Raw genomic sequence first — 54888 nt, forward strand, 5'->3', positions numbered from 1 at the left:
CGCCGCTGATGCAGCTGGCGCTGATCAACGAGATGCGCACCGAGATGGGCAAGGCCGGCTTCGGTTCGTTCAAGACCCTGCCGTTCCCGCAGCCGTGCTACCCCACCGGCTGGTGGAGCGTGACCATGGCGCGCAAGGGCGACAGCAGCTTCGACTTCCGCCAGGCCGACTCGGCCGCCAAGACCTTCAACACCCTGTACTACACCGCCGCGCTGCACACCGGCGTACTGGTGACCCCGCCGTTCGTGCAGGCGGCATTGAAGGGTTGATCCAAACAAAAACCCGCGCTGGCGACAGCGCGGGTTTTCTGCTTTCTGTAGAGCCGAGCCCACGCTCGGCTGCTCTTCGGACAGGTTGCGGTAAACCAAGCCGAGCATGGGCTCGGCTCTACAGTTACAGCGCCCAGATACCGGCGATGACCGCCACCACCAGGCCCCACTTGATCAGCTGGTAGGCCACCACGCTGCGCTCGCGCAGTGCCTTGGCCTTCAGGCGCACCTTGTAGACGCTGCCGAATGCCTTGTTGACGCCACCGGTCGGGTCACCCGGCAGGTTCGGCGAGGCGCCACCGGCCAGCAGCGTGGCCGCCACCGCGCGGTTGAACAGCCCCGGCAGGCCGAAGCGCAGCGGGCGGGCGATGTCGCAGAACAGGATCACGCGGTCCTGCTGCGTCTCGTTGTGTGCATGGTGGATGTAGGTCTCGTCGAACATCATCCACTCGCCGTCGCGCCAGCTCTTCTTGATGCCGTCCACCTCGATGTAGCAGGCATCGTCGTTGGGTGTGCTCAGGCCCAGATGCAGGCGCAGCGAGCCGGCGAACGGGTCGCGGTGCGGGCGCAGCTCGCTGCCCGGCGGCAGCTGCGCGAACATCGCCGCACGCACATCCGGGATCGACTCGATCAGCGCCGTGGTCTTCGGGCACAGCGTCTTCGCCGACGGGTGCGACGGGCCATACCACTTCAGGTAGAAGCGCTTCCAGCCACGACGGAAGAACGAATTGAAGCCGGCATCGTTGAACGTGCTGGAAGCAGCGATCTTCTGCGCGTCGCGCAGCGCCAGCGCCTCGTCGCGGATCATCTGCCAGTTCTGGCGCAGCGGCTCCAGCTGCGGGAACTCCTTGCCCGGGTCCAGGAACGGCGTGGTCGGCACCTTCGAGAACATGTACATGACCACGTTGATCGGGGCCATGAAACTGGAGTGGTCCAGCAGCTGGCGCGACCAGCGCGCGCGGACCTTGCCACGAAAGTGGATGTACAGCACGCAGGCCACGAACAGCGCTGCAATGACGATTTTGATGATCAAAGCACTTTCCTCCAGCCGGGGCCGGAACGGGAAACGGGGCGATGCACGGCCAGGCGGCCAGCACCGGTGGGGAACGCGGCAGGGGACGGGGACGTGCCGGAGGGGGGCGGCCGCCAATGTCGCGGGTTAACAGCTTATGGTCGGCAGGCCGTGCGCCGGGGTCAAGTTGCCCGTGCGCCGCGTTCAGCCGGTTGTGAACGAGGCGCAGGGCGGAGCGCGCAAGCTGTTGATGCTGAAGGCCAATTGGAATAAATGAGACATAATTGTCCGATTCTGCGTGACGAACTGTTCCAGCCACGACCCCGACATTTCTCCGACAAATCGTGGAATAGCGAACTGGCGAGTACTAAAATTAACGAAAACTTAGTAACTCCCTGTAACACCGGTTCGCTTGACGCATTGCGCCACCCACCGGGTCGTCCGAGACCCCGACATGCATCTTCCTGCCCTGCCCCCCTCCTCCTGTGGCGAAGACGCCGCCACCCCGCTGCTGCTCAAGCGCGGCGAACGCTTCCTGGCCCCCGACGTCTATCGCACCTGCCTGGATGGACGCGAGGCGGTCATCAAGGACTATTCCCGCTACCGCGGCACCCCCGTTTCACTGATCGCGCGGCTGATGGTGCGCCGTGAGGCCCGCATGCTGCAGCGCCTGGGCGGCTGGAAGCATGCCCCCGCGCTGCTTGGCACCTTGGGTGGCCTGGCACTGGGCATGGAGTTCATTCCCGGCCAGACCCTGAGCACCGCGCAGGCCGTGGGCAATGAAGTGTTCGAGCAGCTGCAGCACGCGCTCAGCCGCCTGCATGCCGCCGGCATCACCCACAACGACCTGCATGGCACCAACGTGGTGGTCAGCGGCGGCGCGCCGGTGCTGCTGGACTTCACCTCCGCCTGGCGCGCCCCGCGCTGGCTGCGCCGCAATCCACTGAGCCGGCAGATGCGCCGCAGCGACATGAAGAACCTGCTGAAGATCCGCCAGCGCGTGACCGGCCAGGCCCCGAGTGCCGCGCAGGCCGCGCTGGTGGCCGACCCGGGCTGGGTGGCCGCGGTGCGCCAGGGCTGGAAGCGGTTCTACAAGTGGGCGAAGCGCCGGTAGGGGTCGAGCTTGCTCGACCGCTTTACCGCTCTTTGTAGAGCCGAGCCCATGCTCGGCTGCATTTCGCGCGATGCAGGAACAGCAGCCGAGCATGGGCTCGGCTCTACAACATCCCGCCAAACGGGTTACAACGCGTCCGCGTCCAGCTCACCGGTACGAATACGCACCACGCTGCCCAAGTCGTAAACGAACACCTTGCCGTCCCCAATCTTGCCGGTGCCAGCGGCCTTCACGATGGCCTCAACCACCGCCTCCACCTGGTCATCGGTTACCGCCACTTCCAGCTTCACCTTCGGCAGGAAATCGACCACATACTCCGCGCCACGGTACAGCTCGGTATGGCCCTTCTGGCGACCAAAGCCCTTCACTTCCGTCACCGTGATCCCAGTGACCCCACGCTCGGCCAGCGCTTCGCGCACGTCGTCGAGCTTGAACGGCTTGATCACCGCCATGACCATCTTCATCGTCTATCTCCTGTCTTCCGGCGTGGAGGATAGCGCCTGAACGCGGCCCGTGCGAAGCCGCTGCCGCCTGTCCGGGCAGTGGGTGCCAGCAGTATCCTTGTGCGCGAACGGCCTGCCCGCGCCGGATGCACGGGCCCACCCCCACGGAGCACCCCATGATCGACCTGAACCAAATCGATGACCTCGCCCGTCGCCTCAGCGACCTGGTGCCGCCGGGCCTGCGCGAATCGCGCGAGGAACTGCAGGCCACCTTCAAGAGCGCGCTGCAGGCCGGCCTGGCCAAGCTCGACCTGGTCACCCGCGAGGAGTTCGAAGTGCAGCGCGCCGTGCTGCTGAAGACCCGCGAAAAGCTGGATGCGCTGGAAACGGCCGTGCGCGAGCTGGAAGGGCGCGGCACCGCAGAATGAAAAAAGGAGGCGCACCGCGCCTCCCGTTTACAGATTATTTCCCGGATGGGGCCTTGCAGCAAGGCCCACCGGGCGCCCTAGACTCGCCGGCCTGTCGATCCGGCAGGACACGCAGGGGCAGTGCCGATGGCGCAGGACACCGAATGGACACCCGTTTCGCATGACACCTGCGACCAGATCGCCGGGCCGTTCTATCACGGCACCCGCGCTGACCTCGCCGTGGGCGAGCTGCTGAGCGCGGGCTTCCGCTCCAACTACCGCGACAGCGTGGTGATGAACCACATCTACTTCACCACCATTGCCAAGGGCGCCGGGCTGGCTGCGGAGATGGCCCGGGGTGAGGGGCGACCGCGCGTGTATGTGGTGGAGCCGACCGGGCCGTTTGAGGACGACCCGAATGTGACCAACAAGAAGTTTCCCGGGAACCCGACGCGGTCGTATCGGAGTGCGCAGCCGTTGCGGGTGGTGGGGGAGATTGTGGAGTGGGAGCTCTACGACGCGGAATTCGTTCGGCAGTTGAAGGCGTTTGTTGCTTCGGGGAGTGGGGAGATCATCAATTGATGACCTTTTGGCGTTGGGCGTTGCGCACCTCTTCATCGGCTTCATAGATGTCCAGCCCGAGCTCAATGCCGCGCTCTCCCAGAGCGAGCAGCACGCGGGGCGAAAGCGAGACACCGTCATTGCTGCTGCCCATGAAAAGACCGCAGAACAGGTCAGGCCGGAACCGTGCCAATGACTGCCATACGGCGAGATCGCCGGTGAGCTGATCGAGGATCTCGAAGATCTGCGCTTCCAGATCTTCAGGCTCACGACGCTCCGCATCAAGCTGCCAGCTGCCGGTCCTGGCGATACGCACGGCGTCGGGTTGGTTGCCTGTGAGCTGCTGGCCCTTGTGATGCGCGGCGGTTGGATTCGCGCCCAGCAAGGCAGTGATCTCGGCTGGATTGAGGTCATCCCCGAAGAGCCGGAGGGTTAACAGGGAGTGATGGAAAATGGTCATTAGATTCCAGTTGCGCGCGTTCTGTTGATGTTGGCTATCGGCCAGGAGCGAAGATCCGCAGCCCGGGATCAACGTGCGATGGACACGCAAGTGGCACAAGCTCGACTGCAGCTGTCGATGAAATCACTCAGACGTCGTAGAAGTAGCTACGACGGGAGCGGGACCATTCCTCGATTTCCTGCTGCGAGTGAGCTGGTAAGCACTCGTCAATGTAATCCGCAGCATCGTCGAGAGATCTTTCCAGAAGGTACTCAATCGTCTGCTCCACACCGGCACCCACCATGTTCTCGACGTCGAAGCCAGAACCGGTATCCATGTTCAGATTCTTGGCAATCCACATGGACTCGACATCGGCCAGATCTCCCACATGGAACAGCAGATAGGCACACCAATAGAGGTTCTCGAAGTACGCCTGATCCTCGTCGCGCTGACGGTAGTCGATCTCCTCGCGAAAGATCGCTCGCAAGAGCAGTTCATGCTGTTTCGCCGTCTCCGGGGTGATGCTGCGCAGTGCACGTTCCCGCGCGGGCGGGGAACCGATATCCATGTTTGTCATGAGATCCAGCCAAGGCGTGGATGGCGAGGACCTGCCGTAGTGCGGTGGCCGGCCAACAATTCCTTTCGTCGCCCGAGCTTAGGGAGCACCATTTCCACAAGCAAGGGCATTCACGCCTGGCCGGAACGCAGCAACGATCCAATGAAAAACGCCGACGCCAGCGCCGCCCAGGACAGTACCGCGATGGTGATCAGCAGCACCTTCCGATGCATCACCTGCGCCTGCTGCCGATAGGGCGCCTTGCGGCCGTACAGCCTGACCAGCCCCGACAGTTCACCCGGGATGCTCAGCGCCCCCAACAGCAGCAGGGCGAGCATGCAGAACCCGAACACCGTTCCGACATCACCCACCCGGGCCACGTCGGCGGGGGCATGGGATTGGCTGACAAGAGCTTCGAAGAACACCCCGACCCAGTCGGCCAAGAGCGCGGCCATGATTGCGACGAACCCCAGATGGCTGAAAAGATGCACCCAGAAGCGGGCCGGTAGTTTCATCGCGTGTGGTCCTTTATCCTGGCACCGGTCACCTTGGTCATTGTCTCCATTCTCCGTGTCGCGCAGCCGCCTGCCGCGAAACAGCCCCTATCGTGCGCCCTTGCCAATCTTGCACCAGACAGTGCAACCATGGACGATCCTCCTGCCACTGATGAGCATCTGAAAGCTTCATCCAAATGGGAATTGAGCATGCGTCTGTTCAAACTATCCTGGTTGCTCGCAACGCTCGGCTTCATTGCCCCAGCCTGCCACGGAAGTGAACCAGGCCAAGCCAGGCATGAGCGCTGCCTGCAGCTGATCGAGCAGCATGTTGAGGACTCGAGGGGATGGGACAGGACGTTGTACCGCATCGAGGAGGAAGGCTCCGGAAATTCGGATCGAGGGTTCGCTGTGCAGTACCTGGATGATCTGAAAGTGCTCCTGCCCCGCGACGGGTTGAGATCTTTCCACGTTGATGTCGACCCGACGTGCAACGAAATCGTTCGTGAAACCTACTACCAGTAGAACGTCTCGGACGTTGTCGGTACCAACACCTCCTCTTCGCATTGCGCACAACAGCGGGCAGTCAGTGTTGCGCCGCTGCTCAGCAGTGATCGGGCCCAGCAGGAAGCTGCGCCCGCAAGGCTGGCTCCAACACTATCCATTGCAGAGTTTCGGTTGCCACTCAATTCGAGTCCCGGTAGCGATTGAAGCGATCCGTCGTCCAATCACAAAAGCGGCTCGGCTGTGAAAGAAGTATCGAGCCGGCCCCTACTTGAACATCTCCAACAGATCCTTGTCTGCATGCCGCTGCTCCCACGTGGAGAGAAAACAGAAGCTCACACCACTTCGCATGGCAGTCTTCTGGAACCCGGCCAGTTCTTCCTTCGTGACCGGGTACTCAACCGGATCAAAGTGCAGAATCCCCCACGGCTTGACGAGAGAGAACCCAGGCATGAGTTCCGAGAAGATCGCCTTGAGCAGGGGCCGGATATTCGAAAAGTCCTTGATCGGACCCGCGCGATTGCCAAGGGCGTGACACTGGCGGCGGATGGTCCTGTCTCCACCGACCAGGCGCGCAATAAAATGGTCCTGGTGCACTTGGACGTAGATCAGCTGGCGGCGAAAAATTCTCATCTTGCTCTCAACTCCGCACGCTCAATCATCGCCCAAGTGCAGCATACCCTTCCATCAATGCGCCGGCTTCGCCTTCAGCGCGCTTGAATCCCTTCGCAGCAGATACAGTGCAACCAGGAACGGCCACAGCGAGTTGATCGACGAGAACAGGCGCTGTGTCAGCCCCCGGAAGCCCTCCGGGTCCACGCCCACCACGTTCAACCAGAGATAGACGATGCTCGCGATGCTCACCAACGCGGTCACGGCGTACGCCCTTCGGTTGGCAGACCATGCGCTCAATTCGATGTGCGACATTGCCGGTGCAATGATATTTGCGATACCGATGGTGTAGAAGCCATGCATCGGATGGCCCATGGGCCAGAGCCCGTTGGTCAGCATAGAGACGCCAAAGACCATCCAGCAGATTGCACCTACTGCAATCCGGCGACCGGACTCCCTCCATACCCCGATGGAGAACGCCACGAAGCCTACGCCAGAGCCAATGGCGGCGATCCTGGCGCAGATGCTTGCGAGCGTCGGCGCCTGCAGCAGCTCGCTGGCGTGCTGTGCGAGCGGGTTGTAGCCCGGCGCGAACACGGCGGCAACGCTGGTCCAGAACAGGAACCACGGGAGCGGGAGCAGACCCGCAGACAGAAGAAGTCGATTGCGGCGTAACACGTACAGTGATCCTTGTAGCGGCCTGCGCCAGTGGGTGGAGTCCGTTCAAACGCCGCAGAACCTTCCTGCTGCGGGCAGAACAGTTCCGAGTGACTACAGCAGTAGTCAGATTCTGCGTGGCGCCCCGTGGGGTCAATAGGCAGAAAGTCACTCACGCATGGAGGCGAAATACGCGGCATCCATCAGCGACCGTCGGACCAATGTTGTCGCATTTGCCGCTCCCTGCGTCTCTGGCGGAAGGTTCTGACGACTCCGTCCCAGAAGTGCTGCTGCGCCAAGCACGCCAAGGCTCTCGCCGCTTTCCTCGCTATGCGACAATGCCAAAAACGTCTCGGGTTTTGGCGGCATTGACCCCTACCCGTTGGCATTCCGAACAACAGCAGGTAATCGTTACTGCGCCACCGTGCATCGGTGGTCGGGACTCGAAAACCCGGATTGCTAGACGTAAGTTTGCGCTTGCCAGCCGGCACCACCGCGCGTGGTGCCGGCTGGCAATCCGTCTGCCGGCTATGGCGGGCGGGGCGTGGGGGCCCTCGTGCCCGCCGGCTTTGTCTAGCAACCGGTTTTCGAGCCACGCTCTGCCCGCCACCTTTATCGGTGGCGGCGTCCGCCTGCATGCACGGAGCCCGCCATGACCACGCCGCACTCCCCACCCCCGCGCCACATCCAGCAAGTGCCCTCGGCCGAGCCAGCCCTGGATCCCAACAGCCTCATCGCCATCCTGCACGCCATCGGCGCGGGCGCTGCGGCCGACGGCCAACCCTGGCCCGAGCGGCACCATCTACGCAGCCGGCAGATGCAGTTGTCCGACGCCGACTGCGCCCTCACCGGCCAGCGCATCGTTCAGGAGATCCTGCTGGCGGCCGAGCGCACGCGCCAGAACGGTGAGCCCGAACAGTACGTCGGCGACCGGGTGATGGAGGGGCTGGTGATGGCCGATCTGGCACTCACCGCCTTCATCCACGAGCGGATGCGACCCAAGGACTGAGCGCGCTTATGGCGCGGACCTTTCTGCCTGTGTGCGGGGTGACGAATGAAGATGCACGGCCTTGCCGCTGCGGCGGTGTGCATCGCGGTGATCGGCGCGATGTGGGTGGAGTGGCCCGAGCCCGCGGGCGATCAGGTGTGGGCCTACCAGAAGCTGCAGCCGGCCGATTACCGCCTGCTGCACAGTGATGCGCTCGGCTTCGTGACCGCGAAGGCCCACGAGGGTTTTGAACTGCATACACGCCATGCCAGAGCAACGTCCTTCGAGATCCGATGCAAGGGCGTGCTGGTGATGGAGGTGGAGAATGCGCCCTCGCGCGTGCTGATCCGCATGCCCGCCGATGCACGGTGGCGGGCGCCGGACATCGAGCGTCTGCGCACCAGCATCGAGCGCTGGCTGGATCTGCATCAGAGCCAGGGACGGTTGCTGGTGGAACGTGCGGGGCCTTCGTGGGTTGAGGCGTGGTTTGGGCGCTTCAATGGGCTGGTGCTGGATGAGCAGCGGTGTCTGTTTGGGATGCTGGGCCGCCATTGACCGTCCCCCTAACCGCCCCATTCGCAACAAATGTCTGGAGGAAGCGGCGTCTCCTGGGACTTACCCGCGCCAAAAGCGATGGTCCTGCCATCCAGTCGCAGCCCCGATGCTTCTCGTTCGGACTTCAGTCGTCAGGCCAGCCGAGAGGTGGGTATCGACACGTTCACGCCAATCCCTGAAATCAGCGGTCGTCGCTTCCAGAAGTTTGCGAAGCAGGAGCAACAGAAAGAAGCAGCGATTCGGTGCATACGGCGCCTCACGCTCAGACCATCCCGCCGACCGAGGGCGAACCGCCGAAACACCAAGCTCCTTGTTCCATAACCTACTGTGGTGTGCAACGACGTTTCGCGCCACGCTGGTGACACGCAGCCAGTTTGCGAAGACGGGGGCTGCCAGGCCCATCTCACCCGCAACAGCTTTCTGCTCACGGGTACGAAGCGCTTTGTAGAGGCGGGAGAGCGACCCCAGCGACATGACTTCCGTTGCCATCCAAACCGGTACTTTGGGAAACGCCGGTGAGGTGTACTTGTCCCGGTAGTGCCGAATGAACGTCTCCCTGGAGCGTACCACTTCACTTTCGACGCCATCCAGCCAATCTGCATGCTCCTGTCCAGCGAAGGTCAGATTACACGCTTCCAGATGGCCGAAGGCGCCGCTCGCATGCGCAAAGTGGTACGTGAGCACGGTCCGCGTTGCGACCTCGATATGGCCGACGGCCTCCATCACCAGGTCTCTAAGCGCTCTATCGAACTCATAAAGGCTTATCGCTTCTTCGAATGTCGCTTGATCGCGGAAATTGTCGCTACCGGGCATACGCTGTGTGTAGAGATAGCCCATAAGACGATAGTAGCCGACACGCTGCAGATATCGATTGGCATTGGCGGTATCACCAATGGCAAGCCCGCGCTGCTGGAGCAGATCCAACTGTTCCTGAATCGACAGGGGCGGTTTGCGGTAGTGGGTCATCCCGACTTTAATCAGCAGGCAAAAAAAACCCGCCAATTTGAGCATGTCGCGAACTAGCGCGTCAGAGGCTTGGCGGGTGTGTTGGGTGAATTTTAGCGCCCCTTTTGCTTACCTTCAAGTAAATGTGTGTAGTTCTGGTGAAATGTAAATGCCTGTACGAAAAGCACTTCATGGGGAATTTTCTTGGATTTCCGCAGTCTCCCGGGCGCAGATCCAGTGAGGTGAAAGGCCGGCGCGGGCGAGCGGCAACGGCCTATTCCCCGGCGTTGTTCCACGTCATACCGGTTGAGTTCCGACACTCGATCGCGGACACCGGCCGCTATGAAGCGCGCAGGCGCACTCCAACGGTCTGCCGGAATCCCCCTAGCCGCTTCACCTGAAATCCCCGATATCCCACGCGGAACGCCTGCCGCACCATCAAGCGCCCCTCCGCAGGAAACCACACATGAGCCTGGCGCTGGTCCACAGCCGTGCCCGCGCCGGGGTCGATGCCCCGCTGGTGCGGGTGGAAGTGCATCTCTCCGGTGGCCTGCCTGCCACCCAGATTGTCGGCCTGGCCGAGACCAGCGTGCGTGAATCCCGTGAGCGCGTGCGTGCCGCCCTTCTTTGCGCGCGCTTCGACTTTCCGCAGCGACGCATCACGCTCAACCTCGCGCCCGCTGACCTGCCCAAGGAAGGTGGGCGTTACGACCTGGCCATCGCGCTGGGCATTCTGGCGGCCAGCGGCCAGGTCGATCCACAGTCGCTGTTGCAGTACGAATTCCTGGGCGAGCTTGGCCTGACCGGCGAGCTGCGCCCGGTGGCTGGCGCGCTGCCGGCGGCGATTGCGGCGGCTGATGCCGGGCGCATTCTGGTGGTGCCGCCGGGTAATGCCGCGGAGGCAGCATTAGCCGAGCACGCGGACGTGCGCGTGGCCCGCACGCTGCTGGAATGCTGTGCAGGGTTGGGCAATCCGCGCCTGCTACCACCCGTGGAGCGCGTGGACACGACGCCGTTGCCACTGCCCGATCTGGCCGACGTGCGCGGGCAGGCGCATGCGCGGCGCGCGTTGGAAGTCGCCGCTGCCGGTGGTCACCATCTTCTGTTGATCGGCAGCCCTGGCTGCGGCAAGACACTGTTGGCCTCGCGCCTGCCCAGCCTGTTGCCGGATACAGAGGAGGGTGAAGCGCTGCAGCTGGCCGCGATTGCCTCGGTGAGTGGCGAAGGGCTGGACCCAAGACGTTGGCGGCAGCGGCCCTTTAGAGCGCCCCATCACAGCGCGAGCGCGGCGGCGCTGGTGGGTGGGGGCAACCCGCCCCGCCCCGGTGAAATATCACTGGCCCATCATGGAGTCCTCTTCCTTGATGAGCTCCCAGAATGGAACCGCAGCGCGCTGGAAACCCTGCGCGAGCCGCTGGAATCCGGTCACATCCGCATTGCCCGCGCGGCACGCAGCGTGCAGTATCCGGCGCGATTCCAGCTGGTGGCGGCGATGAACCCCTGCCCGTGCGGCTGGGCCGGCGACCGCAGCAACCGCTGCCTTTGCAGCGACGAGCGCATCAACCGCTACCGTGCGCGCGTGTCCGGTCCGCTGCTGGACCGCATCGACCTGCATATCAGCGTGGCGCGCATGGACGCGGTGGAGCTGCGGGAAAGCACGCCACTGGGGGAGCCCAGTGCTGCGGTGCGTGCACGGGTGGAAGCCGCCCATGCCCGGCAGCAGGCGCGTGGCGGGCTCAATGCGCATCTGCCGCCAGCGGCGCTGCGAGCCTGTGCCCGACTCAGCGAGGCAGATCAGGACATGCTGGAGCAGGCCATTGAGCGTCTGCAGCTTTCCGCACGTGCGATGCACCGGATTCTGCGCGTGGCGCGCACGATTGCGGATCTGGCGGGTTGCGAGGTGATCCGGACGGCGCATCTGGCTGAGGCGATTGGCTATCGGCAGCTGGATCGGGGAAAGCCGGGAGTATGACGAAAGATCACATCAGGATGAAGGAGGCGCGCCGCGTCTCGTCAAACTGCAGGCTATTCACTGAAAGGGCGCCAATGTCGGGCAGTAGCCCAAGAGTGTGACGCTCCCATACCTCCGAAGGCCCCGCGATATCAGTATCCACGGCATGAATGCGATACACCGGCGCGTAGTCATCCCGTTCGTCCTCGAACGGACAGTCAAGCACCCAGCGCTTTGATGCGCTATCGGTTACCAGCATCATTCGCGGCAGGTCATGGAATCCGCGATACGCCAGGATGCGGTACTGCCCAGGAAGAAGAACCATCGGAACTCTCGGCAAATTCGCGGTTCAGCGGCCGCGTCCGAACAGTACACCCCGCTTCGCCAGCAACGCCACCCGACGGCTGACCAGCGCGTGTAGCTCCGCCAGCTCCGACGCCCGGTCAGCCGTCGTGTTCCCGCCAAACAGCACCCGCGACAACGCCACCTCGTCGCTGTCGTCCGGGTACTGCCACCGGTCCCGGTACACCTTCTGGCACACCAGCCAGGCCAGCCGCAGCCCCCCGCCGGGCAGCGGGCGGACCACGCGTTCGTAGACGTGCCAGAACTGGAACTCGGCCTGCAGGTCGATCACAGGCGCCACGGACGGCGCCTGCCGGGGCCGTCCTGGGCCTCGGATGCCGAACAGCGGGGTTCGCGGGTTGTACTGAGCCATGCCGACAGCATGACCCAGCAACATTGTGGGAACCTTGCGTCGCCGCCAGAAAATCCCTGTTGATTGCGCAAGGCGGGGTTTGGGCGGTTTCTAGGGGGTCAGAACGCCATCGAGGTACTGAACATCAGCTGCCGTGGCGCGCTGCGCTGCAGGGTCTGGTAATCCCCCGAGAACGACGAGCCGGCGATGGTCGCGGTGCCGATGTTGTGGCGGTTGAACAGGTTGCTTACGTCCAGCCGCAGCTCCAGGCCGGGCACGGCGCTGTCCGCACCGAAGCGGTAAGCGGCGTAGGTGTTGACCTGCCAGAACGTGGGCACGCGGATGTCGTTCTCGTAGGTGAAGGGCTGGCGCAGGTACGAGGTGCTGGTGGCACCAAAACGCCAGTCACCGAAGTGGGCGGACAGGTCGCTGACCAGCGAGATCTGCGGGTAGCCCGGCTGGGCGTTGCCCTTGATCGGGTACACCGTGTCACCCACCACGAAATCGCTGTCGTAGTACGAACGGGCCACGGCCACGCCTTGGTAGAACTGCAGGTGATCGCTCAGGTCGGCGGTGATGCCAAGGTCGGCACCGATCACGTGCATCTTCGGCATCAGCCGCACGGTGTTGATCTGCGCGAACTGAGTGCCGATGGCCGCCGACAGCAGGCGATTGCGGATGTCGTTGTAGAACACGTCGCCGGTGATCGTCAGCCGATCGAAGCGATGCGACGCGCCCACGGTGAGGTTCCAGTTCTTCTCCGGTCGCAGCGTGCCGGCCACGCGGTCGAACTCTTCCTGGTCGGTGATGGTCCACGCCGAGGCGGTGTAACCGATGTTGCCGCGCTGAGCGACGCGATAGCCGTTCATGGTGTTGGCCAGGTCGATGAAGGCATCGGTGGATTCGGTGGGGCTCCAAAACAGCGAGACGTGCGGCAGGAAGTTGCTCTTCGCGCGCAGCGTGCCGTTCACCGGCCGGCCCTTGGCATCGCCGAGGCCGCCGCCGCTGGTGCGGAAGTCCACGGCCTTGAAACCAACGCCCAGCTTCAGCGTGTCGTTCAACACGATGTCGTCCTGCAGGTAGAACTGGCGCGAGCGGGTCACCCAGCTCGATGCGTTGTCGGTCTTGAACGCGGGACCGTACACATCGAACGGACCGGTGGCCTTCAGCGGCGGGCCCTCGCCCAGCAGTGGCTGCTGGTACCACTCGGTCTTGGCCGCAGCCTTGCTCTTCTCCTGCCAGAAACCGGCGGTGAAGGTGTGCGCGCCGGTCTCGAACTGCAGGTTGACCATGCCGCCCAGGCGGTTGAGGCGCGGCGTCTGTACCTGTTCGGAGAACGGTGCGCCGTTGGGCGACGGTACGGTCGGGTCGGTCAGCGTGGCCTGGGTATGGCTGTTGGCGTTGTACAACTGCACGTTGCCACTTAATGCCGGGTTGATCTGGAAGCGGTGGTTGATCGAGGACACGCGGTCGCGGGTGATCTGGCCGGTGTCGTACGGAATCAGTTCGGACAGCTCACCGCAGGTGTAGGCGCCACAGGATTTGTCCGCGTTCTCCGGCGAGGCCACGTACCAGGCCCACGCATAATCGGGATAGAAGATGTCGGCCTTCCAGCCCAGCTTGCGGATCATGTCGAAGGAGATGTTGTTGTAGCCCCAGACCTTGGCCTTGCTGTCGGACAGGAACACGGTGAAGTCACCCCAGGCGACGTCCTGTTGCAGCTTCAGGTCGCCGCGCAGGAAGTTCTGCGTGCCCTCGCCCTGGTACTTGTCGGCAGACACGCGCTGCAGGTCGACAAGTACCTTCGGGCCCTGCTCGCCGAGCTGGCCGGTCTGCCCGGATACGGTGGTGACCAACGTGCTGTTGCTGCCCACGCCCTGCTTCACACGCAGGCTGGGCGTGTCCTGCAGGTCGCGCAGGCGGTATTCCAGGCTGCCGCCGTTGACGCTGCTGGAGAACACGCTGACCGGTGCGCCACCGGGGCTGACCGTGATCGCGCCGATGCCATCGGGCACGCCCACGTTCACCACGCTGGTGCCGGTAAGCGAGAGGAAGCCGTTGTCGTTCAGCGGCACGCCTTCGAAGGTGATGCCCATTTCATTCATGCGGAAGCCGCGCACGAACAGGCTGGTGGCCGAGATATCCAGGCCCAGTCCATCGGTGGCGGTGTAGCTGGCGCCCGGTACCTGCTTCAGCATGGCCAGGCCGTTGTTGCCGGTGACCATCGCGTCGAGATCTTCGGCCTTGATGATGTAGCGGTTGGGACCGACCACCTGGGTCGGTGCCACGGCGGCGCCACGCGGCGTGGCGATGACCTGCAGGGCATTGAGTGTGGTGGGCGTGTCGTGCGCGGCATCGTGCGTTTCTGCGGCGTACGCAGGGGCTGTGATGGCCGCGATGATCGCCAAGGCAAGGCGTGTCGTGGGTGGGGTGTTCATGGCAGCAGATCCAGGGTGCAGGGGGAAAGCGGCGCAGGCGCACGCCCAGCGCGTTGCAGCGCCGGTGTCGGCGCCCTGGCTGGCAGTGCGATTGCGTTGAGGGGGTAACAGCGCGGTGCGCGCCAGTCAGCAGATGAAGACGATCATCTGCCGCAGGATTCGATGGCGTGATTTCGACGTGCGAAATTCTTGCATCGCGCTGCCGCATCCGCCATTGCACCGTGGTACAGCGCCGATGGCGGTGGGGATGGGTGGGCTATACGCGGGTATAGCCTTGGTCGGCGCTTGCCGATTGCGTGTGCCAACCAAGGTTGGCACCTACCAGTGCAAGGGGACGCGCGGTTACTGCAGAACGAAACGCTCGATCGCGCGCGCCACGCCTTCATCGGCATTGCTGGTGGTCTCGAACCGCGCCACCGCCTTCACGGCGTCGATGGCATTGCCCATCGCCACGCTGGTGCCGGCGTACTGCAGCATGGTCAGGTCGTTCTCCTGGTCACCGATGGCCATCACGTTGGCGCGGTCGATGCCCAGGTGCTCGGCCAGCTTCTGCAGGCTCGGGCCCTTGCCGGCGCGGTGGTCGAACACTTCCAGGAAGAACGGTGCACTCTTCAGTACCGCGAAGCGCTCGGTCAGTTCGCTGGGCAGGCGCGCGATGGCGGCATCCAGCACGTCCGGCGCGTCGATCATCATCAGCTTGATGAAGGACATCGATGGATCCATGTCCTCCACGCGACGATACGACAGCGGCATCCGCGAGAGATGCGAGTCGGCCACGGTGTAGTAGCTGATGTCCTGGTTGGGCGTGTACATGCGCCGGCTGTCCAGCGCCTGGAAGTGCACGCCCAGGTCGCGGGCGACCTGCTCGCAGAACAGGAAGTCGTCGAAGCTGAGCGGATACTCGACCACGGTTTCGCGCGTGCCGATGCGCTGCACCAGGCCGCCATTGCAGGCGATGCAGTAGTCGTCGTTGCCGGTGATGCCCAGCTCGTGCAGGTACGGCGCCAGGCCGGGGACCGGGCGGCCACTGGTCAGCACGATGTGCACGCCCAGTGCGCGCGCCTGCGCGATGGCCTTCCTGGAGCGTGCGGTGAGCTGGTGCGACGGGTCCAGCAGCGTGCCATCCATGTCGATGGCGACCAGTTCGATGGTCGATTGCCGGCGGCCCATGTCCATTGCGTTCAACTCGTGCGGGGCACGCCAGTTTACCCCCTCATGCCCGGTTCACCTCTTTGCCCACGTTGGCCGGGATACTGCGTGAGCCTGTGCGTCCCCCACCGCAGGACGGCCCGTTGACCGCCCTTCCCTGGAGAACCTTGCGACGCATGACCTACCGTGCCCCCGAAACCAATGACAGCGCGCCCCTGGCCCAGCAGATCGAGCAGATGATCGACGAGCTGCCCGGCGACCAGGTGCGCGTCGGCACCCTGCTCAGCGCGCTGGGCGATGAGGGCCTGCTGCTGATCGTGATCCTGCTCTCGGCCATCTTCATCATTCCGGTGTCGATTCCCGGGCTGAGTACCGTGTTTGGCGCCTCGATCCTGCTGATCGGCCTGAGCCGGGTGCGCAGCCGCCCGCTGTGGGTGCCACAGAAGCTGGCCCGCCGCGAGATCGCCACCGACAAGCTGAAGGCCAACCTGGGTCGTGCGCTGAAATGGGTGCACCGCATGGAGCGGCTGTCGCGGCCGATGCGGCTGGCGGTGATGGTGCGCTCGAAGAAGATGATGCGCCTGAACAACCTGATGCTGGTGTTCGCGACCCTGCTGTTGATGGCGCCGGCCGGGCCGATACCCTTCAGCAACACGCTGCCGGCGCTGGCGCTGATGTCCTTCGCCATTGGTTTCATCCAGCGCGATGGCGCGGCAGTGGCAGCCGGCTATGGTTTCGTGGTGGCCACGGTGGTGTATTTCGGCGTGCTGCTGGGCGGCGTGGGATTTGCCGCCGAATCGGTGTTCAGCGGGTTCCGCAGCAGTACCGCGGAACTGTAGAGCCGAGCCCACGCTCGGCTGCTCTTCAACCTGTACGCGGAAACCCCGCGCTGCGCGCGTAAGCCGAGCATGGGCTCGGCTCTACAGAACTACTTGGCCGACACCCGCCACACCACGTCGCCCACGTCGTCGGCCACCAGCAATGCGCCTTCGGCATCCATCGCCATGCCCACCGGTGCGCCCATCAGGGTCTTCTCGTCCTTCGATGCAAAGCCGCTGACCACGGTCTGCGGCCGCCCGGTCGGCTTGCCGTCCTTGAACGGTACGTAGACCACTTCGTAGCCGCTCAGTGGTGAACGATCCCAGCTGCCGTGCTCGCCGATGAAAGCGCCGCCGTGGTACTGGGCCGGCAGTGCCTGGCCGGTGTAGAACAGCAGGCCCAGCGGTGCCACGTGCGAGCCGATGGCGTAGTCCGGCACGATCGCCTTGGCCACCAGGTCCGGCCGCTGCGGCTGCACGCGCTCGTCCACGTGCTGGCCGTAGTAGCTGTAGGGCCAGCCGTAGAAGCCATCTTCCTTCACCGAGGTGAGGTAGTCCGGCACCAGGTCGGCACCGATCTCGTCGCGTTCGTTTGCTACCGCCCACAGCTTCCCGGTGCTCGGCTCCCAGTCCAGCCCGGTCGGGTTGCGGATGCCCGACGCAAAGATGCGGCTGCCACGGGTGGCCACGTCCACTTCCAGTACCACCGCCCGGCGGTATTCGACGGCCAGGCCATTCTCGGTGATGTTGCTGTTGGAACCCACGCCCACGTACAGCTTGCGGCCATCGCGGCTGGCCAGCAGTTCCTTGGTCCAGTGATGGTTGACGGTGCTGGGCAGGTCGGTGAACTCGCGGCCCTTGTCCGACATGCGGGTTTCGCCGGGCACGTAGTGGTACTGCATGATGTTGCCGGTGTTGGCCACGTACAGCGTGTGGCCGATCAGCTGGATGCCGAACGGCGAATGCAGGCCCTCGATGTAGACATGCTGGGTCCAGGTGTTCGTTCCCGGCGAGCGGCGCAGCAGGGTGACCCGGTTGCCGCCCTTGCCGGCCTTGCCCGAGCGCGCCTTCACCTTGCCGGCGATCCACTGCTTGGGCGTGGTGACCGGTTCTTCGCCGGGGCCGTTGCCCTCCACCACCAGTACATCGCCATTGGGCAGGGTCAGCAGCCGCCGCGGATGCTGCAGGTTGGCGGCGATGCGTTCGATCTTCAGGCCCTCGGCCACCGTGGGGGTCTGTCCATCAGCCCAGCCGACGCCCTTGGGCACCTGCATCGGCGGCATCAGGAAGTTGGCCGGCTTGGGCAGTGGCGGTTGCGGTCCCGACTGGTCGGCCGGGTGGTACTCGGCCTTGCCGGCACAGGCCGACAGCATCACGGCCAGTGCCAGGGCGCCCACGGTGGGCAGGATGTGCTTAGCCATGACGACCTCCCTGCAGCAGCGGCGGCTGCATTGACAGCAGGATCAGGCCCAGGGCGATCAGGGCCACGGTCAGCGCCGACAGGATCGTGCCCGGCACTGCAATGGCATACGCATCACGGCTGTGCACGAAGGCATTCCAGATGGCCAGCACCACCGCGACCAGGTTGAGGAAGAAGTCGATGCGGTCGATGCGGGTGGCGGTGCCGTTGCGGCGCCAGACCGTGAACAGGTTGATCAGCCGCGGAATGATGGCGATCAGCAGGCCGAAGGTGATCAGCCAGGCAGCGGCCTTGCCCCACATCACCTCGGCGCTGTTGAGGTAGATCGCGTCGAAGATCAGGGCACCGACGAAGAAGCCGAAGGGTATCGGGTTCAACAGGCTGAACAGCATGGTGCCGAGGCCGCGATGGGCCTGGGCGAGCGGATTGACCATCATCGTGCTCCGTGCGGAAGGGTGCACGGGCTGTAGTAGCACAGCGCGATGTGAGGGCACGCGATGATGCCCCGGCAGGGCTGCCGCACCCACCGGGCAGGCACCGCACTACGCGGGCTCGTCCTCGCGCACCTCGTGGAAGGGCAGCATCGTCTCGAAGCCGAATTCGTGTTCCATGCTGGTGCGGACCAGGCCGCCGATGGCGTAACGGCTGGTGTTGGCATGCACGTCTATGCCACCGGGCCGCCACTCAGTGCGCAGATGCAGCGTCTCTGCGCGGCGCATGACGATCCGTTCCTCCTGCAGCAGTGCGCGACGGTGTTTCTTCATCAGCAGGCGCAGCGGTTTCACCGTGGTGATGCCGAATGCTGCCAACTCGGGCAGCAACTCGGCGATATCGGCATCGTCGCCGTAGTCGTGGCTGCGCGTATGCACGGACAGCACCACCTTGCGGATGGCGGCAACCGAGAGCGGGGTCTGGTCCGCGCGCGCACGGCCGCGCTTCCGTTCGTTCTTCATGTGTGTGGTCATCTGCACGTAGTTCTCCCTGTTTCCCACAACTCAGATTCAACCGCGCGAAGATCGCGTGAAGATGCTTGTGTGCACTGTCATAACCAGACGTACTAAGCGTTTGTGACGCAATTGGCACATCTGCAGATTGCTTGTGTGAAGAGGTAGGGGGTTGTTCGTTGTGTCGCGTTTGGCTCGTTGCGATGGGGCAGTTCCGCCCCGCCGTCCTGCCATGCCGATTCACAACAGAAGGATTCGTGTATGAAGCGACACACGCAACGCACCGCGCCACCGCGCTCCGCGCGCCTGGCCCTGGCCACTGCCCTGGTACTGGGCAGCCTGGCCGTCACCGCCCAGGCCCAACAGGCCGATCCACTGGCGGCAATCCAGTGGCACCTGCTCAACACCGGGCAGACGGTCCCGGCCGACACGCTGCCGGTGGCCGGCAACGATCTGAACGTGGATGGCCTGTTCCGCAATGGCATCCGTGGCCAGGGCGTCACCATCGCCATCGTCGATGATGGCCTGCAGATCGCGCACCCGGACCTGGCGGCCAACGTGGCCGCTGTAGCCGGCAAGAACTTCACCAATGGCTCGAACAACCCCACCCCGACCAACCCGGATGTCGACAACCACGGCACCATGGTCGGCGGCATCGCCGGTGCGGTGGGCGCCAACAACCTGGGCGTGCGCGGTGTAGCCCCGGCGGCGACGTTGAAGGGCTTCAACCCGATTTCGCGCTCGGCCCTGGGCAACCAGCAGAGCAACATCGAGTACGCCTGGTGGGACGGCGCGGAATCGGCCGACGTGCAGGTGTTCAACAACAGCTGGGGCGCCGGCCCGGGCAATCCGAACCTGCCGCTGGCGTACAGCGAAAACACGATTCGTTCGTATGAGCAGGCACTGTCGGGGACGCGCGGTGGCCGCGGCGGCATCTACGTGAAGTCGGCCGGCAACAACTTCAACAATGCCTCGATCAGCCAGACCCAGGATGTCTGCACCACCGACACCAAGAACCGCAACACCGGCTGTGTGCCGGCCGGCCGTGATCCGCGCAACAACCTGTTCAACGTGATCACGGTAGGCGCGGTGCGCGCCGATGGCGTGCGCTCGTCTTACTCCTCCACCGGCTCGGCCCTGTGGGTGTCGGCCTTTGGTGGTGAGTACGGCCTGCAGGCACAGTTTGCGCCCGGCCTGGTGGCGCGCGCGTACGACCCGGCCATCGTCACCACCGACGTGACCGGGTGCGCGCAGGGCAGCAACAAGAACACCAACCGCCAGAACACGCTGGACAGCAACCTGTCGGCCATCGACAGCACCTGCAACTACACCGCCAAGATGAACGGCACCTCGGCGTCGGCGCCGATGGTGTCGGGCGTGGCGGCACTGGTGCTGGAGGCCAATCCGAACCTGTCCTATCGCGATGTGAAGTACATCCTGGCCACCACCGCCACCCGCAACCACCCGAACCAGCCGGCGGTGACGCTGGCCGACGGGCGCACGCTGGTGCCGGGCTGGACGGTGAATGCTGCCGGCCGTGCCTACAGCAACTGGTATGGCTTCGGCGTGGTCAACGCTGCGCGTGCAGTGCAGGTCGCTGAGAACTTCCAGTCGCTGGGCCCGCTGGTCGACAGTGGCTGGCGCAACACGACGCGTACCGTGGCCATCGGCAACACCTCGGCTGCCGCCGCACGCCTGACCTTCCAGTTGGCCAACGGCGCGCGCAATATCGAAAGCGTGCAGCTGGGCTTCCGGGTCAACCACCGCAACACGCGCCAGCTGCAGTTCGTGCTGGTGTCGCCCAGCGGCACCCGCAGCGTGGTGCAACCGGCGTTCACCGCGATCGGTTCGGGCACGGGTGGCGCGCAGAGCAACTTCACCAGCTGGGACCTGCTGTCCAGCAATGCCTTCCTGGATGAGAATGCCAGCGGCACCTGGACGCTGGAAGTGACCGACATGGGGCAGGCCGCGACCGCAGCATCGCGCGGCAACCTCGAATTCTTCAAGATCCGCGTTCTGGGGCACTGATGATGAAGACCACCATTCTGTTGAGCACGCTCGCCTTCGCGGCGATGACCTCCCCTGCCTGGGCGCAGAGCTCGGGGCAGACCCCTCCAGCCAGGACCCTGTCGACCGTGGATGCGCAGGAACTGAAGGCCTCCGCTACCGGCCGCACGTTCGATGTGGGCGGCACGCGATTCCAGCTGTCCCCCTCGGCCACCGTGAAGCAGGCCAGCGGCGGCCAGTTCACGATCACCCCGCAGGCGGCGGCGACCACCAGCTCGCGTACCAAGCGTTCGCTGGATGGCGCAACGGCGGCACCTGCCGATGCCGGCGCCGGCAAGTTCGCGGCGGCGGTCTCCCGTGACGGCGCGCCGGTGGTGGCGACGTCGCGGGTCAAGGTGTTCTTCACCGATGCGGCCTCGGCCCAGCGCGCAGCCGCCGCCACTGGCGGTACCGTGGTGAAGGTCTCCAAGGCTTCGGGCCAGGCGATCGTGGAGTACCCGTCGGTAAACGCGGCGCTGGATGCGACCACCAGGCTGCTGTCCACCGCCGGTATCCGCGCGACCGAGCCGGACGTGGTGCAGTGGGAAGAGACCAAGTAAGGCGTTGAGTGGTGCCCCTGGCCGGTTGGCTCTCCTGGCCGGCCGGGGGATTGGTCCTGCGAGGGGCGGCGAGCATGTAGAGCCGAGCCGATGCTCGGCTGCTGTCTGCGCGGCGCGCGCGTGTCGCGTTGAGCCGAGCATGGGCTCGGCTCTACAGCTGTGCCAACCAAGGTTGGCCCCCACCGGGAGCAGTGGTCGGAACCCACCGGCGTCAGCGCGCGGCGAGTGTGCCGCTGTGCTTGAGGTGGCAGCTCGCCAGTGCGTCGTTGCCGGCGGCCGGGTGGCCGGGTTCGAGCAGCAGGCGCTGCACGTCCGAGAACAGCTTTTCCACCGGCATGCCGTATGGCGCGAACAGGCGCAGGCGGCCCTGGCGGTCGAACACGTAGCCACCGGCGATGTGGCTCATCGTGTAGGTCTCCGGCACCGGGCCGGGTTCCTTTTCGTAGAACGCCTTGAAGTCGCTGGCCATCGCCGCCAGCTGCGCTTCGTTGCCGACCAGCGCGATTGCCTTGGGATCGAACGCTTCCACATAGGTGCGCGCGACCTCGGGCGTGTCGCGGGCCGGGTCGACGCTGACGAACACCACCTGTAGCTGATCGGCATCCTTGCCCATCAGGTGCTTGACCTGGCTCAGCTCGACCATCGTGGTCGGGCACACGTCCGGGCAGCTGGTGAAGCCGAAGAACAGATAGGTCACCTGCCCCTGCAGGTCCTTGGAGCCACGCACGGTGCCGTGGCTGTCGGGCATCGACCACTGCTGGCCAAGTTCTTCGCAGGCGATGTCCTTCGCATAGAAGTCCATGCGCGACTGCGCGCTGCAGCCGGCCAGCAGGCCGAGCAGCAGGCCTGCGGCCAGGCGCAGGCCACGATGGGGGAACGCAATGCCTTTCACGGTTCGCAGGCTCAGTTGATCATCATGTGGTAGTGCATGCTCCAGATGATCCAGACCGACAACGCGACGACGATGAACAGGATCACCAGGGTGAACACGAAGCTGGCCAGGTTCCAGCCGCCTTCGGACTTGCGGTCCATGTGCAGGAAATAGACCAGCTGCACCAGGATCTGCGCCACTGCGAAGCCGACCAGCAGGAACAGCGTGAGCGGCCGCGACAGCACCGGATTCATCACCAGTGCGAACGGCACCACGGTCAGCAGCGCGCACAGCACGAAACCGATCAGGTAGGACTTGGTGGAGCCGTGCGCATTGCCGGCGCGCGAGGTTTCGACGTGGGCCATGTCAGAAGGCTCCGATCAGGTAGACGAAGGTGAAGACGCAGATCCACACCAGGTCCAGGAAGTGCCAGAACAGGCTCAGGCACGAAACACGGGTGATGTTGGTCGGGGTCAGGCCACGGCGGTAGACCTGGTGCATGACCACCGCCATCCAGATCAGGCCACTGGCGACGTGCAGTCCGTGGGTGGCGACCAGCGCGAAGAACGCCGACAGGTAGGCACTGGTGCTCGGGCCCGCGCCTTCGTGGATCAGGTGCGAGAACTCGTAGATCTCCATGCCGATGAACGAGGCACCGAGCACGAAGGTCACGCCCAGCCAGCGCAGCACCGCCGAGGCATCGTGGCGATGCATGGCCAGCACGGCCTGGCCGTAGGTGATGCTGGAGACCAGCAGCAGGAAGGTCTCGGCCATCACGAACGGCAACGAGAACAGCTCCTTGCCGGTGGGGCCGCCGGCGTAGGCGGTGCTGAGCACCGCGTACGAGGCGAACAGGGAACCGAACAGCACCAGGTCGGACATGAGGTACACCCACATGCCGAACACCTTCATGCCGCCCTGTTCGTGGCCATGGTCGTGCTCGTGGTGGTCCTCGTGCGCCTGCGTGTCGCTGGCCAGCTCCGGGCGGGTCAACAGGTTCATGCGCGTACCTCCTTCAGCTTGGCAAGGTTGGCCGCTTCGGTGCGCGCCACCTCTTCGGAACTGACGTAGTAATCCACGTCCTCATCGTAGGACCGCACGATCAGGGTCACGATCATCGCGATGAAGCTGGCTGCGGCCATCCACCAGATGTGCCAGACCAGGGCGAAGCACAGCACCAGGATCCAGATGTTTAGGATCAGCGGCACGCCGGTGTTCTTCGGCATGTGGATCGGGGCGTACGTCTTCGGCGGCGGCGGCAGGCCGCGCTTCTTCGCTTCGTGGAAGGCATCCAGCTCATCGGCCTTGGGCACCACGGCGAAGTTGTAGAACGGCGGCGGCGACGGCGTGGCCCATTCCAGCGTGCGTGCGTTCCACGGATCGCCGGTCAGGTCCAGGTTGCGCTTGCGGTCGCGCACGCTCACGTAGATCTGCACCAGCATCAGGATGATGCCCGCGAACACGAACAGTGCACCGATGAAGGCGGCGATCAGGTACGGCGTCCACGCCGGGTTGTCGTACTGGTTCATGCGGCGGGTCATGCCCATGAAGCCCAGCATGTACAGCGGCATGAAGGCCAGGTAGAAGCCGATCACCCAGCAGGCGAACGACCACTTGCCCAGGCGCTCGTTGAGGGTGAAGCCGAACACCTTCGGGAACCAGTAGGCGAAGCCGGCCAGGTAGCCGAACAGCGCGCCGCCGATGATGGTGTTATGGAAGTGGGCGACCAGGAACAGGCTGTTGTGCAGCAGGAAGTCCGCGCCCGGGATGGCCAGCAGCACGCCGGTCATGCCACCGATGGTGAAGGTGACCAGGAAGGCGATGGTCCACAGCATCGGTACGCTGAACTCGACGCGGCCGCCGTACATGGTGAACAGCCAGGTAAAGATCTTCACGCCGGTGGGGATGGCGATGATCATCGTCATGATGCCGAAGAAGGCATTGACGCTGGCACCCGAGCCCATGGTGAAGAAGTGGTGCAGCCAGACGATGAACGACAGGATGCCGATCGCCAGCGTGGCGCCCACCATCGACTTGTAGCCGAACAGCTTCTTGCGCGCGAACGTGGCGGTGACTTCAGAGAAGATGCCGAACGCCGGCAGCACCAGGATGTACACCTCCGGGTGGCCCCAGGCCCACACCAGGTTCACGTACATCATCGGGTTGCCACCCAACGTGTTGGTGTAGAAGTTGAAGTCCAGGTAGCGGTCCAGGGTGAGCGCACCCAGCGCCACGGTCAGGATCGGGAAGGCGGCGATGATGATCACGCTGGTGACCAGCACGGTCCAGGTGAACACCGGCATCTTCATCAGGGTCATGCCCGGCGCACGCATGCGCAGGATGGTGATGAACAGGTTGACGCCGGTCAGCAATGTGCCGATGCCCGAGGCCTGCAACGCCCAGATGTAGTAGTCCACGCCTACGCCCGGACTGAACTCGATGCCCGACAGCGGCGGATAGGCCACCCAGCCGGTCATGGCGAACTCGCCAACGCCCAGCGAGATCATCATCAGCGCAGCGCCAACCACGAAGATCCAGAAGCTGAAGGCGTTGAGGAACGGGAACGCCATGTCGCGTGCGCCGATCTGCAGCGGCACGATGATGTTCATCAGGCCGACCACGAACGGGGTGGCCACGAAGAAGATCATGATCACGCCATGCGCGGTGAAGATCTGGTCGTAGTGCTCCGGTGGCAGGAAGCCATCACTGCCTGGCCCGGCCGCGGCCAACTGCGCGCGCATCATCAGCGCGTCGGCGAAGCCACGCACCAGCATGACCAGCGCCACTACCACGTACATGATGCCGATCTTCTTGTGGTCCACGGTGGTGAACCAGTCGCGCCAGAGCACGCCCCATAGCTTGAAGTACGTCACCGCGCCAAGCAGCGCGAGGCCACCCAGCACCATGGCCGCCAGCGTGACCACGACGATCGGCTCGTGCAGCGGCACGGCCTCCCACGTCAATTTACCCAACATGTTCGTTACTCCTGGGAAACCTGGGCACCACCGGCAGCACCCGCCGGGGACGCAGCAGCGGTGTTCTCACCGACGCCGATGAACTGGTCGATGACCTTCTTGAACAGCAGCGGTTCGACGCTGGAGAAGTGCTGCACCGGCGCGTTCTTCGACGGTGCGGCCAGCGCCTTGAACTGGTTGAAGTCCAGCGCCTGTGGTGCGCTGCGTACCTCGGCCACCCAGCGCTCGAACTCCTCGTTGCTGCTGGCGGTGGCAATGAACTTCATGTTCGAGAAGCCATGCCCGCTGTAGTTGCCGGACATGCCACGGAACTGGCCGGGCTCGTTGGCGATCAGGTGCAGCTGCGTGCGCATGCCGGCCATCGCGTAGATCTGCCCACCCAGCTGCGGGATGAAGAAGGTATTCATCGTCGAGTTGGAGGTGATGTTGAACGCCAGCGGGCGGTTGGCCGGGAAGTTGAGCTGGTTGACCGTGGCGATGCCCAGGTCCGGGTATACGAACACCCATTTCCAGTCGGTGGCGATCACGTCCACGTGCAGCGGCTCACCGGCCACGTCCAGCGGCTTGTACGGGTCCAGTTCGTGGGTCGACTTCCACACGATCACCGCCAGGCCGGCAATGATCAGCAGCGGCACGCCCCAGACCACGATCTCCACCTTGGTGGAGTGCGACCAGTCCGGCGTGTACTTCGCCTTGGTGTTGCCGGCGCGGAAGCGCCAGGCGAATACGAAGGTCAGCACGATGGCCGGTATCACCACGATCAGCATCAGGCCGATGCAGATCAGGATCAGGTCGCGCTGGGCGAGCCCGACCATGCCCTTCGAATCCAGCAGCACCCAGTCACAGCCCGACAGGCCGACGCAGGCCAGGGCGACCAGCGCCAGGCGGATGCGGTTCCAGCAGATATTCATTGGAGGTCAACCCTGTTGAAGAAGCGCGCTTGACCGGCTCGCCTGCGCGCAGCGCCCGGGCGTGGAGCGGCTACACTGTGGGTACGAGGTCGCCTACAAGAGAGCGATCCACTCCAATCAAGCCCATACAAGATACATGATTGTATGGACTTGTGCATCTGCACGTATGGAAAACTGACCGATGACGCCACCTGCCGCCGGCCGCCGCCTGAAAAACCCCAATCGCACCTGGGTTCGCCCCTTCCGCGAGGGCGCTGGCCCGCTGTACCTGCAGATCGCCCAGCAGGTGCGCGAGGCGGTGGATGACGGCGTGCTGCGCCCGGGCGACCGGCTGCCGCCGCAGCGCGACCTGGCCCAGCAGGTGGGCGTGGATCTGACCACGGTCACCCGTGCCTTTGCCGAGCTGCGCCAGGCTGGCCTGCTGGATGCGCAGGGCGCCGGCGGCACCTTCATCGCGCTGTCGGCCGGCAACCGCAGCACCTCGGTGGACCTGAGCATGAACATCCCGCCGCTGCTGGGCAGCGCGCCGTTCGCACAGGGCATGGAGGCCGGTTTCCAGCACGTGGGCCAGCAGCTGGGCCAGGGCGAACTGATGAGCTACCACGTCGGCGCCGGCACCCGCGAGGACCGCGCCACCGCCGTGCAGTGGCTGTCACCGGTGCTGGGCACGGTGGGTGCCGACCAGGTGGTGATCTGCCCCGGCGCGCAGACCGCACTGTGCGCACTGATCCTGGCCCGCACCCAGCCGGGCGAGCTGATCGCCGCCGAGCAGCTGACCTACCCGGGCCTGCTGGCCGCCACGCGCGTGCTGCAGCGGGGTGTGGTGCCAGTGGCGATGGACGCCGAAGGCATGCTGCCCGAAGCGCTGGAAGAGGCCTGCCAGCTACGCCGCCCGCGCCTGCTGTACCTGGTACCGACCATCCAGAACCCGACCACGGCGACGATGTCGGCACAACGCCGGCAGGCCCTGCTGGCGGTTGCCAAGCGCCACGATCTGACCGTGATCGAAGACGATCCCTACTGGTTGCTGGCCGGGGACGCCGCACCGCCGCTGGCCGCCCACCGCGACGCCGGCTGCCCGGTGTATTACATCTCCACCCTGTCCAAATGCCTGGCACCGGGCCTGCGCACCGCTTACCTGGTGGTGCCGGCCGGCGAACCGATGGAACCGGTGCTGGACGCCCTGCGTGCGATCGCGCTGATGCCGACCCAGTCGATGGTGGCGGTGGCGTCGCAGTGGATCCGCAGCGGCCAGGCCCAGGACATGGTGCAGCGCTTCCAGCAGGAGCTGCGCGAGCGCCAGGCGATTGCCGCGCAGTACCTGCCGTCCCGCGCGCGGGCGCACCCGGCCGGCCTGCACGTATGGCTGCCGCTACCGCCGCGGCTGGACCAGTACCGGCTGATCCAGGCCGCACAGGAACAGGGGCTGGGCATCGCCAGCTCGGACGCCTTCAGCGTGGAGGAACCGCCACCGGGCAACGCCATCCGCCTGTCGCTGGGCGGCGCGGTCGACCAGGATGCGCTGGCCGGGGCGCTGGCCAAACTGAACGAGATCCTGTCTGAAGCCCCCGAGGCCCGGCACAACGCCATCGTCTGAACCGGGCGCATGGCGCCACATCCATACAAGATGATATTTTGTATGCAATGTATGGATGAAGGGACGTGCATCGATGCGCGCCGAGAGACTGAAGTTCCACCTGGTAATGGCCGGCTGTGGTGGCTTTGTGGTGTTGATGCTGGCCGCGCTGGCCTGGGTCTGCCTGCAGCCGCAGACCGTGGATGTGCAGGCCGCCGAGCGCCACGCCATCGAGCAATGCGTGCAGCGCAGCGAGGATCCGTCGCGTAGCGAGATCCAGCGTCGCGCGCAGGCCGACTCCTGCCGCGAGATGCGCAAGCAGTACGTGCACAAGTTCGGCGGGGACGCGTCCTGATGGGCGCAGCCGCGCCGCGCCGCCGCTGGCTGCTGCCGACGATGATCGCCCTCGCCTGCCTGTTCATGGCCGGCGTGGCGGCTGCGCTGTGGCAGTACTTCGGCTACAGCGCGCAGTCGACGTTCACCGAACAGGCCATCGTCTTCGACGACTCGCAGCTGCGCCTGCCGTCCGATCTGGCCGGTGATACCGGCCGCATCCGCGTGGTGCACTTCTGGGACCCGGCGTGTGCCGTCTGCAACCGCGAAACCGGCGCACACCTGAGCTACCTGATCAGCATGTACCGCCGCGCCGGCATCGACTTCTATGCGATCCGCCGCCCCGGTACCCACGGCGAACTGCCTGAGCCGCTGCGCAACAAGGTGATCAACCTGCCGACCATCGACGGCATCGAACACATCCCGGCCAGCCCTGCCGTGGCGATCTGGGACCGGCAGGGCCACCTCGCCTATGCCGGCCCGTACAGCATCGGCATGGTCTGCAACTCGGCCAACAGCTTCGTCGAACCACTGCTGGACAGACTGGTGCGCGGCGAAACCGTGCGCCCGAAAGGACTGCTTGCCGTGGGCTGCTACTGCCCCTGGCAGGCCAAGCGCTGAGGACGCGCAATGACACCACTGACGCTGGCCGCTGTGGCCGCCACAAGCAACAACGGCGGTCACCTGTCCGAACCGACCGATGGTTATGGACAGGCTCCCGCCGTTGGAAGCAACGATACGCCCCGACATGCTCCGTACATGCCGCGACCGGATGTCGCAGCCCGCGAATGGGTGCAGGACGTGCTCGCGCACAACGGGCCGATCTACCTGCGCATCGTCAATTCGCTGGAGCGCACGGTGCGTCGCGGTGGTCTTGCACCAGGACAACGCCTGCCCTCGCAGCGCGCGTTGGCGCAGCAGCTCGGCGTCGACCTGACCACGGTAACGCGGGCGTTCGACGAAGCGCGCAAGCGCGGCCTGATCGAGGCGCGCGGGCCACAAGGCAGTTTCATCGCACCACCCAAGGCCGGCTTCGACCAGGTGGTGGACCTGAGCATGAACGTGCCGCCGGTGCCCGATGCCGATGCGCTGGCCGAGACCCTGCGCCGCGGTGCCGCCGCCGTGCTTGCGCGCAGCAACGCGCCGAACCTGATGACCTACCACCTGGGCGGCGGCAATCCCACCGACCGCCACGCGGCAGCGCGCTGGCTGCAACCGATGCTGGGCGCGGTGGAGGATGCCAGCCTGTTGCTGACCGAAGGCGCGCAGGTGGCATTGGCCGCGATCCTGCTCAGCCAGGGCCGCGATGGCGACGCGATCCTGTGTGACACGCTGGTCTACCCGGGGCTGCTGCAGGCCGCCGGGGCGCTTCGGCGGCGGCTGGTACCGGTGGAAGGCGATGAGTACGGGATGTGCCCCGAGGCAATGGTGAGGCAGGCGCGCGGGAGTGGCGCGCGGCTGGTCTATCTCAACCCCACCTGCCAGAACCCGACCGCGCTGACGCTGTCGTTGCAGCGGCGCGAAGCGCTGGCACGCGTATTGGAAAGCCAGGGCCTGTTGGCGGTCGAGGATGATCCTTACTGGCACCTTGCCGAAGAGGCACCCATACCGTTGGCAACGCTGGCACCGCGCCACGTGTTCCATGTGGCGACGCTGTCGAAGGTGATCAGCCCCGGCCTGCGCACGGCCTTCGTGCGCTGCCCGGGTGCCGCGCACGCCGAGGCGATGGCTTCGGCCTTGCGCTCCACCCGGTTGATGGGGCATCCGCTGGTGGCGGCGCTGGCCAGCCAGCTGCTGCTGGATGGTTCGGCGCAATCGCTGCTGGCGCAGGTGCGCAGCGAAGCGCACGAGCGCATGCGCATGGCGCGCTACCTGCTGGCGCCTTCGCTGCTGCTGCGCGCCGAAGGCCTGCATGCCTGGTGCCGGGTACCAGCGCCATGGACTGACGCCACCCTGGTGCGTACCGCACAGCTGCAGGGGCTGGCGATTGCGCCATCTTCGGCGTTCTGTCCGCCAGGGGTCTCGCACCAGAGCGGCGTGCGGTTGTCGCTGGGGCTGGCGGCGGACCGCCGACAGCTGGAGAGTGCGCTGCGACGGATTGATCGGTTGTTGTTGTCGGACGCGTTGCCGGCGATCGAGCGGTAGCCCTGGAATGGGATGTGCCGACCAACGGTCGGCACCCACCCGACCGGTAGTGCCGGCCGCTGGCCGGCGGAAGACTCCTCAGCACGGTTGGAATGTGCCAGCCAACAGTTGGCACCCACCCGACCGGTAGCGCCGGCCGCTGGCCGGCGGAAGATTCCCCGGCACGGTTGGAATGTGCCAACCAAGGTTGGCACCCACCAAAGCAGGGTCAGGCCAAGGCGGAGAGGGCCTGCACCAGCGCATCCATCTGCTGCGGCCGGGTGAACACCGACGGCGTCACCCGCACGCAGGCGCCGGAGTCCAAGCCGTCGCGATGGGTGGTGAACACGCGATGTTCGTCCAGCAGGCGCTTCTGCAGCGCGATGTTGTCAGCCACGCTGGTGCGCCCGCGCAGGCGGAAGCTGGCCAATGCACTCGCCAACGCCGGATCCGGCGAAGACAGCACTTCGATGTGCGCCATCTGCCGCGCCGGCAGCGTCCAGCGCTCGCGCAGGTAACGCAGGCGCGCCTGCTTGTTGTCCGCACCGATGCGCTGGTGCAGGGCAATCGCCTCCGGAAGTGCCAGGTAAGCGGCGAAGTTGACCGTGCCGGTATGTACGCGGCTGCCCACGCGGCCGTCGTCGGTCTCGCCCATGTACGGGTCGAGGTCCGCAACGCGGCCCCTGCGCACGTACATCGCGCCGACACCGACCGGTGCGCCGATCCACTTGTGCAGGTTGATGCCGACGAAATCGGCCTTGAGCTGCGGCACCGCGTAGTCGATCTGGCCGAACCCGTGCGCCGCATCAACGATCACGTCGATGCCGCGTGCCCGCGCACGTTCGGCGATTTCGGCCACCGGCAGCACCAGTCCATGGCGATGGCTGACCTGGGTCAGCAGCACCAGTTTCAGGCGTGGCAGCCGCGCGAACGCGGCCTCGTAGGCCTGCAGGATCTGCGCATGGTCGGGCACGGCCGGCAGCGCGATGCGCTCGACCTGCACGCCGCGGCGCTGCTGCAGCCAGCGCATCGCGCCGATCATGCTTTCGTAGTCGATGTCGGCGTACAGCACCTGGTCGCCAGGCTGCAGGCGGTTGTAGCCGCCGATCAGCGCCAGCATCGCCTCGGTGGCACCGCGGGTGAGTGCGATCTCTTCGGCGCTCACGCCCAGCAGTTCGGCCACCTGCCGCTGCACCGCCATGTACTGCGCCGGGAACTCACGGCGGCCATACCAGGCATTGCCTCGGTTCACTTCAGCGGTGTGGCGCTGGTAGCTGGCCAGCGTCTCGCGGCCCATCGCGCCCCAGTAGCCGTTCTCCAGATGGTTCACTTCGTCGGTGACATCGAAGTGGCTGGCCACGGCGGCCCAGTAGTTTTCATCGCGGGCCAGCACGTCCGGCGCCACGGTCGTTGCGGGAATCTGCATGGACGCAGCGTAACGCGTGGCAGCCATGGCCGGCGGTGAAGAAAGTGCGGCTGCGGCCGGCAGCAAGGCGCCGGCACGCAACAGGGAGCGGCGGGCCGGGTCCATCAGAAGCTCAGCCGGTACTGTGCGTACAGGTTGGCACCGTCGGTGTCGTATGGCGCGTTGCGCGAGTAGACCAGGCCGCGACTGGCCTGGAAGGTGGCTTCGTCCGGATAGCGGTCGAATACGTTGTCGGCACCGACGCGCAGGCTGTGATGTTCGTTGATGCGATAGCCGACGGCCAGGTCGAGGAAGCTCATCGCGCCGAAGCGCTGGTAGATATCGCCCACTGCATTGCCGCTGGAATCGGTCCAGGCGCCGTAGTAGCGCATGCGTGCCATCAGCGACCAGGCGCCGATGTCCCAGCTGCCGGTCAGGCTGCCCTTGTGCTCGGGCAGGCGATCCTCGAACAGCACGCGCTGGGTTTCGTTGGTGGCCACCGAGGTGCTGCCGTTGTCCACGCGGGTGCGGTTGTAGTTGTAGGCCAGGGTCAGCGTCATGCGGCCGACGCCGAGGTCGCGCAGGTAGTTGCCGACCACGTCCACGCCGGTGGTGGTGGTATCGAAGTCGTTGGTGAAATAGTTCACCGAGGTATAGCCCAGCGGATTAGACGTACCGGCCGGAATGGCGAAACTGGCCGACTGGCTGAAGCGGTCGCTGAGCTTGATCTGGTAGACATCCACCGAGCCGGACAGGCCCAGGTCGGTGCGCCAGGTCAGGCCCAGCGACGCGGTACGCGATTCTTCCGGCTTCAGCGGCCTGGCACCGAGCAGCTGCGCCAGCGGATCGTTCGGCGACAGGCGGCCACTGGTGAAGATCTGCAGCGTGCGCGTATCCAACCCCTGGGTGGTGCTGGTGGTATTGAGCTGCGCCGGCGTCGGCGCACGGAAGCCGCTGGACAAGGTGCCGCGCAGGGCCACGTCCGGGGTGATCGCGAAGCGCGCCGAGAGCTTGCCGTCCAGCGTGCTGCCGAAGCTGGAGAAGTCCTCGTAGCGGCTGGCCGCACCGATGTTCCAGCGCTCGCCCAGCGGTACTTCCATGTCCACGTAGGCGGCCTTGCTGCGCTGGCTCCACTGCCCGGCCTGGCTGGCCGAGAAGCCCGGAGCGCCGTTGGAATTGGCCTCCAGGCCCGCGGCCGCGCCCGGACCCACCGCGTACGAGGCCGGGTCACCGGCACGCACCTGGTAGGTCTCCTGGCGGAACTCGCCACCGAAGGCGACGTTGACCGGCTGGGACAGCGCGGCCACGTCCCACTCGTAGCTGAAGTCTGCGTTGGCGTTCTTCTCGGTCTGGGTCAGGCGGCCAAGATCGAACGCGGTCGGGCTGGCCGGGCCGAGCGAGGCATTGATCGAGTTCTTCAAGCTGTAGTCGATGGCGTTGCGGCCATACGAGGCGCTGACATCCCAGCGCAGCTTCGGCGTGATCTCGCCGCGCAGGCCACCGACCAGCTGCAGGTCGTTCTGGACGTTGCCGTACTGCGGGCTGAAGCCGACCGGATACAGCGAGCGCAGGTTCCAGCCGGGGAAGATGGTGGTGGTGCGATAGGCGCCGGTGGTGGTGTCCGGGTTGCGCCAGTTGAAATCACTGACGCCATCGCTGTGGCTGTACAGGCCGAACGCATACAGCTCCAGCGTGTCGTTGGCATGGGCCTTCACGTTGAAGCCGACGCGGCGGCTTTCCAGTTCCGGCTGGCCCCAGCGCTGCACCGGATTGGGCACCTCCAGCTCCGGATGTGCAGCCTGGAAGGCGATCGCGTCCGGGCGCTGGCGGGTGCGCGAGGTGGCATCGGAGTTGGACGATTCGGCGAACAACACCAGGCTGCCGTAGTCGCCCAGCGACCAGCCGGTGCGTGCGCTGAAATCGCGCGAGGCGCCATCGCCCTGCGCATACTGCGAGTAGCCGGCGGTGATCTCGGTGCCGGGCCCCTCTTCGAGGATGATGTTGATGACACCGGCGATGGCATCCGAACCGTACTGCGCCGACGCACCATCGCGCAGCACTTCGATGCGCTTGATCGCACTGGTGGGAATCTGTGCCAGATCAGCCGCCTGCGCACCGCGGTTGCCGAGCAGCGCGCTGCGATGGAAGCGGCGGCCGTTGACCAGCACCAGGGTCTGATCCGGCGACAGGCCACGCAGGGTGGCCGGGCGCACGAACACCTGGCCGTCCGCCATCGGCAGGCGCTGCACCACGAACGATGGCACCAGCTGCGCCAGCACGTCCTTCAGGTCGGTGGATTCAACGGACCTGATGTCTTCCTTGCTGAACACGTCCACCGGCGCCAGCGTTTCGAACTGGGTGCGATTGGACGCGCGCGTACCGGTGACCAGCATCGCGTCGAGCTGGGTGGGCGCGGCGCGGCTGCCGCCGGCGGCATCGACCGCATCGGCCTCCGCTGCGATCGCGCCTCCTGCGCTGGCCATGCAAAGGGCAAGGAGGATGGAACGCGAAAGCTTCGAACGATGCACGGCAGGGCTCCGGGAGGACGCGGCAGGGCCAGCACCTGCGGGGGTAGCGCAGGCCTGGACAAGGCGCGCAGTCTCGGCGCGATCTGTGAAGGAGGCATGACGTCAGTGCGACAGCTTGAATCCGCACAGACGCAAGAACTGCTAAACGCCGCGCCTGCCGATCCGCTACTGTGCCCAGCATCGGATTCAAGGAACGGCAGGATGAGCGCGGCAGGCAAGGCGTTGTGGTACATCGAAACCCATGCGGACCAGCCACTGGCGCTGGCCGACATTGCCGCTGCGGCGGGCCTGTCGCCATTCCATCTGTCGCGCCTGTTCCAGGCCCGCACCGGCACCTCGGTGGTGCGCTACCTGCGCGGGCGCCGCCTGACCGCTGCCGCGCAGCAGTTGGCCAACGGCGCCGGCGACATCCTGCAGGTGGCGCTGGGGGCCGGCTACACCACCCATGCTGCCTTCACCCGTGCCTTCAGCGAACAGTTCGGGCAGACACCGGAACGGGTACGCGAACAGGGCACCGATGGGCTGACGCTGGTGCAGGCGATCCGCCTGGACGAGGCCCCGTCAGCCTGCATTGAAGCCCCCCGGCTGCTCGATACGCCCGCGTTCCAGCTGGCAGGCGTCGGCATGCGGCATACCCGCGACAGCAGCGGCGCGATTCCGGGCCAATGGGCCCAGCTCAACCGCGAGTGGCCGACGCCGGCACCGGTCAGCTTCGGCGTGTGCTGCAACAGTGATGACGATGGTAGCTTCGACTACATTGCGGCACTACCGGCAAGCACGGTGCCGAGCGTGCCTGCGCACTGGCGACGCGTGGACATCCCGGCGCACCGCTACCTGGTGGCTTGGCACGGCGGACACATCTCGGCCATCCGCTCGACCTGGTTCTGGTTGCTGGATCATTATCTTCCTGCGTCCAACCTGAGCCTTGCCGATGCGCCGGATCTGGAGCGCTACGACGCCCGGTTCGACGAGCACACCGGCCAGGGCGGCGTGGAGATCTGGCTGCCGGTGGAAGAACGTCACCACTGACAAGGAGTTGAAGATGCGCATGACCGCTGCTGTGCTGGGAGGAATGCTGCTGGCGTTCGCGAGCGTCGGCGCCGCCCGCGAAAGCGGGGTGGCCGGCGAGCGCCACGGCACGACGACGCTGGCCAGCGCCGCCGTGCGCGACGCAGGGCACCGCGACGCGCTGCGCTACACGGTCTGGTATCCGGCACTTGCAGGCAGCCGGGAAACCGCGCTGACCATCGGTCCACCCGACGCGCCGCTGTTCCACGTCGGCCGGTCGGCCAAGGATGCGCCGGTCGCCGGTGATCGCCTGCCGACCCTGCTGCTCTCGCATGGCAACGGCGGCAGCGCGCGCATGATGGGTTGGCTGGGCACGGCGCTGGCGCGGGCCGGATATCTGGTGATTGCGGTGGATCATCCAGGCAACAACGGCGTTGACACCATGACCCTGCCCGGCAGCCTTCTGACCTGGTTGCGCGCCGATGACCTGCGTGCCGCACTGGCGGCCGTGCAAGCTGATCCGGTGCTGGGCCCGCATGTCGATCCTGAGCGCCTGGGGGTCGCCGGGTTCTCGGCCGGCGGCTACACCGCACTGTTGGCGGCCGGCGCGCGACCGGACCTGCAGCGACTGCTGGCCTTCTGCACGGCGCATCCGGATGACGGCGTCTGCCGGCCCCAGCAGGAAGCGGCAACGCACACGATGGAGGCGCGCGTTGCCGCTGCGGCGTCGCCCGAGCTGTCGCCGTGGATGTCCCACGCCAACGACGCACGCGCCCTTCCCGGCGTGCGCGCGGTGTTCCTGCTGGCACCGGCAATCGTGCAGGCTTTTGCGCCCGAGCAGCTCTCCTCGCTGGAACAGCCGGTGGCGATCGTGCTGGGCGAGGCTGACACGGTTGCGCCACCGCAGAGCAATGGCGAAGCTGCGCGTGCGGTGATTGCGGGCGCTGCACTGCAGGTACTGCCCGGCGTCGGCCATTACGATTTCCTCGCCGCATGCACCCCGACCGGACAGCGGCGGCTGCAGGACCTGTGCAGGACGTCGGTGCCGAAGGCGCAGACCCACGCGCAGGCAGTGGACGCCGCAATACGATTCTTCAACCAGTCACTGCGCTAGTGGCCGCCGGGCAGTCCCCAGCGCTACAGTGAGCGCGTCCATGGAGAATCGGTCATGCGCCTGCTTCACCTCACCCTGCCGGTGTCCGACGTCGCCACCGTCGCCGCGTATTTCCACGATGTGCTGCAGCAGCGCGTGGTCGGCAACCATGTGCACATCGGCTGGAGCACGATCGAACTGCAGGCGGCGGGTGATCACCCCGTCGGTGGCGTGCACCTGGCCTTCAACGTACCGGACAACCGCTTCGGCGAGGCGATGGCCTGGTTGCGCGAACGTACCCCGCTGCAACGTAATCCTGAGGGCATCGATTACTTTGCGCTGGAGAGCAGCTGGCAGTCGCAGTCGGTGTACTTCACCGGCCCGGACGGCCTGATCCTTGAACTGATCGGCCGCCGTCGCTTGCCGGCCAGCGCGCGCGAAGGCGTGTTCCATGGCAGCGAGCTGACCTGCCTGAGCGAGGTTGGCCTGCCCAGCCACGATGTCGATGCGGTGCGCGAACAGTCCAGCCAGCGCTTCGGCCTGCAGCCGATCAGCTCGCCGTCGCCGCAGTTCGCGCCGATGGGCGACGACGAGGGCCTGCTGATCATCGTCGCCGCCGACCGTCGTTGGTTCCCCGAGCAGAAGGACCTGCCCAATGCGCAGGGCGTGCAGCTGCAGGTGGGTGATGTGAGCGGCAGCGGCGAACTGCGCGATGCCGCGCTGGGCTGGCGGGTGTGGGCGGCCTGAACTACCAGCTGCCCGAAGCGCCGCCGCCGCCGCTGCGGCCACCGCCACCGGACCAGCCGCCGGAACTGCTTGAGGACGAACTCGACGACGAGGTGCTGGACGAGGAACGGTAGCCTTGGGACGACCTTCGTCCGCTGCGTGCTTTTTCGCCGGGCAGCAGGGTGAACACCCAGATGAAGTACAGGAACAGCGTGCCTACGCTGGACACGATCGTCGCCAACACGCGTGCGTTCTCATCGCTGGCCCGGTCGATGGCCAGCAACGCGCCCAGCGCATAGCCGCCGGTCAACAGCACCAGCACCACCAGGCGCACGGCGAAGCTGTTGCGGTTCTTGCGCCAGCGCGCGCGGCCGGCCTGCACCAGGAAGAACACCAGCATGGCGGCAATGGCGACCGCCAGGTTCAGCAACGTGTGCAGGGCAAGGCTGGGCGGCAACTGACCACGGACCAGCATCACCACAAAGAAACCGATACTGACGGCCAACATGCCGCACAGCACGATGCGCACACCACGGCTGCGACGCCAGCACCACCCCAGCAGCGCCGCCACCGGTACGGCCGGTAACAGCACGAAGAACAGCGCAGGCAGCACGTGCCGCGGCAGCAGCAGCGTCGCCGAAACCAACCCAGCGGCCATCACCGCCGTTACCAGCAACGGCCTGCCCCAGGCAGGCAATGTCGGCCAGTTCGGCCTGGGCATTGCCGCATTGGCTGCCAGTGCCTTGCGCCGCCGCTCACGGCGTTTGCCGCTGGACTCGGCCTCGGTCCTGGTGGCCAGCAGGCGCGGCGGTGATCGCCACAGACCGGCCAGGAACCCCACCAGCAACGTCAGGGCAACGACTGAATCCCCTGTACGCCAATCCGCTGGCAACAGGTTGCGTGCGGATGAATCCTGCTCGGGCGGCAGCGGCTCGCCATCGATCAGCGCCATCAGCACCTTGCTGCCGTCCAGCATGCCCTGGTCCAGGTCTCCTTCGCGCAGACGCGGCACGATGGCTTTGTCGATGATGCGCGCGGCATAGGCATCGGGAATGGTGCCTTCCAGGCCATAGCCGGTCTGGATGCGTACGCGCCTGTCCTGTACCGCCACCAGCAGCAACACTCCGTCATCGACACCGGCGCGGCCCAGCTGCCACTGGTCGAAGACACGCTGTGCATAGGCTTCGATGCCGTCATCGCCAACACTGGGCACCACCAGCACCTGCAGTTGCGCGCCTTTGCGTGCCTGCAGCTGCAATGCCTGCTCGCGCAGCGTTGCGCGGGTGCTGGCGGACAGCGCGTTGGCGGTGTCCACCACCGGGTCGTCCAGTGCCGGAATCGGGACCGCCGCCAGCACTGGCAGCGGCAACAGGCAGAGCAGCAGTGCCAGCCCTCCCCACTGCCATGCGTTGCGCCACCGCAGCACCCGGCTCATGTGGACGCCGTGCCTTGCATTGGCGGCGTGCTGTGCATCATGCGAAACGGCATCCGTGTATGTCCTTGCCCCATGAACGGAAAAGCCGGCCGGATTACTCCGGCCGGCCTCCTTTACCACACACCTCTTCACACGCAGCGGTCAACGGCCCATGGCCACTCGCTGCTGCTCGTCCTGCACGTGTTGCTGCGAAGGCTCGTGCTTGGCCAGCATTGCAGCGCTGGTCTCCTGCAGGCTCGGTGCCGTCTGGGTCATGTCCACCGCAGTACGGAAGCCGGGAACGGTGCCCACGACGAAGGCCTTGCCATCCTGCACGGTGACGCCCTGCAGCTTTTCCGGCGAATCGATGCCGGCGGCCTTGGCCTGGGCGGTCACATGCGCGCTCATCTCGTTGCAGATCATGCCCGGCATGTGGCTGCGGATCGCATTGTGCAGCGGCGTATCCGGATGCGCCTTGTCGCCCAGTTGCGGCCCCTTCGGCGCCGCCTCGGCATGGCTGCGGCCTTCGGCCAGCTTGCCCAGCGTCGCCGGACCCGCCACGCCATCGGCGGAGAGCCCGTGCTGCTTCTGGTAGGCGATCAGTGCGTCCCTGGTATTGGCACCGAACTTGCCGTCCTCGCTCAGCGGGTTGCCTTGGCCGTCGCGCACGCCCAGGCGGTTGAGTTCCTTCTGCAGCGCAGTCACTTCCTCGCCCTTGGCCCCCTGGCGCAGCACACCGTTGTGGTCGGCGTCATGCGAATGGCCACCCTTGCTGGTTTCCTTCAGCTTGCCGTGGTCCCAGAAGTCCTGCGGGCTGATCAGCTTGCCGTGCGGATCCTTCAACTGATAATGCACGTGCTGGGCATACTGACCCGCACCGCCCGGGCCACGGCCGCCCATGGTACCGATCGGCTCACCCGCCTTGATCGGCTGGCCTTCCTTCACCTGGGTCGACTGCAGGTGCAGGATCTCGTGCGAGTTGCCCTGTGCATCCCTGATCTTCACCGTACCGTAGTCGCCACCGACGAACGTCACCGTTCCGGAGATCGGCGCGTTGACGGTCGGGTGCTGCAGATTACGGCCGTGCTGGCCGCCGACATAGTTGAAGTCGGTGCCACCGTGCGGCTTGTGTGCGCGGTGTTCGCCGAACTCACCGGTAATGTGCGGCTTGACCCCGTTCTGCGGGGGCAGCATCACCTGCATCGTCTGCTCGAAGGTGCGGGTCTGGCCTTCGGCATGCACCGCTGCCGGCTTGGCCTGCGCGTGCGTGGCCGCAGCTACGGCGGGGGCCGCGTGGCTGCCCTGGGACTGGCCGTGGGTCAGTCCCAGGCGCTGCTCCACGAACCGCTCGTACTTGTCCACGTACGGCATCACCTTCTTTTCAGACAGGGCGAGGCCGCCGTAATCGCGGGTCGGACCGTCGTGGTGGTACTTGTAGATGTACTCCTCACCCTGGCCGCGCTTGTGCGCCAGCGTGCGGTTATCGATGTAATGGTCAACCAGTGCGTCGGACTGTGCGCCGACGTCGAAGCGGTTGCGGTTGTTGAGGTGGTAGTGGTTGCCGGTCTTGTCGATGAACTGGCCCAGGCCCGAGGCCGAGGTGGTGCCAGCGGCGGCATCGGGGTTGAAGCCCGATTCAACGCGGGCGATGGCCAGTACGTGCGCGGTTTCGCGCGGGGTCAGGCCCTTCTCGCGCGCCGACTCGATGATCGTGTCGATCACCCGTGACTGTACTTCCGGGGTCGCATCGCCCCACCGGCGGGAGTTGCCATGCAGGCGGCCGTCGCTCTGGTCGATCGGCTCGCGGTAGTGGCTCCACGGTTTGATGCGGTCACTGCTGTAGGCCGCCCCGCGGGGCTGGACCATGTCCTGGTAGATGTCTGCCATGTCTGTGCTATCCATTCTATGAAAAGGGGGATTTCCTTAAGGGGTACTGCTCCTGGTACTTCTGGTACTGCGGTACTGCAGTGCTGCGTTCACAGCGCGCGTGCGACGTCCTGCCGCTGCGCTCAGTCTTCGATGTAGTTCACCTCCGGGTGCTTGATGCCGAGCGAGTCGATCAACTTCTCGTACTCATCGTTGTTGGGCTCCTGCTCCTCGCCTTCCGCGCCGCGCAGCGGCGGTGTGCTGTGGGTCAACTGGCGGCCACTGGCGTCGTACAGGTAGTACCACTCGCAGAAGCTGCAGCCGAACGGCAGTTCACCGTACTGCACGACGAAGTACGGCGTACCGCTGCGGTCCTGCACGCAGGCCAGGCCAACGGCGGTATAGCCGTCCATCTCCTTGGGCGCAGCAATGGCCTGGCGTGCGCCGTCCTTTTCAATTTCCAGCGTGGTCAGCCGGGAAGCGTCCGTGTCTTGGGTGGGCTGGGCCGCCAGGTGCAGGCGGGTGCCTTGGCAATCGATATGCATGCCGGTCTCGTCGCGCGTAAGAGGGGTGGAATGGTCCGCAACGGCAGCCGCAGGTGCGGCCGGCGTCGCTGCCGGGTCAGTGGAAGCAGGGGCCGCCGGTGCAGCCGCCTCAGGGCCGCTGCAGGCAGCAAGCATCAGGGCCAGCACGGGGGCAACGGGAGACAGACGCATGCGGGGCTCCTTGGGTGGATCACACGACCGCCCGCAGGCGGTCGCTCAGGGTCAGATCGATTCGTCCTCACGCTTGACCAGTTGCCAGCACGGCTTCTGGGCAAAGGTGTAGATCTGCTGGTCGCTGGTATCGGGAGTGCGCATCTGCACCTGTACCTGGCCATCGGGCAGGCGGGTGACCTGCATCTCGCGGCCCTGGCGCTGCAGCGTGGCCGGGTCCGGCATCACCGGCCATTCGACCTTGGCAAGCGGCACCTTCTCTTCCACCTTGCGTGGCTCCGGCTCGGCTTCGCTGTCGATGTGGCTGTCCAGCAGCGGATCGGCAGTGGACGTTTCCTGCAGCGCGATCTCGTTGCCGAAATGCTTGAGGAAGTCGTCGAAGACCGGATGGGGGCAGCTGGCAGACGCGTCTGCCGGGGCCGCGGCAACCGGCGTGGCCGGCGCCGTGGCGGCGGCCGTGCTGGTCGCAGCCGGTGCGGCGGCGTCAGCGGGGGCCGCCTGGGGCGCAGGCTTGCAGCCGGACAGCGCAAGCCCCAGGGCAAGCGCAAGCAGGGCAACGGGGCGGAGCTGGTTCACGGGATCCTCCTGATTCCGGGCGGTCGCGCGCGGTTCCGGCGCGGTAGGGAGGCAAGGATAGCCATGCCTCGGTCAATTCAGTTTCAACATCCGCTGTCAGGAATATCCCGACATGCTGAAATGAGACTAGTATCACACTAATACTGAAATCAACGTCATCGCAGCAGCCGTTAGACTACGCCGCACACGCTTCGATCCTGGCCCCATGCGCGCATTCCTGCTTGCCCTCTCCCTGCTGGTGCCAATGCTGTGGCCTGGTGTTGTGGCCGCGCTGGAGGTCCGGGAAGGCGATCTGCTGTTCGTCACCGCCGGCCATGCCGGCCTGAGCGCGGCCATCGACGATGCCACCGGCAAGCAGGGCGCCCCCAGCTTCGATCACGTGGCCCTGGTCGCTGCGGCGCCAGACGGCTGGGAGGTACTGCATGCGGACGAGAAAGGCTCGCGCCGGCAATCGCTGGTCGAGTTCCGCCAGGACGCCCGGGCCAAGCAACGGCAGGTCGTGGTCTATCGCCTGCACGCATCGCAGCAGGCTGCCATCAAGGATGCGGTCGCGACCGCACGCACGATGCTGGGCAAGCCCTACAACACGTCGTATGTGTTGAACGAGGACAGCTACTACTGTTCGGATTTCATCGAGCGCGCGTTCCGTGCGCACCATGTGTTCGCACTGCAGCCGATGAACTTCCGCAACCCGCAGACCGGGCAGATCGCACAGCACTGGGTCGATCTCTACCACGGCATGGGCATGGACGTGCCGCAGGATCAGCCGGGCACCAATCCGAACGACATGTCAGCAGCGCCGGTGCTGCAACGCATCGGCGTGCTGGAATAAGCGAAGCCCCGCACGGGGCGGGGCTTCGCGCACCACAGGAAGTGGGTGCCGAAGTCACTCTTCCTCGTCCTGCCCACCCTGCTGCTGGTTGCGCTGGTTGCGCTGCTGCTGTTCCTGCTGCTGTTGCTGCTGCTGGTCGCGGCCACGACCCTGCTGCTGATCCTGCTGGTTCTGCTGGCCCTGCTGCTTCTGGTTCGGGTTCTGGTTCTGCTGTGCCATGTCCGTTCTCCGAAAGCCACGCGCGGAATGCGGTGGACGGGGCCATCGTCTGCAGCGGAGAGTTAATCGCGCGTGGGTGGGCGGCTACACGGATGTGTACGCGCGTGAATGAACGGGCAAGGCCCCTTGCGGCACAAGCCGATGAAGGATTCATATGGGTTCGGCATGTGCTCATGCCGTCAGCGCGACTGTGCGCATTCATGGCGCGCTCTGTCGGAAACACGCGCTGAACGGAGCTGGCGTCCTGCTCGCGCACGGACGCCAGCCCTGCACTCACGGCATCACCGGCGGCACATACGCCAGCGTCATGCCCAGCAGCCACAACAGGCCCAGCACCAGCGGGATGTGCACCAGCAACTGGATGAAGGTGAAGCCCACGATGTCGCGTGCCTTCAGCCCCAGCACGCCCAGCAATGGCAGCATCCAGAACGGATTGATCAGGTTCGGCAGTGCTTCGGCCGCGTTGTAGACCTGCACGGCCCAGCCCAGGTGCGCCTTCAGTTCGTTGGCGGCCTGCATCACGTACGGCGCCTCGATGATCCACTTGCCGCCACCGGACGGCACGAAGAAGCCCAGCACCGCCGAGTAGACGCCCATGACCAGCGCGAAGCTATCGGTGCTGGCCACGTGCACGAACAGGCTCGACAGCCGGTGCGCCAGGGTCTGCCCGTCACCACCGGCGGCGTGGGTGAGGATCATCGCGATACCGCCGTACAGCGGGAACTGGATCAGCACGCCGGTGGTGCTCGGCACCGCCTTGGCCACCGCGTTGAGGAAGCTGCGCGGGCGCCAGTGCAGCAGCAGGCCCAGCGAAATGAACAGGAAGTTGTAGGTGTTGAGGTTGGCGATGGCGGTGACAACCGGCTTGTTGGCGAACTCGTTGAACAGCCAGCCGAATGCCAGCAGCGAAAGCAGCACGGTCAGCAACGGGCTGTATTCCAGCCATTCGCCTGGGCGCGTGCGTCGCTGCAGCGGTTCCGGCTCGGCCTGCGCAGCGCCGGGGAACTCCTCGGCAGTACGCGCACTGCCGGCCGCGGGTGCAGTCAGCCAGGCGATCAGCAGCGAGACCAGGATCAGCACCGCGGTCAGGGCGATCGACTGCCACAGGAAGATGGTTTCGGTGAACGGCAGAACGCCGGTGATCTCCACCAGCCCCGGCGGCATGCTGGCCGGGTTGGCCTGCAGCTGTGCAGCCGACGAGCTCAGCCCCATCGCCCACACCGCGCCCAGGCCGAGATAGGCCGACGCACCGGCCGCGCGGTAGTCCATGCGCAGTTCGGTGCGGCGGGCCAGCGCGCGGACCAGCAGGCCACCGAACACCAGCGAGAAGCCCCAGCTGAGCAGCGAGGCCAGCATGCTGACCAGGCCCACGTACACCACCGCACCGCGTCCGGTGCGCGGCACCCGGGCCAGGAAGTCGATGAAGCGTGCGACCACCGGTGCGGTTGCCACGGCGTAGCCACCGATGACCACGAAGGCCATCTGCATGGTGAAGGGGATCAGGCTCCAGAAGCCGTCACCGAAGGCGCTGGCGGTGGCCTGAGGGGTCGAACCGAAACCCATCGCGGCCAGCGCGACGATGACCACGCCCAGCACTGCGAATACGTACGCGTCGGGGAACCACTTTTCCGCCCAGGCGGCCGAGCGCAGCGCTGCGCGCGCCATCCAGCCATCCTGTACTGCTGCCGTCGAGGCCATCGCCTACCCTCCCAGGTTCGATGGACCGATTCTGGGCGGTGGGGTGTGGGCTGTCAGCCACCTATTGGTCGTAGGTGGCGGAAGGCCCGGCGCTGCGCGCCGCCGCCCGGGCATGAGCTCGGGCGCTACAGAAGCACTGTCAGCTGTAGAGCCGAGCGCACGCTCGGCTGCGCTTCTCAACGCAGCGCCAGGTCCACGGCGATACCGGCAAACAGCGCGGCGCCGACCCAGTTGTTGTGCAGGAACGCCTTGAAACACGGGCCGCGCTCGCGGTTGCGGCAGATCCAGAATTCGTACACCACCAGTACCGTAGCCACGGCCACGCCGGCCAGGTAGTAGCCCCCCAGCCCGCCGCGCACGCCAACCAGCGCCATGGTGGCCAGGAACAGCGCGTACAGCACGCCCTGGATGACCAGATCGAGATCACCGAACAGGATCGCGGTGGAGTGCGAGCCCATCTTCAGGTCGTCCTCGCGGTCGACCATCGCATACCAGGTGTCGTAGGCGGTGGACCACAGGATGTTGCCGGCATACAGCAGCCAGCCCAGCATCGGCACTTCACCCTGCACGGCGGCGAACGCCATCGGGATGCCCCAGCCGAACGACATGCCCAGGTAGACCTGCGGCAGATGGGTGTAGCGCTTCAGGTACGGGTAGCTGGCAGCCAGGAACACGCCGATGAAGCTCAGGCCGATGGTCAGCCCGTTCAGGGTCAGCACCAGGCCGAACGCCACCAGCATCAGCACCGCGAACAGCGCCAGCGCGGCGCGTCCGCTGATTGCGCCGGTGGCCAGCGGACGCGCCTTGGTGCGCTCCACGTGCGGGTCGAGCCAGCGGTCGGCGTAGTCGTTGATGACGCAGCCGGCCGAGCGGGTCAGCCACACGCCGGCGGTGAACACGAACAGCGTCCACAGCGGTGGCAGGCCGCCGGCAGCCAGCCACAACGCCCACCAGGTGGGCCACAGCAGCAGCAACGTGCCGATCGGGCGATCAGCGCGCATCAGACTCCAGTAATGCCGCCAACGCGGCGTCGCCGGCGACTGCGGCGAAGTGAGGGGGGTATCAGCCATGGCGATAGGATACTCCTGCCCCTCCGGCAGGGCTTTGCCGGTGGGGGGAGATTTGTTCGACGAAACTGGATAGAATGCCGGTCCCGCACCGCCTCATGGCGCTGCGATGCCCGCCCCGGCACTGGCCGACGGCGCGGCGGTTCTACAACGCGCCCGTAGCTCAGCCGGATAGAGTAGTGGCTTCCGAAGCCATTGGTCGGGGGTTCGAATCCCTCCGGGCGCGCCATTTTTCCTTCGTTGCCTGGCCGGCGCGCCCCCAGGAATGTCAGGGAATGAACGTTGCCGAGCGATGCTCGCAACCGGCAGCGTCCTGTACCACGATGGAGTAATTCGCGCCCGCGCTGGATTGCCCGGGCAGGAACAGGCCGTCACCATCGAACAGAACGCTCTGCCGTTCATCCTGCCCGATCGACAGCCCGATCGCTCCCGGTGTGATTTCCTCAAGGATCACGTTGTAAGGCCGCCAGGCAACCTCGCCTGTGCGCCTCATCTCTGCGCGAGCGGTCCTTGGGTTCAACCTGCGTCTCTCATCCACCCACAGCTGAAGCGGCTGACCAGCGTTGTGGGTGACCTGGAAGCGCCCGTAGGTCAGCCCGTCGACGCTCTCGGTGCCGACGTAGGTGAAATGGGCCGGCGGACACTTCGTGGTGCGGTTCGGATGCGCCGTACAGGATGTCAGTGCAACCACGAGGCAAAAGGCGTTCAGGTGCTTCATGGGTTCGAGGCCTGACGTGGGTGGTTGTCGCGGCGGTGTTCGGCAGTGAGGGCAACCAGCACTACGCCCCAGAGCGGCGTGAGCAGCACGACGCTCATCACCGTCAGCGAAACCGGTACCTGCCAGAGCAGCGATGGGCTGAATCCGCTGAATCTATAGGCTTCCAGTACAAGCACCACGACCTGGGCCAGAAGGCCCGCGAGCAGCCCCAAGCCAGCCCCCTTGGCAAGCCGCCTGATCGTAAGGCGGCCCGCGGCGGGAACCCGTGCGCAGATTCCCAGCAACAAAAGGCTGACGGCGTACAGCCAGAAGAAAACCTGATGTGAGTCGAAGGCGTAAAGCGCCCTGCCCACAAAGTGCAGGAACAGCCAGAGTGCTCCACACGACACCGCGTAGGCCAGCCCGTACCGAAGAATCTGCCTGGCTTTCATCTTGTACCTCTCCGAGGGCGTGCAGCCCGATCGCGTTCCTTTGTGGAGGAGTGCGGGAGCTCATGCACCTTGCCTCCCGCTTGGCGCCCTACTCGCGCAAGGCATCGCGCAGCGCTCGAGAGTACCTGCCTGCCTCCAGCGTTCGCAGCTGGGCCAGTGGAATCCGATACCTCCTGAACAATGCGGCCAGTTCCCAGACGTCCTCCTCCAGAACCGCATCTGGATCCAGGGATAGATAGATGACATCCCCTCTGCCGACCACATTACCGATGCAGCCGATTCGACCAATCCACTCGAAGAAGAACCGTTCATCCTGTTGAGAAAAGAAAACTACCCTTTTCGCTTCAAGCTCCATGGTAAATCACCGTCCATTCAACCAAGTCATTTGAATGACGCGCCCCATTCCAGCCTTTGCGCTGATTACTCTGGAGCGGCGACAACGAACAGAGCTGTCAGCGCGCTGCGGAACATCCTGCGAAGACACGGGTGGGCTTCTTCTTCAAGCTCAAAGCGATCACGCGGCGCATGGGATGCTCCGGCACGTGCACGCCTATCTGCAATCACACTTCTTCACTCATCCTCCTCCCTATCTCGTAGAGGAGGCAGGCCAAAGCAGATAGATGATAGGCCAGTGGCTCCTGCTGCCCCGACGCTACTCTTTGAATATCAGAGTAGTCATCGAAAAGACTTCCAACTTCAAGCTCCACCCGCTCACCGCCCATGGAGTGGCGTTCCAACCATGGCACTCGACTATAGCGCCGCCGAGCATCGACCGAATACGTTGGCGGGCTTCTCCCGAAGGCTCACGGCAACCACCCGTTGCTTCTGCTCACCGCAGCCCCCCATCACCCCATACACGATGAGAAGTCCCCTGTCGTTGACGTAGCCGATGAACTTGCCCCTACTTTCATCCGAAGCGGCCCTGACGAGATAGACGCTCTCCCCGGGCGCTGGCTTCAGGTCACTCAACGGCATTGGACCGATCTTCCCTTCAACCTCTGATGCCGAGACAACGACCAGCGAATGCTCCAACATCCACTTCGCAATGGCTGCCTCACTATCAGGATCAAGCGTGGAAATGCGGTCAAGCGGCAGCGTCGTTGAATTGCCAGGGAAGATCGCACCGGACGAAACATCGACCCAGTCCGACCTCCATTCCGTATGTTGAAACTGATGAATGCTGCAGCCCCCCAGCATTGGCAAGAGCAGCACCGCTACACGCAAGATGCCAGCCTTCGGCATGGACATGAGAGCCCCAGAAAGGGCCGGCCAAATGTTAATTACCATCTGCAACCCGTTCTGCAAAACGATTCAGGGACTGCACCTCGCGCCCAAGATGGTATGTCATTTCTTGACTTCCCTATCATGGGCTGGCACTTGGCGTGTCGCTACGCTGCTCCGGATTTGCGGCAGCGTGCGCAGTCGAAGCACCTGGCCTGCGCGCATAGCTGTAATCGGCATCCCGGCAGGCGCGCACGATCGGACTTCGTGCGTGCCTGATCACGCCCGGGAACCAGCACAGCATCAGCACTACCAGACAGATCATTCCCAGCCGTACCCATTCACCCGCGACACTGGCCCCGATCAGCGGCAATGCCGCCACAAGGATGACGACCTGTGTGTACAGAAGATAGAGCGTGTACGTGCCCAACCGCGGGTCTGAACGAAGCTCCACGCGCCCCCCCCGGCACGACATCTTTGCTTGACGCCTTCCAGCAAATCGCAGGGGAAAGCGCTGCCCGCTGGCGCCACAAAGTGGACAGATGAAGTTCATCAGGCGCATCGGTAAAACCTCTTTTCAGAAGTTTCCATCAGCAGGTTCCATCTGCGGCGTCGACCATACACACCACATCATCAAACCTCGGGTCCTGGCACATCATTTCCAGTGGTGTCCGATCAAGCTCATTCCGTGCGTGTGGGTCTGCACCACACCATAGGAGATAGGCCGCAGCCGCGACGCTGCCATGTGCCACCACGCTTGCCAGCGGCGTCAGATCAAGATCGCCACGCACATCGATGGTGGTCACGAAGGGCATCAATGCGCTGAGGAGGGCCACATCGTTGTAATAGGCCACCACATGCAGGGGTGTGTCCTCATAGGCTCCTCAGGTCTCCGGACAGGTCAGCACCGTATCGCCGAAGTCAGTGTCGACACCGAGCCGGGAAAGCAGTTCGCTGAGTACAGGATCCATGATGTTCATAGGGCTGCACGCACGGTAGAGCCCATTGCGTTGGCCCGATGATGGTCCGTCCCACAATCCATCTCTCCGTCAGATCCCTGTCGACCTACAAGCCAAGCGGTGCGTGCGTCTTGGAGCGATGCGCTCGACAGATCAGGAATCATGATTTGACAGGGATCAACCGGCTATCCCAAGTGCCCTCTACTAGAAGTGCAATCTCTGCGCCGACAGAGGCCTCAATGAAGACCAAGGTGTCACCATCGACAATTTCCCTGGCAGCCAATGGATCTAGGCCAAGGAGGAAGCAACACCGCTTGAATTCAAAGGAATCATCCTTTCGATTGAAGACCTTGAGATCGAGCACGACATTCTGGCTAGAGAAACCATCAACGCTTGCTCTCCTGACTTGGCCAAAGACCAAATCATAGGATGCCCGCGAAGATTCATCGAACAGAGAAACAGTCACACCTGACAGCGGATCAAGACGAATTCCAACCAGCTGGAAATCGTGAATAGTGATACCCATGCAATCATCTGTCGGAACCATACGTCGCGCGTGATGCTCCAGGCGCAGCCTACTGATTGGATTTCATTTCTTTAATCACAATTGCCATGAACATGCCGCAAATCAGGAGTGACCCCAGCGCCATAGGCAACATTACAAAATAATCACCCCCTCTCAAGGTGACCAATAGCATACACCTTCAATACAAGATAGGACGAGGACCTCAAAAAAACTAGCGCAAATAACAACAAACCAAGCCAATTCATTATTTTCTTGCGCATATGCATATCACCTCCATTATATGCAACTGCACCCAGACCCACCCGAAACATCCTTCACCGCCTTCATGGCATCCAGCGCATCCTTGTCAGGGGCTACGCAGTGCAACAGTTCCGTGTGGCCTTAAGGTGACCGTTGAACGTCAAGCCGAATGACGACAGCTCTCCCGTCTTCGCGCCAACTGCCCCCCGCCACCTCGGTATAGATGGACTCTCTTTCCTTTGCATCCTGAGCGGTTTGTATCACTGACACTCCATCGTACGCCGTTGCTCCACCATTCACCATTACCAGGAATCCGGGGATTGCAACTTCGGGCTGCGGAGACAAAACACCGGCAATGGTGACTCCTTCGCCATTCACAGCTTCCAAGCCTCCAAAGGCGAGGTCTGCCACACCGAACGTCACGCCCAGGTAGTCGACGCACTCACACGGGCACAGACCAGGTGGATCTACCAAATACAACGGGACGCCACCTGCGTACGGCCGGCACTACCCCGGCAGTTGTTCAGAGCATCCCTGGAAAGATCTATGGTGCCCTCCTTTGCCGAAGACGGAGCAGGCCGACAGACCCGATTTTCCACATGGCAAACGCTGTGCAAAGAGAGAGCGCGACAAACGCCAAACCCGCAAATCCGTAGTCTCGTCCACCATCAGAAATATCAACCAGCACAAAGGCAAGGAGCACTGAATTTACGGCAACTCCAAAGCAAGCAACCAGCCTGAGCGCCCAGAAGAACATGATGTAGTAAGCCCAAAAAAAACGATTGTATTTTCTCATCTCAAGGACACCCGCATCCTTTTCCAGTCGGCGCAGCTATCTGACCAGGAACTGTGTAGCCAGATCCCGACATGACGCCAAACCCAACTCCAAGCAGTGGAGGGACCGAAAGGGATCCACCACCGACCTTATCTCGCCTCATATCTTCAAGTGAGAAAAGGCGGCGAAGCCACCCAATCTGCTCCACTCCAGATCGCGACATTCCGCATCGGATCGATCACCACGCGTAGCGTACCCAGGTGATCTGGCTGGACGTAAGCCAGCTCCGGCACGCCGGCGCTCAGCACATTGATCAGCGCCACCGGGTAGTTGTCCAGCCAGATGGCCTGCTGCTGCGCTTGGCCCATGGCCGAAAGTTGCCCAGCGACTGCCCCGCTTCGTCGTATAGGGTGACCTGCGCTGCGCCACCGGTCGGGGCACGCAGCACGCGTTCACCGCGATGGTTGTAGCTGTAGCTTTCCAGTTCAATGATCCACAGATGGACTAGAGCAAGTCTCGGCCCCCATTGAGAAAAAACACGATCACAATCGAGAGAACCTGCGAAAGAAGCAACATCAACACCGGCCTATCCTTGATCAGCACGGCCGAAAACTGTACTGGCAAGGAAGCAAAGGAAACCTTGCCCGATGGATTTCATCGCGAAGTCGAGGATGAGGACGCCTTGCAAGTTCTGCCCCCCCCCACCAGGCCATCAGGATTACGGTCGAACACAGAGTCGCCAGAACGACCCTCTCTATGTAGCTCATTTCGGCTCGCCATTCATTGCCACGCTCTCCGAAACGACTGACGATTACCCACTCCTTCAGCGATACCAACGGATCGCTCTGCTGGGGCCACCCCACCACAGGGTCGGGTTTCCGATATTAGTTGAGGATGGGGCCGCCAAAATTTTACGACTACTGATACGGGAAGCAGAACGGTAGCCCGAGAACGTTGCGCGTCAGCTTTGAATCCACCCAGTGCCAACTATTCCTCCCTCAAGAATTTCCTCGGCCGAGCTCCAAGCCTGATGATTTTTCGCGCAGGACCAAGATAGATATCACCGAATAAAAATGAGAATGCGACAGCTGTATAGAAAACAAGTAGTGCACCAGGAATGGGAATCGCGCGAACGAAGCTATCGCATTCGAGGTTGCGGGCGACGAGCAACCCAATCATCAGCATCTCGGCCAGGAGCGCTATTGCGAACGCGAAACGCACCTGCCCAACCTCAATCGACAGAATTCCCCTTCTCGCCAGTTCGAACTTGGAATATACGAGCAACATCAGCAACGCGAAAAAAAGAGCAAACATAACTTCCGGAGAGTACTTAGCGACTGGACAGCGCATACTCAACATGGACGCGATCAGCGCGCAACAGATCCCCAGCGCTCCCGCCGCAGCTGCACCCTTCATGAACCTTATGAAAATCACTTCGCCGGACATTGGCATTTATTGTAGTTTGACCTGTAATTCACGATTGCTCCAAGGGGCCCCAGGATCTTCGACCCACCCCGCAAGAGATTGGCGTTCCCCGGATGCGCTGCAGCTCGATTAAGTCGACCATTGGCAACCGAGTTGCGGTTGGCATCGTTGTAGGTGAACGTCTTGCTGCCGATGCTGGTGGTGTTGCCCGCTGCGTCATGGCTGCGCGCCTCGACATCCACCGCAGTCAGCTGATGGCTGGTTGCGGGATAGGGTGTAGCGGGGGCGCCGAGCCCCCGTGCATCCCTCAGCAGACGTCACCGCACCAAGGTGCCCTGCCATCACTGTGTCTTCCCAACCTCGCTGGGTACGCTCTGGCCCATATCCAACTAGGTAATTCACGCAGTGGCAGCTCCTGTTTCGCCACAGTCTCCAGCTTGGTGATCTCAGTTTCGCCTCGCTTAGTTAACTCTAGTCCGCGCTTCTCGCGGTTTCCGGGCAGGATGAGCTCCGGCCCACTGTTGATCTTAGCTCTCGTATTCCATCCCGCGCATACCCTATGTGACCCAGATAGCAGACCTTCAGCACGTAACGAGTCTTATCCGGATAAACATATCCAACAACCGGAATCGGAGTAGTACTTGTACCAATTACGCCCCCGCCCTCTGCAGAATCATAAACTTCGATCACGCCCTCCGGCACAACTTCTCTACCCTTGTGTTCGCAAGAGGTGATAGTTAAGACTGAGCAGATAAGAAAAATTCCAGGAATAAATTTCATCACCTTTTCCCGCGTTGAATGGTTGAGTCATCAGACATCCACCAAAGCAGGTGGTTTATTGATTCCGGAAGAATCATGTTCACAGGCTGAAGCTCCTTGCCAATCTCCCGCATGCAATTCTGCAACGGCGTCCCGCAGTTATTATTTATTGCACTGTACTCCCCCTGCGGCCTCGCGAGACATGCCGATTGTTTTGACTCCTGCTGCGGTGTAAGTTCTATTGTGTGCTTAATGCCAGTGCGCAAATTAAGCTGAGATGAAACGTAGTTTGTACTTATCGAGTTGCCCGCAGGGCCAAATGAGTAATCGACACCATTTGAAGTTGTCGATATGTGCCCGAAAGAGGAATGCAGCTTTCCATAGCTCGGCCGCCCTCCCTCATAGGGGAGCGGCATCCATACCCAGACGTCGACCAGCCCCTTTTCATCGATCTTCGAAAGAGGCTTCCCGGAGGCATACAGGTACGTACCAATCCCTCCCATCAGCCCAATCGGATCACTCTGCGAATACCGCGCTGTAGGTGAACGTCTTGCTGCCGATGCTGGTGGTATTGCCCACCGCGTCATGGTTGCGCGCTTCGCCGTCCACGGCGGTCAGCCGGTGGCTGGTTGCGGGATAGGTGTAGCTGGCGGTGCCTGCCGAGGTGGTCAGTGAGGTACGGTTGCCGGTGGCGTCGTAGCCATAGGTTTCGATCGGTGTGCCGGTAGTACAGTCCTGGGGTTGGGTCAGCTGCCGCGGCGCATTACGGATATCGCTGAATACATCATAGGACGCTAGCTGTCTCGCATATTCTTCAAGAACTCAGCAGCAGTCTCATCTCCTTTCTCAGCCGAGAGCATGATCCACGAGATCGCTTCGTCATGCTTGCTATCTACACCTATGCCATGGAGAAGCGCCAACCCATACTCATACATTGCGGGAGGATATCCAGCCTTCGCGGCCAGCTTAAAGTACTGGGCTGCCCCCACAGGATCCACATCCACAAAGTCTCCGAATTGTAGATAGCAGCCGAGTCTATATTGCGCGGGGGCGTACCCTTTCGCTGCTGAGAGCTCTACCTCAGCCAAGCTTCTTAACTCGAACTCATCGATGCTTTCATGAGGGCGACTAAAGCTCGAAGAAAGAAAGATTGCTTCTGCGGAGCCCACAACAGCGGCACTACGAATCAGTGATGCAGCACCAGCCATGTCCCCGGAATCCAGAAGAACTGAGAAATTTTCCGAAAGGGCTGTAGGCAAATTACCCATGTGGGATGATCCCCTCTCCGGTCGGGCTTGTGCACCTACATTGAATGTGGTGGGTCGACTTGGCACCCAATTTATCCTTCGCGTCCTTCTCAGCCATTTTTTTTGCCTCTGACAACCGACTGCTGAAACCGTAACCGAAAGCAAACTCCTTGTCACCGATTGAACAATTGTCGGGACTACGACCATCCCTACTTGCTCGACAGTTGCAAGATTACCCCCCTCTCTTCCGATCGGGCCAGGGAACCGACCTCCCCTCTGATGAGGGTGATGCCAGTGCCTTACTCAGCAATGCAGTGGCCACAGATTGGTTAATGCCATTTGGATTTATCCAATTTTCCAAACCGGACAACCGACTCGCCGCCACCAATGAGTTTAGGAATTCTGAATCGGACGAGTATTGCCCACCTCCAGGCGATTGGTAGTTCTGAGGTTCATTTGGGTTGAAACCGACTGCCCCTCCTGGGGGGGGGATGAAGGGAACTAGCGTTCTTTGCAGCCCAATCGGATCCGCAAACAAAGCTGGACTTCCACCGACATACGAGTATGTCGACACACCTCCGTCCAGCCCAATCGGATCACTCTGGGAATACCGCCCCACCTCCGGCTCGTACTCCCGCTGGTAGTTGTAGAACAACCCACTCGCATCGGTCGCCTGCTGGCCCGGGAAGCGCAGCGGGTCAGCACTCGGAATCTGGTTGCCGAATACCTCGCTCTTGTTGCTCCACTCCCAGATTGCAACATTCCGCACCGGATCGATCACCACGCGCGGCGTGCCCAGATGATCCGGCTGCACGTAGGCCAGCTCCGGCACGCCGGTAGCCGGCGTGTTGATCAGCGCTACCGGATAGTTGTCCAGCCAGATGGCCTGCTGTTGCGCCTGGCCCGTGGCCGAGTAATTGCCCAGCCACTGCCCTACTTCGTCATGCAGGGTGATCTGAGCCGCGCCACTGGCCGGGGTACGCAGCACGCGCTCACCGCGATGGTTGTAGGCGTAGCTTTCCAGCACGGCATTGCCCTGCTTCACCGCGTTCATGCGGTTGGCATCGCTGTAG

At 64.1% G+C, this 54888-nt stretch carries 57 protein-coding genes, 1 tRNA gene and 3 pseudogenes; 20 read left to right on the forward strand and 41 right to left on the reverse strand.

From position 1 onward, the window contains the following. Positions 1-269, forward strand: a pseudogene (locus AB839_RS13145) (polyamine aminopropyltransferase); the annotation flags it as partial. A gap of 124 nt (positions 270-393) precedes the next feature. On the opposite strand, the gene AB839_RS13150 reads toward AB839_RS13145, so the two are convergent. Next, the gene (locus tag AB839_RS13150) at positions 394-1299 is read right to left on the reverse strand and encodes an aspartyl/asparaginyl beta-hydroxylase domain-containing protein (RefSeq protein WP_032954620.1); all 906 of its coding nucleotides are present in this window, start codon (positions 1297-1299) and stop codon (positions 394-396) included. A gap of 436 nt (positions 1300-1735) precedes the next feature. On the opposite strand from AB839_RS13150, the gene AB839_RS13155 reads away from it, so the two are divergent. Beyond that, complete coding sequence (locus tag AB839_RS13155) at positions 1736-2395, forward strand: RIO1 family regulatory kinase/ATPase (RefSeq protein ID WP_061479710.1); 660 nt, start codon at positions 1736-1738, stop codon at positions 2393-2395. A gap of 125 nt (positions 2396-2520) precedes the next feature. Here AB839_RS13155 and AB839_RS13160 read toward each other — a convergent pair whose 3' ends face one another. Then, positions 2521-2859: a P-II family nitrogen regulator gene (locus tag AB839_RS13160; RefSeq protein WP_005411374.1), complete on the reverse strand. Its 339-nt coding sequence runs from the start codon at positions 2857-2859 to the stop codon at positions 2521-2523. Positions 2860-3014: 155 nt separating this feature from the next. Here AB839_RS13160 and AB839_RS13165 point away from each other — a divergent pair, with 155 nt between their 5' ends. Both AB839_RS13165 and arr read left to right on the forward strand, forming a co-directional pair. Next, entirely contained in the window at positions 3015-3266 is a 252-nt protein-coding gene (locus AB839_RS13165; RefSeq protein WP_012512353.1) for an accessory factor UbiK family protein, read from the forward strand. 126 nt (positions 3267-3392) lie between these two features. Further along, entirely contained in the window at positions 3393-3827 is a 435-nt protein-coding gene (gene arr, locus AB839_RS13170) for an NAD(+)--rifampin ADP-ribosyltransferase (protein ID WP_061479711.1), read from the forward strand. Here the strand turns inward: arr and AB839_RS13175 are convergent. From AB839_RS13175 to AB839_RS13185, 3 genes are all read right to left on the reverse strand, one after another. Then, positions 3820-4266 (reverse strand): DUF4279 domain-containing protein, encoded by a 447-nt coding sequence (locus tag AB839_RS13175; protein WP_061479712.1) that lies wholly within the window; start codon positions 4264-4266, stop codon positions 3820-3822. The genes arr and AB839_RS13175 overlap by 8 nt on opposite strands. 127 nt (positions 4267-4393) lie before the next feature. After that, on the reverse strand, positions 4394-4813 hold the full coding sequence (locus AB839_RS13180) for a hypothetical protein (RefSeq protein WP_156476660.1): 420 nt from the start codon (positions 4811-4813) through the stop codon (positions 4394-4396). 119 nt (positions 4814-4932) lie between these two features. Continuing rightward, on the reverse strand, positions 4933-5316 hold the full coding sequence (locus AB839_RS13185; protein ID WP_061479714.1) for a hypothetical protein: 384 nt from the start codon (positions 5314-5316) through the stop codon (positions 4933-4935). A 129-nt stretch (positions 5317-5445) separates the two neighbouring features. On the opposite strand from AB839_RS13185, the gene AB839_RS13190 reads away from it, so the two are divergent. Next, on the forward strand, positions 5446-5820 hold the full coding sequence (locus tag AB839_RS13190; protein ID WP_156476662.1) for a hypothetical protein: 375 nt from the start codon (positions 5446-5448) through the stop codon (positions 5818-5820). A gap of 246 nt (positions 5821-6066) precedes the next feature. On the opposite strand, the gene AB839_RS13195 is transcribed toward AB839_RS13190, so the two are convergent. Together AB839_RS13195 and AB839_RS13200 are read right to left on the reverse strand one after the other, a co-directional pair. Then, positions 6067-6432: a hypothetical protein gene (locus AB839_RS13195; RefSeq protein WP_061479716.1), complete on the reverse strand. Its 366-nt coding sequence runs from the start codon at positions 6430-6432 to the stop codon at positions 6067-6069. 54 nt (positions 6433-6486) lie between these two features. Further along, entirely contained in the window at positions 6487-7089 is a 603-nt protein-coding gene (locus AB839_RS13200) for a DUF998 domain-containing protein (RefSeq protein WP_061479717.1), read from the reverse strand. Positions 7090-7720: 631 nt separating this feature from the next. Here AB839_RS13200 and AB839_RS13205 point away from each other — a divergent pair. Both AB839_RS13205 and AB839_RS13210 read left to right on the forward strand, forming a co-directional pair. Beyond that, the gene (locus AB839_RS13205) at positions 7721-8077 is read left to right on the forward strand and encodes a hypothetical protein (protein WP_061479718.1); all 357 of its coding nucleotides are present in this window, start codon (positions 7721-7723) and stop codon (positions 8075-8077) included. A gap of 45 nt (positions 8078-8122) precedes the next feature. Beyond that, complete coding sequence (locus AB839_RS13210) at positions 8123-8611, forward strand: hypothetical protein (protein WP_061479719.1); 489 nt, start codon at positions 8123-8125, stop codon at positions 8609-8611. 60 nt (positions 8612-8671) lie between these two features. On the opposite strand, the gene AB839_RS13215 is transcribed toward AB839_RS13210, so the two are convergent. Further along, positions 8672-9622: an Abi family protein gene (locus AB839_RS13215; RefSeq protein WP_241776783.1), complete on the reverse strand. Its 951-nt coding sequence runs from the start codon at positions 9620-9622 to the stop codon at positions 8672-8674. 400 nt (positions 9623-10022) lie between these two features. On the opposite strand from AB839_RS13215, the gene AB839_RS13220 reads away from it, so the two are divergent. Next, entirely contained in the window at positions 10023-11528 is a 1506-nt protein-coding gene (locus tag AB839_RS13220) for a YifB family Mg chelatase-like AAA ATPase (protein ID WP_061479720.1), read from the forward strand. A 7-nt stretch (positions 11529-11535) separates the two neighbouring features. Here the strand turns inward: AB839_RS13220 and AB839_RS13225 are convergent, their stop codons facing one another. The 4 genes from AB839_RS13225 to yidA all read right to left on the reverse strand — a co-directional run bounded on the left by AB839_RS13225 (position 11536) and on the right by yidA (position 15815). Next, positions 11536-11832, reverse strand: coding sequence for a hypothetical protein (locus AB839_RS13225; RefSeq protein WP_031269210.1), 297 nt, complete (start codon positions 11830-11832; stop codon positions 11536-11538). A gap of 24 nt (positions 11833-11856) precedes the next feature. Beyond that, complete coding sequence (locus AB839_RS13230) at positions 11857-12246, reverse strand: hypothetical protein (protein ID WP_061479721.1); 390 nt, start codon at positions 12244-12246, stop codon at positions 11857-11859. A gap of 74 nt (positions 12247-12320) precedes the next feature. Then, positions 12321-14639, reverse strand: coding sequence for a TonB-dependent receptor (locus tag AB839_RS13235; protein ID WP_061479722.1), 2319 nt, complete (start codon positions 14637-14639; stop codon positions 12321-12323). A gap of 342 nt (positions 14640-14981) precedes the next feature. Continuing rightward, positions 14982-15815, reverse strand: a complete 834-nt coding sequence (gene yidA / locus AB839_RS13240) for a sugar-phosphatase (RefSeq protein ID WP_061479723.1) — start codon at positions 15813-15815, stop codon at positions 14982-14984. A gap of 149 nt (positions 15816-15964) precedes the next feature. Here yidA and AB839_RS13245 point away from each other — a divergent pair, with 149 nt between their 5' ends. Continuing rightward, positions 15965-16627 carry an exopolysaccharide biosynthesis protein gene (locus tag AB839_RS13245; RefSeq protein WP_061479724.1) on the forward strand — a complete coding sequence of 221 codons (663 nt, stop codon included), beginning with the start codon at positions 15965-15967 and terminating at the stop codon, positions 16625-16627. 89 nt (positions 16628-16716) lie between these two features. Here AB839_RS13245 and AB839_RS13250 read toward each other — a convergent pair whose 3' ends face one another. From AB839_RS13250 to AB839_RS13260, 3 genes are all read right to left on the reverse strand, one after another. Continuing rightward, entirely contained in the window at positions 16717-18027 is a 1311-nt protein-coding gene (locus AB839_RS13250) for a sorbosone dehydrogenase family protein (RefSeq protein ID WP_061479725.1), read from the reverse strand. Next, entirely contained in the window at positions 18020-18460 is a 441-nt protein-coding gene (locus tag AB839_RS13255) for a DUF2231 domain-containing protein (RefSeq protein WP_061479726.1), read from the reverse strand. The genes AB839_RS13250 and AB839_RS13255 overlap by 8 nt, the downstream gene beginning before the upstream one ends. Positions 18461-18568: 108 nt before the next feature. Next, positions 18569-18979 carry a hypothetical protein gene (locus tag AB839_RS13260; RefSeq protein ID WP_231352364.1) on the reverse strand — a complete coding sequence of 137 codons (411 nt, stop codon included), beginning with the start codon at positions 18977-18979 and terminating at the stop codon, positions 18569-18571. Between the two features lie 252 nt (positions 18980-19231). On the opposite strand from AB839_RS13260, the gene AB839_RS13265 reads away from it, so the two are divergent. Both AB839_RS13265 and AB839_RS13270 read left to right on the forward strand, forming a co-directional pair. After that, positions 19232-20998 (forward strand): S8 family serine peptidase, encoded by a 1767-nt coding sequence (locus AB839_RS13265; protein ID WP_061479727.1) that lies wholly within the window; start codon positions 19232-19234, stop codon positions 20996-20998. Next, positions 20998-21576, forward strand: coding sequence for a hypothetical protein (locus AB839_RS13270; RefSeq protein ID WP_061479728.1), 579 nt, complete (start codon positions 20998-21000; stop codon positions 21574-21576). Before AB839_RS13265 ends, AB839_RS13270 begins: the two co-directional genes overlap by 1 nt. Before the next feature lie 211 nt (positions 21577-21787). Here AB839_RS13270 and AB839_RS13275 read toward each other — a convergent pair whose 3' ends face one another. Genes AB839_RS13275 through cyoA form a run of 5 tightly spaced genes read right to left on the reverse strand, consistent with a single transcriptional unit; the run spans position 21788 to position 26333 of the window. Next, the gene (locus tag AB839_RS13275; RefSeq protein WP_061479729.1) at positions 21788-22468 is read right to left on the reverse strand and encodes an SCO family protein; all 681 of its coding nucleotides are present in this window, start codon (positions 22466-22468) and stop codon (positions 21788-21790) included. Between the two features lie 11 nt (positions 22469-22479). After that, the gene (gene cyoD / locus AB839_RS13280; RefSeq protein WP_006399830.1) at positions 22480-22812 is read right to left on the reverse strand and encodes a cytochrome o ubiquinol oxidase subunit IV; all 333 of its coding nucleotides are present in this window, start codon (positions 22810-22812) and stop codon (positions 22480-22482) included. Between the two features lies 1 nt (position 22813). Continuing rightward, positions 22814-23449: a cytochrome o ubiquinol oxidase subunit III gene (cyoC, locus tag AB839_RS13285; protein ID WP_082783343.1), complete on the reverse strand. Its 636-nt coding sequence runs from the start codon at positions 23447-23449 to the stop codon at positions 22814-22816. Next, the gene (gene cyoB / locus AB839_RS13290) at positions 23446-25422 is read right to left on the reverse strand and encodes a cytochrome o ubiquinol oxidase subunit I (RefSeq protein ID WP_032958781.1); all 1977 of its coding nucleotides are present in this window, start codon (positions 25420-25422) and stop codon (positions 23446-23448) included. Before cyoB ends, cyoC begins: the two co-directional genes overlap by 4 nt. Before the next feature lie 5 nt (positions 25423-25427). Continuing rightward, entirely contained in the window at positions 25428-26333 is a 906-nt protein-coding gene (cyoA, locus tag AB839_RS13295) for a ubiquinol oxidase subunit II (protein ID WP_014648731.1), read from the reverse strand. 181 nt (positions 26334-26514) lie between these two features. On the opposite strand from cyoA, the gene AB839_RS13300 reads away from it, so the two are divergent. Genes AB839_RS13300 through AB839_RS13315 form a run of 4 tightly spaced genes read left to right on the forward strand, consistent with a single transcriptional unit; the run spans position 26515 to position 30387 of the window. After that, positions 26515-27930 carry a PLP-dependent aminotransferase family protein gene (locus AB839_RS13300; RefSeq protein ID WP_061479730.1) on the forward strand — a complete coding sequence of 472 codons (1416 nt, stop codon included), beginning with the start codon at positions 26515-26517 and terminating at the stop codon, positions 27928-27930. A gap of 55 nt (positions 27931-27985) precedes the next feature. Continuing rightward, complete coding sequence (locus AB839_RS13305; protein ID WP_169411283.1) at positions 27986-28264, forward strand: hypothetical protein; 279 nt, start codon at positions 27986-27988, stop codon at positions 28262-28264. Continuing rightward, positions 28264-28863, forward strand: a complete 600-nt coding sequence (locus AB839_RS13310; protein ID WP_032958773.1) for a DUF6436 domain-containing protein — start codon at positions 28264-28266, stop codon at positions 28861-28863. Before AB839_RS13305 ends, AB839_RS13310 begins: the two co-directional genes overlap by 1 nt. A 9-nt stretch (positions 28864-28872) precedes the next feature. Next, positions 28873-30387, forward strand: a complete 1515-nt coding sequence (locus AB839_RS13315) for a PLP-dependent aminotransferase family protein (RefSeq protein ID WP_061479731.1) — start codon at positions 28873-28875, stop codon at positions 30385-30387. Positions 30388-30595: 208 nt separating this feature from the next. Here AB839_RS13315 and AB839_RS13320 read toward each other — a convergent pair whose 3' ends face one another. Further along, entirely contained in the window at positions 30596-31897 is a 1302-nt protein-coding gene (locus AB839_RS13320) for an aminotransferase class V-fold PLP-dependent enzyme (protein ID WP_061479732.1), read from the reverse strand. Continuing rightward, positions 31897-34299, reverse strand: coding sequence for a TonB-dependent receptor (locus tag AB839_RS13325; protein WP_082783344.1), 2403 nt, complete (start codon positions 34297-34299; stop codon positions 31897-31899). The genes AB839_RS13320 and AB839_RS13325 overlap by 1 nt, the downstream gene beginning before the upstream one ends. Positions 34300-34500: 201 nt before the next feature. Between AB839_RS13325 and AB839_RS13330 the strand changes: the two genes are divergently transcribed. Genes AB839_RS13330 through AB839_RS13340 form a run of 3 tightly spaced genes read left to right on the forward strand, consistent with a single transcriptional unit; the run spans position 34501 to position 37147 of the window. Further along, positions 34501-35328, forward strand: a complete 828-nt coding sequence (locus AB839_RS13330) for an AraC family transcriptional regulator (protein ID WP_061479734.1) — start codon at positions 34501-34503, stop codon at positions 35326-35328. A 13-nt stretch (positions 35329-35341) separates the two neighbouring features. After that, positions 35342-36421, forward strand: a complete 1080-nt coding sequence (locus tag AB839_RS13335; RefSeq protein WP_061479735.1) for an alpha/beta fold hydrolase — start codon at positions 35342-35344, stop codon at positions 36419-36421. Positions 36422-36475: 54 nt separating this feature from the next. Then, entirely contained in the window at positions 36476-37147 is a 672-nt protein-coding gene (locus tag AB839_RS13340) for a VOC family protein (RefSeq protein ID WP_061479736.1), read from the forward strand. A gap of 1 nt (position 37148) precedes the next feature. Here the strand turns inward: AB839_RS13340 and AB839_RS13345 are convergent, their stop codons facing one another. From AB839_RS13345 to AB839_RS13360, 4 genes are all read right to left on the reverse strand, one after another. Then, positions 37149-38561 (reverse strand): TPM domain-containing protein, encoded by a 1413-nt coding sequence (locus tag AB839_RS13345; protein ID WP_061479737.1) that lies wholly within the window; start codon positions 38559-38561, stop codon positions 37149-37151. Between the two features lie 141 nt (positions 38562-38702). Next, positions 38703-40427: a peptidoglycan-binding protein gene (locus AB839_RS13350; RefSeq protein ID WP_061479738.1), complete on the reverse strand. Its 1725-nt coding sequence runs from the start codon at positions 40425-40427 to the stop codon at positions 38703-38705. 122 nt (positions 40428-40549) lie between these two features. Continuing rightward, a complete protein-coding gene (locus tag AB839_RS13355) occupies positions 40550-41122 on the reverse strand; it encodes a hypothetical protein (protein WP_241776785.1) in 573 nt (190 codons plus the stop codon). A gap of 51 nt (positions 41123-41173) precedes the next feature. Continuing rightward, positions 41174-41698 carry a hypothetical protein gene (locus AB839_RS13360; protein WP_061479739.1) on the reverse strand — a complete coding sequence of 175 codons (525 nt, stop codon included), beginning with the start codon at positions 41696-41698 and terminating at the stop codon, positions 41174-41176. 205 nt (positions 41699-41903) lie between these two features. Between AB839_RS13360 and AB839_RS13365 the strand changes: the two genes are divergently transcribed. Further along, a complete protein-coding gene (locus tag AB839_RS13365) occupies positions 41904-42530 on the forward strand; it encodes a YiiX/YebB-like N1pC/P60 family cysteine hydrolase (RefSeq protein WP_061479740.1) in 627 nt (208 codons plus the stop codon). Positions 42531-42584: 54 nt separating this feature from the next. Here the strand turns inward: AB839_RS13365 and AB839_RS21725 are convergent, their stop codons facing one another. The 3 genes from AB839_RS21725 to ubiA form a co-directional block, all read right to left on the reverse strand. Next, positions 42585-42749 carry a hypothetical protein gene (locus tag AB839_RS21725; RefSeq protein WP_005414774.1) on the reverse strand — a complete coding sequence of 55 codons (165 nt, stop codon included), beginning with the start codon at positions 42747-42749 and terminating at the stop codon, positions 42585-42587. A 273-nt stretch (positions 42750-43022) separates the two neighbouring features. After that, entirely contained in the window at positions 43023-44447 is a 1425-nt protein-coding gene (locus AB839_RS13370; RefSeq protein WP_180869447.1) for a TIGR00366 family protein, read from the reverse strand. A gap of 176 nt (positions 44448-44623) precedes the next feature. Next, positions 44624-45517: a 4-hydroxybenzoate octaprenyltransferase gene (ubiA, locus tag AB839_RS13375; protein ID WP_049461703.1), complete on the reverse strand. Its 894-nt coding sequence runs from the start codon at positions 45515-45517 to the stop codon at positions 44624-44626. 149 nt (positions 45518-45666) lie between these two features. Here ubiA and AB839_RS13380 point away from each other — a divergent pair. Next, positions 45667-45743 (forward strand) — tRNA-Arg (locus tag AB839_RS13380). Positions 45744-45782: 39 nt separating this feature from the next. Here AB839_RS13380 and AB839_RS13385 read toward each other — a convergent pair. The 12 genes and pseudogenes from AB839_RS13385 to AB839_RS13430 form a co-directional block, all read right to left on the reverse strand. Beyond that, a complete protein-coding gene (locus AB839_RS13385; RefSeq protein WP_061479741.1) occupies positions 45783-46232 on the reverse strand; it encodes a hypothetical protein in 450 nt (149 codons plus the stop codon). Next, the gene (locus AB839_RS13390) at positions 46229-46663 is read right to left on the reverse strand and encodes a hypothetical protein (protein ID WP_061479742.1); all 435 of its coding nucleotides are present in this window, start codon (positions 46661-46663) and stop codon (positions 46229-46231) included. The genes AB839_RS13385 and AB839_RS13390 overlap by 4 nt, the downstream gene beginning before the upstream one ends. 88 nt (positions 46664-46751) lie before the next feature. Then, on the reverse strand, positions 46752-47018 hold the full coding sequence (locus tag AB839_RS13395; RefSeq protein WP_005420075.1) for a hypothetical protein: 267 nt from the start codon (positions 47016-47018) through the stop codon (positions 46752-46754). A 395-nt stretch (positions 47019-47413) separates the two neighbouring features. Then, positions 47414-47911, reverse strand: a complete 498-nt coding sequence (locus AB839_RS13400) for a hypothetical protein (protein ID WP_229298494.1) — start codon at positions 47909-47911, stop codon at positions 47414-47416. A gap of 115 nt (positions 47912-48026) precedes the next feature. Continuing rightward, a complete protein-coding gene (locus tag AB839_RS21215) occupies positions 48027-48446 on the reverse strand; it encodes a hypothetical protein (RefSeq protein ID WP_082783345.1) in 420 nt (139 codons plus the stop codon). 28 nt (positions 48447-48474) lie between these two features. After that, positions 48475-48738: a hypothetical protein gene (locus AB839_RS21560; RefSeq protein ID WP_156476663.1), complete on the reverse strand. Its 264-nt coding sequence runs from the start codon at positions 48736-48738 to the stop codon at positions 48475-48477. A gap of 265 nt (positions 48739-49003) precedes the next feature. Then, on the reverse strand, positions 49004-49369 hold the full coding sequence (locus AB839_RS13410; RefSeq protein ID WP_155761180.1) for a hypothetical protein: 366 nt from the start codon (positions 49367-49369) through the stop codon (positions 49004-49006). 1224 nt (positions 49370-50593) lie between these two features. Then, positions 50594-50868, reverse strand: a pseudogene (locus AB839_RS21220) (RHS repeat protein); the annotation flags it as partial. Positions 50869-51371: 503 nt separating this feature from the next. Then, entirely contained in the window at positions 51372-51830 is a 459-nt protein-coding gene (locus AB839_RS13420; protein ID WP_082783347.1) for a hypothetical protein, read from the reverse strand. A gap of 1272 nt (positions 51831-53102) precedes the next feature. Next, positions 53103-53321: pseudogene (locus AB839_RS21565) on the reverse strand (hypothetical protein); the annotation flags it as partial. Positions 53322-53362: 41 nt separating this feature from the next. Further along, positions 53363-53836: a tetratricopeptide repeat protein gene (locus tag AB839_RS21225; protein ID WP_082783346.1), complete on the reverse strand. Its 474-nt coding sequence runs from the start codon at positions 53834-53836 to the stop codon at positions 53363-53365. Positions 53837-54047: 211 nt separating this feature from the next. Continuing rightward, on the reverse strand, positions 54048-54888 hold an 841-nt coding region (locus AB839_RS13430), incomplete at its 5' end, for an RHS repeat-associated core domain-containing protein (RefSeq protein ID WP_241776786.1).

The sequence above is a fragment of the Stenotrophomonas sp. DDT-1 genome (genome assembly GCF_001580555.1).
Taxonomy (GTDB): Bacteria; Pseudomonadota; Gammaproteobacteria; order Xanthomonadales; family Xanthomonadaceae; genus Stenotrophomonas; species Stenotrophomonas sepilia.

What these genes read in the sequence shown, in the direction of transcription:
- AB839_RS21225 (WP_082783346.1), bottom strand. Translation starts at nt 53,836, where the DNA reads ATGGGTAATTTGCCTACAGCCCTTTCGGAAAATTTCTCAGTTCTTCTG.
- AB839_RS13385 (WP_061479741.1), bottom strand. Translation starts at nt 46,232, where the DNA reads ATGAAGCACCTGAACGCCTTTTGCCTCGTGGTTGCACTGACATCCTGT.
- AB839_RS13260 (WP_231352364.1), bottom strand. Translation starts at nt 18,979, where the DNA reads ATGAAGAACGAACGGAAGCGCGGCCGTGCGCGCGCGGACCAGACCCCG.
- AB839_RS13365 (WP_061479740.1), top strand. Translation starts at nt 41,904, where the DNA reads ATGCGCGCATTCCTGCTTGCCCTCTCCCTGCTGGTGCCAATGCTGTGG.
- AB839_RS13340 (WP_061479736.1), top strand. Translation starts at nt 36,476, where the DNA reads ATGCGCCTGCTTCACCTCACCCTGCCGGTGTCCGACGTCGCCACCGTC.
- AB839_RS13270 (WP_061479728.1), top strand. Translation starts at nt 20,998, where the DNA reads ATGATGAAGACCACCATTCTGTTGAGCACGCTCGCCTTCGCGGCGATG.
- AB839_RS13395 (WP_005420075.1), bottom strand. Translation starts at nt 47,018, where the DNA reads ATGGAGCTTGAAGCGAAAAGGGTAGTTTTCTTTTCTCAACAGGATGAA.
- AB839_RS13235 (WP_061479722.1), bottom strand. Translation starts at nt 14,639, where the DNA reads ATGAACACCCCACCCACGACACGCCTTGCCTTGGCGATCATCGCGGCC.
- AB839_RS13320 (WP_061479732.1), bottom strand. Translation starts at nt 31,897, where the DNA reads ATGGACCCGGCCCGCCGCTCCCTGTTGCGTGCCGGCGCCTTGCTGCCG.
- AB839_RS13345 (WP_061479737.1), bottom strand. Translation starts at nt 38,561, where the DNA reads ATGAGCCGGGTGCTGCGGTGGCGCAACGCATGGCAGTGGGGAGGGCTG.
- AB839_RS13315 (WP_061479731.1), top strand. Translation starts at nt 28,873, where the DNA reads ATGACACCACTGACGCTGGCCGCTGTGGCCGCCACAAGCAACAACGGC.
- cyoD (WP_006399830.1), bottom strand. Translation starts at nt 22,812, where the DNA reads ATGGCCCACGTCGAAACCTCGCGCGCCGGCAATGCGCACGGCTCCACC.
- AB839_RS13410 (WP_155761180.1), bottom strand. Translation starts at nt 49,369, where the DNA reads ATGGGTATCACTATTCACGATTTCCAGCTGGTTGGAATTCGTCTTGAT.
- AB839_RS13255 (WP_061479726.1), bottom strand. Translation starts at nt 18,460, where the DNA reads ATGGTCAATCCGCTCGCCCAGGCCCATCGCGGCCTCGGCACCATGCTG.
- AB839_RS13185 (WP_061479714.1), bottom strand. Translation starts at nt 5,316, where the DNA reads ATGAAACTACCGGCCCGCTTCTGGGTGCATCTTTTCAGCCATCTGGGG.
- cyoC (WP_082783343.1), bottom strand. Translation starts at nt 23,449, where the DNA reads ATGAACCTGTTGACCCGCCCGGAGCTGGCCAGCGACACGCAGGCGCAC.
- AB839_RS13335 (WP_061479735.1), top strand. Translation starts at nt 35,342, where the DNA reads ATGCGCATGACCGCTGCTGTGCTGGGAGGAATGCTGCTGGCGTTCGCG.
- AB839_RS13390 (WP_061479742.1), bottom strand. Translation starts at nt 46,663, where the DNA reads ATGAAAGCCAGGCAGATTCTTCGGTACGGGCTGGCCTACGCGGTGTCG.
- AB839_RS13155 (WP_061479710.1), top strand. Translation starts at nt 1,736, where the DNA reads ATGCATCTTCCTGCCCTGCCCCCCTCCTCCTGTGGCGAAGACGCCGCC.
- AB839_RS13180 (WP_156476660.1), bottom strand. Translation starts at nt 4,813, where the DNA reads ATGGATATCGGTTCCCCGCCCGCGCGGGAACGTGCACTGCGCAGCATC.
- AB839_RS13245 (WP_061479724.1), top strand. Translation starts at nt 15,965, where the DNA reads ATGACCTACCGTGCCCCCGAAACCAATGACAGCGCGCCCCTGGCCCAG.
- AB839_RS13355 (WP_241776785.1), bottom strand. Translation starts at nt 41,122, where the DNA reads ATGCGTCTGTCTCCCGTTGCCCCCGTGCTGGCCCTGATGCTTGCTGCC.
- AB839_RS13160 (WP_005411374.1), bottom strand. Translation starts at nt 2,859, where the DNA reads ATGAAGATGGTCATGGCGGTGATCAAGCCGTTCAAGCTCGACGACGTG.
- AB839_RS13330 (WP_061479734.1), top strand. Translation starts at nt 34,501, where the DNA reads ATGAGCGCGGCAGGCAAGGCGTTGTGGTACATCGAAACCCATGCGGAC.
- AB839_RS13210 (WP_061479719.1), top strand. Translation starts at nt 8,123, where the DNA reads ATGAAGATGCACGGCCTTGCCGCTGCGGCGGTGTGCATCGCGGTGATC.
- arr (WP_061479711.1), top strand. Translation starts at nt 3,393, where the DNA reads ATGGCGCAGGACACCGAATGGACACCCGTTTCGCATGACACCTGCGAC.
- AB839_RS13225 (WP_031269210.1), bottom strand. Translation starts at nt 11,832, where the DNA reads ATGGTTCTTCTTCCTGGGCAGTACCGCATCCTGGCGTATCGCGGATTC.
- cyoB (WP_032958781.1), bottom strand. Translation starts at nt 25,422, where the DNA reads ATGTTGGGTAAATTGACGTGGGAGGCCGTGCCGCTGCACGAGCCGATC.
- AB839_RS13230 (WP_061479721.1), bottom strand. Translation starts at nt 12,246, where the DNA reads ATGTTGCTGGGTCATGCTGTCGGCATGGCTCAGTACAACCCGCGAACC.
- AB839_RS13190 (WP_156476662.1), top strand. Translation starts at nt 5,446, where the DNA reads ATGGACGATCCTCCTGCCACTGATGAGCATCTGAAAGCTTCATCCAAA.
- AB839_RS21215 (WP_082783345.1), bottom strand. Translation starts at nt 48,446, where the DNA reads ATGCGCCTGATGAACTTCATCTGTCCACTTTGTGGCGCCAGCGGGCAG.
- AB839_RS13250 (WP_061479725.1), bottom strand. Translation starts at nt 18,027, where the DNA reads ATGGCTAAGCACATCCTGCCCACCGTGGGCGCCCTGGCACTGGCCGTG.
- AB839_RS13220 (WP_061479720.1), top strand. Translation starts at nt 10,023, where the DNA reads ATGAGCCTGGCGCTGGTCCACAGCCGTGCCCGCGCCGGGGTCGATGCC.
- ubiA (WP_049461703.1), bottom strand. Translation starts at nt 45,517, where the DNA reads ATGGCTGATACCCCCCTCACTTCGCCGCAGTCGCCGGCGACGCCGCGT.
- yidA (WP_061479723.1), bottom strand. Translation starts at nt 15,815, where the DNA reads ATGGACATGGGCCGCCGGCAATCGACCATCGAACTGGTCGCCATCGAC.
- AB839_RS13195 (WP_061479716.1), bottom strand. Translation starts at nt 6,432, where the DNA reads ATGAGAATTTTTCGCCGCCAGCTGATCTACGTCCAAGTGCACCAGGAC.
- AB839_RS13215 (WP_241776783.1), bottom strand. Translation starts at nt 9,622, where the DNA reads ATGCTCAAATTGGCGGGTTTTTTTTGCCTGCTGATTAAAGTCGGGATG.
- AB839_RS13420 (WP_082783347.1), bottom strand. Translation starts at nt 51,830, where the DNA reads ATGTCCGGCGAAGTGATTTTCATAAGGTTCATGAAGGGTGCAGCTGCG.
- AB839_RS13205 (WP_061479718.1), top strand. Translation starts at nt 7,721, where the DNA reads ATGACCACGCCGCACTCCCCACCCCCGCGCCACATCCAGCAAGTGCCC.
- AB839_RS13400 (WP_229298494.1), bottom strand. Translation starts at nt 47,911, where the DNA reads ATGTCCATGCCGAAGGCTGGCATCTTGCGTGTAGCGGTGCTGCTCTTG.
- cyoA (WP_014648731.1), bottom strand. Translation starts at nt 26,333, where the DNA reads ATGAATATCTGCTGGAACCGCATCCGCCTGGCGCTGGTCGCCCTGGCC.
- AB839_RS13370 (WP_180869447.1), bottom strand. Translation starts at nt 44,447, where the DNA reads ATGGCCTCGACGGCAGCAGTACAGGATGGCTGGATGGCGCGCGCAGCG.
- AB839_RS13175 (WP_061479712.1), bottom strand. Translation starts at nt 4,266, where the DNA reads ATGACCATTTTCCATCACTCCCTGTTAACCCTCCGGCTCTTCGGGGAT.
- AB839_RS13300 (WP_061479730.1), top strand. Translation starts at nt 26,515, where the DNA reads ATGACGCCACCTGCCGCCGGCCGCCGCCTGAAAAACCCCAATCGCACC.
- AB839_RS21725 (WP_005414774.1), bottom strand. Translation starts at nt 42,749, where the DNA reads ATGGCACAGCAGAACCAGAACCCGAACCAGAAGCAGCAGGGCCAGCAG.
- AB839_RS13310 (WP_032958773.1), top strand. Translation starts at nt 28,264, where the DNA reads ATGGGCGCAGCCGCGCCGCGCCGCCGCTGGCTGCTGCCGACGATGATC.
- AB839_RS13265 (WP_061479727.1), top strand. Translation starts at nt 19,232, where the DNA reads ATGAAGCGACACACGCAACGCACCGCGCCACCGCGCTCCGCGCGCCTG.
- AB839_RS13305 (WP_169411283.1), top strand. Translation starts at nt 27,986, where the DNA reads ATGAAGGGACGTGCATCGATGCGCGCCGAGAGACTGAAGTTCCACCTG.
- AB839_RS13165 (WP_012512353.1), top strand. Translation starts at nt 3,015, where the DNA reads ATGATCGACCTGAACCAAATCGATGACCTCGCCCGTCGCCTCAGCGAC.
- AB839_RS13350 (WP_061479738.1), bottom strand. Translation starts at nt 40,427, where the DNA reads ATGGCAGACATCTACCAGGACATGGTCCAGCCCCGCGGGGCGGCCTAC.